The sequence below is a fragment of the Allocoprococcus comes genome (assembly GCF_013300725.1).
GTDB classification, from domain to species: Bacteria; Bacillota; Clostridia; order Lachnospirales; family Lachnospiraceae; genus Allocoprococcus; species Allocoprococcus comes_A.
The window spans coordinates 1-57,671 of the sequence record NZ_JAAIMM010000002.1; the positions used below are offsets into that span (position 1 = coordinate 1).

Annotated in this window: 49 protein-coding genes, 2 pseudogenes and 1 riboswitch (1 of these 52 running past the window's edge); all 51 genes and pseudogenes read left to right on the forward strand. The window is 38.9% G+C overall.

Annotated features, from left to right (window positions below):
* A partial coding sequence (locus G4407_RS01300) for a site-specific integrase (protein ID WP_173687464.1) occupies positions 1 to 780 on the forward strand: 780 nt, incomplete at its 5' end.
* Positions 777 to 2,096, forward strand: a complete 1,320-nt coding sequence (locus G4407_RS01305) for a site-specific integrase (protein ID WP_173687465.1) — start codon at positions 777 to 779, stop codon at positions 2,094 to 2,096. The genes G4407_RS01300 and G4407_RS01305, both read left to right, overlap by 4 nt.
* A gap of 529 nt (positions 2,097 to 2,625) precedes the next feature.
* A complete protein-coding gene (locus G4407_RS01310) occupies positions 2,626 to 4,491 on the forward strand; it encodes a TIGR03960 family B12-binding radical SAM protein (protein ID WP_173687466.1) in 1,866 nt (621 codons plus the stop codon).
* A complete protein-coding gene (locus G4407_RS01315; RefSeq protein ID WP_173687467.1) occupies positions 4,475 to 5,182 on the forward strand; it encodes a TIGR03936 family radical SAM-associated protein in 708 nt (235 codons plus the stop codon). The genes G4407_RS01310 and G4407_RS01315 overlap by 17 nt, the downstream gene beginning before the upstream one ends.
* Before the next feature lie 3 nt (positions 5,183 to 5,185).
* Positions 5,186 to 6,376 (forward strand): ribonuclease E/G, encoded by a 1,191-nt coding sequence (locus tag G4407_RS01320; RefSeq protein WP_173687468.1) that lies wholly within the window; start codon positions 5,186 to 5,188, stop codon positions 6,374 to 6,376.
* Complete coding sequence (gene ybaK, locus G4407_RS01325; protein ID WP_173687469.1) at positions 6,369 to 6,851, forward strand: Cys-tRNA(Pro) deacylase; 483 nt, start codon at positions 6,369 to 6,371, stop codon at positions 6,849 to 6,851. The genes G4407_RS01320 and ybaK overlap by 8 nt, the downstream gene beginning before the upstream one ends.
* A 199-nt stretch (positions 6,852 to 7,050) precedes the next feature.
* Positions 7,051 to 8,370, forward strand: a complete 1,320-nt coding sequence (locus G4407_RS01330) for an aspartate kinase (protein ID WP_173687470.1) — start codon at positions 7,051 to 7,053, stop codon at positions 8,368 to 8,370.
* An 89-nt stretch (positions 8,371 to 8,459) separates the two neighbouring features.
* On the forward strand, positions 8,460 to 8,873 hold the full coding sequence (locus G4407_RS01335; RefSeq protein WP_173687471.1) for a CBS domain-containing protein: 414 nt from the start codon (positions 8,460 to 8,462) through the stop codon (positions 8,871 to 8,873).
* Positions 8,874 to 8,991: 118 nt separating this feature from the next.
* A complete protein-coding gene (gene rplU / locus G4407_RS01340; protein ID WP_008370484.1) occupies positions 8,992 to 9,300 on the forward strand; it encodes a 50S ribosomal protein L21 in 309 nt (102 codons plus the stop codon).
* A gap of 15 nt (positions 9,301 to 9,315) precedes the next feature.
* Positions 9,316 to 9,648 carry a ribosomal-processing cysteine protease Prp gene (locus tag G4407_RS01345; protein WP_008370483.1) on the forward strand — a complete coding sequence of 111 codons (333 nt, stop codon included), beginning with the start codon at positions 9,316 to 9,318 and terminating at the stop codon, positions 9,646 to 9,648.
* Positions 9,649 to 9,653: 5 nt separating this feature from the next.
* Complete coding sequence (rpmA, locus tag G4407_RS01350) at positions 9,654 to 9,938, forward strand: 50S ribosomal protein L27 (protein WP_008370482.1); 285 nt, start codon at positions 9,654 to 9,656, stop codon at positions 9,936 to 9,938.
* Between the two features lie 73 nt (positions 9,939 to 10,011).
* Entirely contained in the window at positions 10,012 to 11,295 is a 1,284-nt protein-coding gene (obgE, locus tag G4407_RS01355; protein WP_173687472.1) for a GTPase ObgE, read from the forward strand.
* A 31-nt stretch (positions 11,296 to 11,326) separates the two neighbouring features.
* A complete protein-coding gene (yhbY, locus tag G4407_RS01360) occupies positions 11,327 to 11,617 on the forward strand; it encodes a ribosome assembly RNA-binding protein YhbY (RefSeq protein WP_008370480.1) in 291 nt (96 codons plus the stop codon).
* A 17-nt stretch (positions 11,618 to 11,634) separates the two neighbouring features.
* Positions 11,635 to 12,267 (forward strand): nicotinate-nucleotide adenylyltransferase, encoded by a 633-nt coding sequence (nadD, locus tag G4407_RS01365; RefSeq protein WP_173687473.1) that lies wholly within the window; start codon positions 11,635 to 11,637, stop codon positions 12,265 to 12,267.
* Positions 12,248 to 12,850, forward strand: coding sequence for a bis(5'-nucleosyl)-tetraphosphatase (symmetrical) YqeK (yqeK, locus tag G4407_RS01370; RefSeq protein WP_173687474.1), 603 nt, complete (start codon positions 12,248 to 12,250; stop codon positions 12,848 to 12,850). Before nadD ends, yqeK begins: the two co-directional genes overlap by 20 nt.
* An 8-nt stretch (positions 12,851 to 12,858) precedes the next feature.
* A complete protein-coding gene (gene rsfS / locus G4407_RS01375; protein WP_173687608.1) occupies positions 12,859 to 13,209 on the forward strand; it encodes a ribosome silencing factor in 351 nt (116 codons plus the stop codon).
* Between the two features lie 107 nt (positions 13,210 to 13,316).
* Positions 13,317 to 13,580 (forward strand): helix-turn-helix domain-containing protein, encoded by a 264-nt coding sequence (locus G4407_RS01380; protein ID WP_173687475.1) that lies wholly within the window; start codon positions 13,317 to 13,319, stop codon positions 13,578 to 13,580.
* Between the two features lie 127 nt (positions 13,581 to 13,707).
* Positions 13,708 to 14,223, forward strand: a complete 516-nt coding sequence (locus tag G4407_RS01385; RefSeq protein WP_173687476.1) for a hypothetical protein — start codon at positions 13,708 to 13,710, stop codon at positions 14,221 to 14,223.
* 436 nt (positions 14,224 to 14,659) lie between these two features.
* Positions 14,660 to 15,226 carry a TetR/AcrR family transcriptional regulator gene (locus G4407_RS01390; protein ID WP_173687477.1) on the forward strand — a complete coding sequence of 189 codons (567 nt, stop codon included), beginning with the start codon at positions 14,660 to 14,662 and terminating at the stop codon, positions 15,224 to 15,226.
* A pseudogene (locus G4407_RS01395) lies at positions 15,210 to 16,658 on the forward strand (glycoside-pentoside-hexuronide (GPH):cation symporter). Before G4407_RS01390 ends, G4407_RS01395 begins: the two are co-directional and overlap by 17 nt.
* A gap of 209 nt (positions 16,659 to 16,867) precedes the next feature.
* Positions 16,868 to 18,016 (forward strand): ABC transporter ATP-binding protein, encoded by a 1,149-nt coding sequence (locus tag G4407_RS01400; protein WP_173687478.1) that lies wholly within the window; start codon positions 16,868 to 16,870, stop codon positions 18,014 to 18,016.
* Between the two features lie 2 nt (positions 18,017 to 18,018).
* Complete coding sequence (locus G4407_RS01405) at positions 18,019 to 18,876, forward strand: carbohydrate ABC transporter permease (protein ID WP_173687479.1); 858 nt, start codon at positions 18,019 to 18,021, stop codon at positions 18,874 to 18,876.
* 29 nt (positions 18,877 to 18,905) lie between these two features.
* Complete coding sequence (locus G4407_RS01410) at positions 18,906 to 19,793, forward strand: carbohydrate ABC transporter permease (RefSeq protein ID WP_420314994.1); 888 nt, start codon at positions 18,906 to 18,908, stop codon at positions 19,791 to 19,793.
* Positions 19,794 to 19,897: 104 nt separating this feature from the next.
* A complete protein-coding gene (locus tag G4407_RS01415; protein ID WP_173687481.1) occupies positions 19,898 to 21,286 on the forward strand; it encodes an ABC transporter substrate-binding protein in 1,389 nt (462 codons plus the stop codon).
* A gap of 22 nt (positions 21,287 to 21,308) precedes the next feature.
* Positions 21,309 to 22,049 carry a glycerophosphodiester phosphodiesterase gene (locus G4407_RS01420; protein WP_173687482.1) on the forward strand — a complete coding sequence of 247 codons (741 nt, stop codon included), beginning with the start codon at positions 21,309 to 21,311 and terminating at the stop codon, positions 22,047 to 22,049.
* A gap of 3 nt (positions 22,050 to 22,052) precedes the next feature.
* Positions 22,053 to 22,856: an HAD-IIA family hydrolase gene (locus G4407_RS01425; RefSeq protein ID WP_173687483.1), complete on the forward strand. Its 804-nt coding sequence runs from the start codon at positions 22,053 to 22,055 to the stop codon at positions 22,854 to 22,856.
* Between the two features lie 161 nt (positions 22,857 to 23,017).
* Entirely contained in the window at positions 23,018 to 24,538 is a 1,521-nt protein-coding gene (locus tag G4407_RS01430) for a putative DNA modification/repair radical SAM protein (protein ID WP_173687484.1), read from the forward strand.
* A gap of 16 nt (positions 24,539 to 24,554) precedes the next feature.
* On the forward strand, positions 24,555 to 25,319 hold the full coding sequence (locus G4407_RS01435; RefSeq protein ID WP_173687485.1) for a TIGR03915 family putative DNA repair protein: 765 nt from the start codon (positions 24,555 to 24,557) through the stop codon (positions 25,317 to 25,319).
* Positions 25,320 to 25,683: 364 nt separating this feature from the next.
* A riboswitch (cyclic di-GMP riboswitch) is annotated at positions 25,684 to 25,774 on the forward strand.
* Positions 25,775 to 26,001: 227 nt separating this feature from the next.
* Positions 26,002 to 29,208 (forward strand): annotated as a pseudogene (locus G4407_RS16980) (response regulator).
* A 58-nt stretch (positions 29,209 to 29,266) separates the two neighbouring features.
* A complete protein-coding gene (locus tag G4407_RS01445) occupies positions 29,267 to 31,111 on the forward strand; it encodes an ABC transporter substrate-binding protein (protein WP_173687486.1) in 1,845 nt (614 codons plus the stop codon).
* A gap of 146 nt (positions 31,112 to 31,257) precedes the next feature.
* Entirely contained in the window at positions 31,258 to 33,402 is a 2,145-nt protein-coding gene (locus G4407_RS01450; RefSeq protein ID WP_243868736.1) for an ATP-binding protein, read from the forward strand.
* A 23-nt stretch (positions 33,403 to 33,425) separates the two neighbouring features.
* The gene (locus tag G4407_RS01455; protein ID WP_173687461.1) at positions 33,426 to 33,998 is read left to right on the forward strand and encodes a hypothetical protein; all 573 of its coding nucleotides are present in this window, start codon (positions 33,426 to 33,428) and stop codon (positions 33,996 to 33,998) included.
* A gap of 454 nt (positions 33,999 to 34,452) precedes the next feature.
* Entirely contained in the window at positions 34,453 to 34,716 is a 264-nt protein-coding gene (locus tag G4407_RS16460; RefSeq protein ID WP_243868737.1) for a PucR family transcriptional regulator ligand-binding domain-containing protein, read from the forward strand.
* Between the two features lie 16 nt (positions 34,717 to 34,732).
* Complete coding sequence (locus G4407_RS01460; RefSeq protein ID WP_243868738.1) at positions 34,733 to 36,106, forward strand: PucR family transcriptional regulator; 1,374 nt, start codon at positions 34,733 to 34,735, stop codon at positions 36,104 to 36,106.
* Positions 36,107 to 36,542: 436 nt separating this feature from the next.
* Entirely contained in the window at positions 36,543 to 38,261 is a 1,719-nt protein-coding gene (locus tag G4407_RS01465) for an Rrf2 family transcriptional regulator (protein ID WP_173687488.1), read from the forward strand.
* A 273-nt stretch (positions 38,262 to 38,534) separates the two neighbouring features.
* Positions 38,535 to 39,980 carry an Rrf2 family transcriptional regulator gene (locus tag G4407_RS01470; RefSeq protein WP_173687489.1) on the forward strand — a complete coding sequence of 482 codons (1,446 nt, stop codon included), beginning with the start codon at positions 38,535 to 38,537 and terminating at the stop codon, positions 39,978 to 39,980.
* Positions 39,981 to 40,016: 36 nt separating this feature from the next.
* A complete protein-coding gene (locus G4407_RS01475; protein WP_173687490.1) occupies positions 40,017 to 45,182 on the forward strand; it encodes a Cna B-type domain-containing protein in 5,166 nt (1,721 codons plus the stop codon).
* Positions 45,183 to 45,296: 114 nt separating this feature from the next.
* On the forward strand, positions 45,297 to 46,925 hold the full coding sequence (locus tag G4407_RS01480) for a SpaH/EbpB family LPXTG-anchored major pilin (protein WP_173687491.1): 1,629 nt from the start codon (positions 45,297 to 45,299) through the stop codon (positions 46,923 to 46,925).
* A gap of 136 nt (positions 46,926 to 47,061) precedes the next feature.
* Positions 47,062 to 47,916: a class C sortase gene (locus G4407_RS01485; RefSeq protein WP_173687492.1), complete on the forward strand. Its 855-nt coding sequence runs from the start codon at positions 47,062 to 47,064 to the stop codon at positions 47,914 to 47,916.
* Positions 47,900 to 48,601, forward strand: coding sequence for a pilin N-terminal domain-containing protein (locus tag G4407_RS01490; protein WP_173687493.1), 702 nt, complete (start codon positions 47,900 to 47,902; stop codon positions 48,599 to 48,601). Before G4407_RS01485 ends, G4407_RS01490 begins: the two co-directional genes overlap by 17 nt.
* A gap of 415 nt (positions 48,602 to 49,016) precedes the next feature.
* Positions 49,017 to 49,379: a hypothetical protein gene (locus G4407_RS17115; RefSeq protein ID WP_173687462.1), complete on the forward strand. Its 363-nt coding sequence runs from the start codon at positions 49,017 to 49,019 to the stop codon at positions 49,377 to 49,379.
* A 46-nt stretch (positions 49,380 to 49,425) separates the two neighbouring features.
* On the forward strand, positions 49,426 to 49,518 hold the full coding sequence (locus G4407_RS16465; RefSeq protein WP_243868744.1) for a hypothetical protein: 93 nt from the start codon (positions 49,426 to 49,428) through the stop codon (positions 49,516 to 49,518).
* A gap of 196 nt (positions 49,519 to 49,714) precedes the next feature.
* Complete coding sequence (locus G4407_RS01505; protein WP_173687494.1) at positions 49,715 to 49,873, forward strand: hypothetical protein; 159 nt, start codon at positions 49,715 to 49,717, stop codon at positions 49,871 to 49,873.
* Positions 49,874 to 49,930: 57 nt separating this feature from the next.
* Positions 49,931 to 50,182 (forward strand): hypothetical protein, encoded by a 252-nt coding sequence (locus G4407_RS01510; protein WP_173687495.1) that lies wholly within the window; start codon positions 49,931 to 49,933, stop codon positions 50,180 to 50,182.
* Positions 50,183 to 50,327: 145 nt separating this feature from the next.
* On the forward strand, positions 50,328 to 50,495 hold the full coding sequence (locus G4407_RS01515; protein WP_173687496.1) for a hypothetical protein: 168 nt from the start codon (positions 50,328 to 50,330) through the stop codon (positions 50,493 to 50,495).
* Between the two features lie 315 nt (positions 50,496 to 50,810).
* The gene (locus G4407_RS01520; RefSeq protein WP_243868739.1) at positions 50,811 to 51,839 is read left to right on the forward strand and encodes a TIR domain-containing protein; all 1,029 of its coding nucleotides are present in this window, start codon (positions 50,811 to 50,813) and stop codon (positions 51,837 to 51,839) included.
* Positions 51,840 to 51,860: 21 nt separating this feature from the next.
* The gene (locus G4407_RS01525) at positions 51,861 to 52,694 is read left to right on the forward strand and encodes a Hachiman antiphage defense system protein HamA (RefSeq protein ID WP_173687497.1); all 834 of its coding nucleotides are present in this window, start codon (positions 51,861 to 51,863) and stop codon (positions 52,692 to 52,694) included.
* A gap of 1 nt (position 52,695) precedes the next feature.
* Positions 52,696 to 54,231, forward strand: a complete 1,536-nt coding sequence (locus tag G4407_RS01530) for a DEAD/DEAH box helicase (protein ID WP_173687498.1) — start codon at positions 52,696 to 52,698, stop codon at positions 54,229 to 54,231.
* Complete coding sequence (locus tag G4407_RS01535) at positions 54,158 to 55,696, forward strand: helicase C-terminal domain-containing protein (protein ID WP_173687499.1); 1,539 nt, start codon at positions 54,158 to 54,160, stop codon at positions 55,694 to 55,696. The genes G4407_RS01530 and G4407_RS01535 overlap by 74 nt, the downstream gene beginning before the upstream one ends.
* A gap of 242 nt (positions 55,697 to 55,938) precedes the next feature.
* Positions 55,939 to 57,435 carry an RNA-binding domain-containing protein gene (locus G4407_RS01540; RefSeq protein WP_173687500.1) on the forward strand — a complete coding sequence of 499 codons (1,497 nt, stop codon included), beginning with the start codon at positions 55,939 to 55,941 and terminating at the stop codon, positions 57,433 to 57,435.
* Positions 57,436 to 57,490: 55 nt separating this feature from the next.
* A protein-coding gene (locus G4407_RS01545; RefSeq protein ID WP_173687501.1) for a phospholipase D-like domain-containing protein crosses the window boundary here: on the forward strand, positions 57,491 to 57,671 show its 5' end (the start). The gene runs 662 nt beyond the window's last position; the window shows 181 of its 843 coding nt (coding positions 1–181); the start codon lies at positions 57,491 to 57,493; the stop codon falls past the right edge of the window.

The following is a 57,671-nucleotide window of genomic DNA, read 5'->3' on the forward strand; positions in this document are numbered from 1 at the left end:
ATGGATAATTCCTTACTGGCTGTAAGGGATATTAACCATAAATATATTGTAGTAGCAGAGAAAGAAAGTCTAATCAATAATTTTGATTATACACAATTGATTCAGTATAATTATGATCAGCGAAAATATGTTAGCTATTCTACGGAACAGTTAATTTCTTTCTTAAAGACCGCTCGTAATGACCCGTGCTATTTAGAAGTGTTACTTGCATTATTTGCCGGATTGAGAACAGGTGAAATATTAGGACTTAACTATAGTAATATTAATTTAAAAAAGGGAACAATTACTATATGCCAGCAGATTTCTACCGCTGATAGAGATGGAAAAGTAATCCCCCCTAAATCTAAAAGCAGTTACCGAACAATAAAAGTCATTCCGCTTCTTATAGATGAGTTAAAAAATCGAAAAAAACAAAATGCTGCGTTTTTCCGTAAAAATCCTGATAGCGGCAAACAATGGAAGAACTATGTGTGTATAGGAAAAAATGGGAATATAAAAGGCAGCACCACCATAGGAAATGCCGTAAAAAGAATCTGCGTAAATGCCGGTGTCCCTTTTATCTCACCTCATGGATTGCGACACTTGTGTGCAACTATATTAATTGAAAATGGATGCGACATAGAATTAGTTTCAAAAATGATGGGGCATAAATCTATTCAGACAACAATGGATATTTATTGCGGTCAATTAGAGGATTTGGATAAAGTTTCTTCAACAGTAAACAAATCATTTGATCCATTCAACGCATATAACAATAACAGCGAGGTGAAGACTTTATGAAATATAAGCAGATCGTAAAACCGGAAATCAATCCTTTGATTTTGAATACCACTATTGAAAACTGGGAATTTAGACCAAGCATAACAAGTGTTAGAGGAAAGTACGGTGTTCGCTTTGAACTTACTTTTTCCAATGGATTAAAAAAGCAAAAACAAGTAGGCGGATTTAAAACGAAAAAGGAAGCAAATAGAGCAAAAGAAGAGATACTCTATCAGCTGTCAACTGGAACATATATCCCATATCGGTTCACATTGCAAGAATTTTATGATTATTGGTTGTATTATTATATGCTAGATAAAAAAATAGCATATTCCACATTCGTAAATTATCGGAACGTGATATATAACCACTTGCTAAAATCGATATCACCACGCACATACATAACGAACATTGAATCCTCTGATTTGATCAAATTTATGGATTCTATTGCCTCGAACCCTTTGCGTTGCAACGCTTATGCCGTTATTAGTTCTTCTTTTAAAACAGCAAAGGAGCTTAACATAATAGCGCAAAACCCGGCGCCTTACGCTGTTCAAACAATCCGTTCAAAGATGCGACAGAAAAAAAGAACGGAGACCAAACGCAAAACTTTTTCATTACAGCAATTACAAAATATTTTACTAACCTGCAAAAAAGAAGAGCCTAATTACTATCTGTTAATGTTGATTTGCGCTACAACTGGCGTCCGGATAAGCGAAGCACTTGGTCTTCAATTTGAAAACGTAGATTTCCCCAATCGTCAATTACATATTATCTGGCAAAAAGGACGAACTATTTACGGAGATGGCTGGGAATCTCAAATGGCTACAAGTCAATTGATCCAAACGAAAACGTATTCTTCTGTAAGGAACGTTGAAATACCTCAGTTCGTTTTAGATGAAATTATTTTGGCAAAAAATAAGTATGATTACTTGAATCAAAATGATGTAAATTTTCATTATACACCCGATTTTGTTGTTGTGAATTCAAACGGAAGACCATTATCAAGAGATTCCAAAATCAGTCACGCATTCAAACATGTCCTTGAATTATGTGATATAAATCCTGATGATTATTGCTGGCATGACTTACGGCACACATATGCTACATTATTGAAAAAGAATATTAATAATTTAAAAGTAATCTCTAAATTATTAGGACATTCAACTGTAGATATGACTGAAGACGTTTATATTGACGATCAAAGAGACATAATTGATACAAGCAGTATTATGACAAAATATGCCGATTCACTATATGACAAAATCCATATGAGCGATAAAAGCGAAGAACTTGATATGTCAAAAATAAGTGATGCCTTTCTAAGAATAAGATAGTGTCCGTCAATATAATTATATAATCGTGTGTTGTATCATATGGTCTTACATGGTAACAGAACTATAGTTTTTGTTGCAAAATGCCATAAAACAAGCATTATTTTAATTTTTAGTTTTTTAAATTATTACAGATTTTCCCACAATGAAAGGAAATACTGTAAAACATATACGGTTTGCAATGTGTTTTCCAGAACATTGTTTTGTTGTTTATTGACTAGATTCGCAATTATGCATAAAATACATTTTTATGCATAATTATTCATTACATATGTCGTGTCATTGCGTAACAGGCAGTAAAAATCTTATAAAAGATCAAGGTGTTACATATAGTCTCATACAGTCTTTTGTAGTGCCAAAACCATACTTTCTGTTACATAATAGTAAAAACAGGCTATTTTCACATCATTTATTTTGCAAATTTTTGAAATAAATGGTATAGTCTTAAAGCTAAGAGATTATAAATATTGCTTGTATTTACAGTGTGAATCGTTATAAAATCAAGAGAAGAAGAATTTAAAATGGAGGAAAAATGAGGAAATTAGCATTAGATGATGATATTTTACTGAATATAGAGAAACCTGCCCGCTACATTGGTCATGAAGTTAATTCGGTCATGAAGGACAAAAAAGCGGTAGATATTCGGTTTGCAATGTGTTTTCCGGAGGTCTATGAGGTTGGTATGTCCCATCTGGGAATCCAGATTCTGTACGATATGTTCAACCGTCGGGAGGATACCTGGTGCGAGAGAGTGTACTCTCCGTGGATCGATCTGGACAAGATCATGCGTGAGAAGAACATTCCGCTGTTTGCCCTGGAATCTCAGGATCCGGTGAAGGATTTTGACTTTCTTGGCATCACATTACAGTTTGAGATGTGTTACACCAATGTACTGCAGGTGCTGGATTTATCCGGTATTCCGCTTCACAGTGAGGACAGAACTTTAGAAGATCCATTTGTCATTGGCGGGGGACCATGTGTTTACAATACAGAGCCACTGGCTGAATTTTTCGATATGTTCTATATCGGAGAGGGCGAAGTGGTTTATGATGAGCTTCTGGAAGCATACAAAAAGTGGAAGAGAGCCGGAAAGAGCCGGAAAGAATTTCTGGAAATGGCAGCAGAGATCGAGGGAATTTACGTTCCTTCTTTTTATAATGTCACTTACAAAGAAGACGGCACGATCGAATCTTTCCTGCCAAATAATCCGCATGCAAAAGAAAAGATTAAACGAGTAGTTGCAGCAGATATGAGCCAGACAACTTATCCATTAAAGCCGGTTGTTCCATTTATTAAAGTAACCCAGGACAGAGCCGTTCTGGAAATCCAGCGTGGCTGTATCCGTGGATGCCGTTTCTGCCAGGCAGGAATGGTTTACCGTCCGACACGTCCGCGTGATATCAACATGCTCAAAGAGACGGCACGTGCAATGCTGAAAAATACAGGACATGAAGAGATTACTTTAAGTTCGTTAAGTTCCAGTGATTACAATGAACTGGAGGAGATCGTCACCTTCCTGATCGATGAGTTCCACACCCAGGGAGTCAACATTTCCCTGCCGTCTCTTCGTATTGATGCGTTTTCTCTGGACGTTATGAGCAAGGTGCAGGATGTGCGTAAGAGCAGTCTGACCTTCGCCCCGGAAGCCGGAACCCAGAGAATGCGTAATGTAATCAACAAAGGTCTGACGGAAGACGATATTTTAAATGGTGCAGGACAGGCTTTTGAAGGTGGATGGACGAAGGTCAAGCTCTATTTCATGCTTGGACTTCCGACCGAAACCCAGGAAGATATGGAAGGAATTGCTGTTCTTGCAGATAAAGTGGCACGCCGGTATTATGAGATCCCGAAGGATCAGAGAAATGGAAAATGTCAGATCACGGCAAGTAGTTCCTTCTTTGTACCGAAGCCATTTTCACCGCTTCAGTGGGCGACCATGCAGCCGATGGAAGAATATATCCGCCGCGCCGGAATCGTACAGGAAGCATTCCGCAACCAGCTGAACCGCAAGAGCTTGCGCTACAACTGGCATACCGCAGAAGTAACCGTTCTGGAAGGAGTCTTTGCCCGTGGTGACCGGAAGGTCGGAAAGGTTCTGGAAGAGGCTTACCGTCTTGGTTGTATTTATGATGCGTGGGATGAATATTTTGATTATGATAAATGGCTGCAGGCCTTTGAGAATACGGGTGTGGATATGGATTTCTACAATCTCAGAAAGCGTGAGCTGGATGAGATCTTCCCGTGGGATTTCATTGACTGTGGCGTGACAAAATCGTTCCTTATACGGGAATGGAAAAATGCAATGGAAGGAAATGTAACCCCGAACTGCCGGGCAAAATGTTCTGGCTGCGGGGCAGCAACTTACGGAGGAGGTGTCTGCTTTGAAGGCAAGAATTAAATTTCGCAAAAATGGAGTCATGAAATTCATCGGACACCTGGACATCATGCGGTATTTTCAGAAAGCAATCCGCCGCGCTGAGATTCCGATTGCATTTACCAGCGGCTACAGTCCGCATATGATCATGTCTTTTGCCAACCCGCTTGGCGTGGGACTGACCAGTGATGGGGAATATTTTGATATTGAACTGACTGAGCCGATTGCCAGCAGAGAAGCAGTGAAAAGACTGAATGAACAGATGGTGGATGGTATGGAGATCGTCAGCTTTGTGCAGATCCCGGATGATAAGAAAAGCAAAGGAATGTCAATCGTAGCAGGTGCCGACTATTTATCTTCGGTAAAAAATGGCAGTCTGCCGGAAGATCTTGCGGAAAAACTGGAAGCTTTCTATGCCCAGAACGAAATCTGTGTGGTGAAAAAGACGAAGAAGAGCGAAAAAGAAGTGGACATCCGCCCGATGATCTATAAACTGGAATGTCGGAACGGAGGAATCTACATGCGTGTGGCAGCAGGAAGTGTCCAGAACTTAAAGCCGGAACTGGTCACAGAAGCCTTTGCCCGTTATCTGGGTATGGATGATGAGGAAGTGGCCTTCACCCACCACAGATTGGAAACCTTTGCGGAATCTGAAGATGCGGATGGCAAAACGGTTCTGGTTCCGCTGGATGCACTTGGAACGGAGATTGTATAATAAATGGAACGGAAAGTAATCCTTACAGAATGTATGAACCGCCGGGTGCTTGCACTTTTAGAAGATGAAAAAGTGGTTGAATTTCACTTTGGCAGCGGCGGAGAAAAAAAGAGCTGCCGCCTGGGTGAAATTTATGTCGGAAGGGTACGGAAAATTCTTCCGAATATCGGCGGCGCATTCGTTGAAATTTCAAATGGTGAGCAGTGCTATTTTGCTCCGGAAGGAAAATACACGCCTGTTTTTACAAATAAACTTGGAAAGAAACCGCTTGTGATCGGTGATGAGCTTCTGGTTCAGGTGGAAAAAGAAGCGGTGAAGACAAAGCAGCCTGTCGTGACCGGGAACTTAAATTTTACCGGGCAGTATGTGGTGCTGACGTCCGGCAACCGGACGATTGGTGTATCCGGAAAGATTCACGGTGCGCGAAAAGAAGAACTGCAGAAGCTGGGACAGGAATATACAGATTGTGATTTTGGACTGATTTTCCGGACGAACTGTGCGGAAGCAGAGGAAGACCAGATCCGTGCGGAGATCGACAAACTGGCAGAAACCTATCACCGGATCATCGAATATGGGAAAATGCGTACCTGCTTCAGCTGTCTGCAAAGTGCACCGGATCCGTGTGTGCAGGCGCTCCGGGATATTTACAAAAAAGATCTGACAGAAATTATTGCGGATAAAACAGTAGAAGAGGGAGCTTTATATAAAGAAGTTCAGACCTATCTGGAAGAAAATATGCCGGATGAACTGCCACTTCTGCGTGCATATACGGATACGTCTTATCTCCTTACAAAATGCTATAATCTGGAGGGCGCGCTCCGCGAGGCAAGACAGGAACGCGTGTGGATGAAATCCGGGGCTTATCTGGTGATCCAGCCGACAGAGGCGCTGACTGTGATCGATGTCAATTCCGGGAAATGTCTGAAAAAGAATTCTCATTTTCCGGAGATCAACCGGGAAGCAGCAAAAGAAGCAGCCCGCCAGATCCGGCTCCGCAATATTTCCGGTATCATCATTATTGATTTTATCAACATGAAATCAGCAGAAGAGAAGAAAGAACTTCTTGAGTATCTGCAGCGGGAATTAAGGAAGGATCCAAATCCGGGAAATGTGATGGGAATGACGAAACTGCAGCTGGTTGAAATTACACGGAAGAAAATCCGAAAAACACTGGAGGAAAGTTTACATGGGTAAAAAAGAAGTAAAAACAAATGCAATGCGTATTTTAGACAGAATGAAAATTTCTTATGAATATCAGACCTATGAATGCGATGAATTCACAGATGGGATCGAAACCGCAGACAAGCTGAATCTGCCTCACGAACAGGTTTACAAGACGATTGTCACAACAGGAAAAAGCGGAGAGCATTATGTATTTGTCCTTCCGATCGAAGCAGAGATTGACTTTAAGAAGGCGGCAAAAGCAGTTGGAGAGAAGTCCATTGAGATGCTTCATTTAAAAGAACTGACACCACTCACCGGGTATGTACGCGGAGGCTGCACATCCATCGGTATGAAAAAACATTTTCCGACTGTGATCGATGCAAGCGCACAGCAGTTTGAAAAAGTCTATGTAAGTGCCGGAAGAATCGGTGCACAGCTGACACTTACACCGGAGGATTTGAGGAAAGCAGCAGATGCTACATTTGCAGATGTAATTCATGCATAGGAATTTTATAAAAAATGCAATTCTATTAGACAAAATGCAAGATTTTCGGCGGATCACAAAAGAAAATCTTGCATTTTTCACGTCAGCGTAATAAAGTAGTAACTACATAAGTGTTGGAGCATTTGCCCGATGTTTCGACAATACAGGAGCTGCCTTGCAGCCAAGAATACATGATTGAGAGATGGAGGAATACCAACAGATGATTAAGGTAGTGAAATTCGGCGGAAGCTCTCTTGCCGATGCAGTACAGATTAAAAAGGCAGGAAAGATTGTTCTGTCAGACGAAACAAGAAGATATGTTGTTCCGTCTGCACCAGGAAAGCGCTTTCCTGATGACACCAAGGTAACAGACATGCTGTATCGTTGTTACGGCGCAGCTGTAAAAGAAAAGAAATTTACAGAATTACTTGCTGATATTCAGAAAAGATATCAGGAAATCATTGAAGGGCTTGGGATCACTCTTTCTCTTGACGAAGAATTTGCTACAATCCGTGACAATTTTGCAAAGAAGATCGGCAGAGATTATGCTGCTTCCCGTGGAGAATATTTAAACGGTCGTGTGATCGCTGCTTATCTTGGATATGAATTTATCGATGCAGCAGAAGTGATCAAGTTCGATGAAAATGGAAACTTCCTTTCTGAAGAAACCAACCAGATACTCGGGGACAGACTTGCTAAAATAGAACGTGCTGTTATACCGGGATTTTACGGAGCACGTCCGGATGGAACGATCCAGACATTTTCCCGCGGCGGATCTGATGTAACAGGATCGATCGTTGCAAGGGCTGTACATGCTGATATGTATGAGAACTGGACGGACGTATCCGGATTCCTCATTGCAGATCCACGTATCATCAAAAATCCAAAAGGAATCGAAGCAATTACTTATAAAGAGCTGCGTGAGCTTTCTTATATGGGTGCCAGCGTACTGCATGAAGACGCAATCTTTCCTGTCCGTAAAGAAGGGATTCCGATCAATATCCGCAATACCAATGCACCGGAGGATAAAGGTACCCTGATCGTGGAAGGAACCTGCAGAAAACCAAAATACACGATCACAGGTATTGCAGGAAAGCGTGGATTTGCTTCGATCACGATTGAAAAAGCTATGATGAACTCCGAAGTCGGATTTGGACGTAAGGTTCTTGGTGTATTTGAAGACGAAGGTATTTCTTTCGAACATATGCCGTCAGGAATTGATACCATGACCATTTTCGTTCATCAGGATGAATTTGAGGAACATGAGCAGAAGGTTCTTGCAGGCATCCACCGTGCCGTGAATCCGGATGATATTGAACTGGAATCTGATCTTGCACTGATTGCAGTCGTGGGACGCGGTATGCGCCAGACACGCGGTACTGCCGGAAGAATTTTCTCCGCACTGGCTCATGCGCATGTCAACGTAAAAATGATCGACCAGGGATCCAGTGAGCTGAACATCATCATCGGTGTGAGAGAACACGATTTTGAGGCAGCGATCAAGGCAATTTATGATATTTTTGTTAATACTCAGCTGTAAATCTTCAATTCGATCCTCAAATATGGTATAGTACAGATGTCGGGGAAAACTTCCCTGTACAGAACATTCATACAAGAGAGGATACGAAAATGAACATATTATTTTTCCTGAAGCCAAAAGCAGAAGTGGCATTTGTATATGATTACCACACGCTCAGACAGGCAATGGAAATCATGGAGTACCATAAATACTCCTCTATTCCGATGATCAACCGGGAAGGCAAGTACGTCGGTACGATCACCGAAGGAGATCTGCTCTGGGGACTTAAGAAGCTGAACATCCTGAATCTGAAAGAAGCAGAAGACATTGCAATCACGAAGATTGCAAGAAGAGCAGATTACAGGCCGGTAAGCGCTGATTCTAATATGGAAGATCTGATGGAAAAAGCGATGGATCAGAACTTTGTTCCGGTCATAGATGACCAGGAGAATTTCATAGGAATCATCACAAGAAAAGACATCATCGGATATTGTTACGAAAAAATTAAAAAAATCGCAAATTAGGGGTTGACTTTGTGCGGTATGCCACTGTATAATACAGAGGTATGCCGCACAACGAGGTTATAAGTCCTGATTTGATCAGACACCGTAGTTGGCGAGTAATGATAATAGGAGGTGCCATATGTACGCAATTATAGCAACAGGTGGTAAACAGTACAAAGTAGCCGAAGGCGATATCATTAAAGTAGAAAAGCTTGGTGTGGAAGCCGGACAGTCTTATACTTTTGACCAGGTTCTCGCAGTAAGTGGTGACGAGCTTAAAGTTGGAACACCAGTAGTAGAAGGTGCAACAGTTGAAGCATCTGTAATTGGTGACGGAAAAGCTAAAAAAGTTATCGTTTACAAGTATAAGAGAAAAACAGGTTACCACAAGAAAAACGGACACAGACAGCAGTATACAGCAGTTAAGATCGAAAAGATCAACGCGTAAGAAGCTGGTGGTTATATGATACGAGTAACCATTTATAAAAATGAAAAACATCAATGTGTAGGTTTCAAAGCACATGGTCATGCAGGATTCAGTGAAGAAGGACAGGATATTGTCTGCGCAGCTGTTTCTGTACTTACGATCAATACTTTGAATGCCATTGAGAAATTTGCGGATGACCGTACAAGCCTTGTATCCGATGAATCCAAAGGACTCATTGACTATCGACTTAAAGGTAATCCGACTCGCGAGGCAAAGCTTTTGCTTGACGCGATGGTTCTCGGTCTGGAAGAGATTGCAGAAGATGAGAACTACAGAGAATATATGGATTTGACATACGAGGAGGTGTAACAACCATGATGAAATTAAACCTTCAGTTTTTCGCTCATAAAAAGGGAGTTGGTTCTACAAAGAACGGTCGTGACTCTGAATCTAAGAGACTTGGAGCAAAAAGAGCAGACGGACAGTTTGTAAAAGCTGGTAACATCCTTTACAGACAGCGCGGAACAAAGATTCATCCAGGAATCAATGTAGGTCGCGGTGGTGACGATACATTATTTGCACTGGTTGACGGTGTTGTTCGTTTTGAAAGAAAAGGAAGAGATAAGAAACAGGTTTCTATCTATCCAGTAGCTGAATAAGCAGATTTAACAGAGGCTTCAAACTTTTTTGGTTTGAAGCCTTGTTTTTAGTCATAAATAAGGAGGACATATTATGTTTGCAGACAGAGCAAAAATATATATCCGATCCGGAAAGGGCGGCGACGGTCACGTCAGCTTTCGCAGGGAATTATATGTTCCGAATGGCGGTCCGGACGGAGGCGACGGCGGTCGCGGCGGTGATGTAATCTTTGAAGTAGACAAAGGTCTTAACACCCTGGTAGATTTCCGTCACAAAACAAAATATAAAGCACAGGACGGAGAGGAAGGCGGCAAAAAGCGCTGCCATGGTAAGGATGCAAAGGATCTGATCCTGAAGGTTCCGGAAGGAACAGTCATCCGTGAAGCAGAGACCAATAAAGTCATTGCCGATATGTCAGGTGAAAACCAGCGCCAGATCATCTTAAAAGGTGGAAAAGGCGGTCTTGGAAATATGCATTTTGCAACCTCTACCATGCAGGTTCCGAAGTATGCACAGCCAGGAAAGCCTGCGCAGGAACTCTGGGTGAATCTGGAGCTTAAGGTGATCGCAGACGTTGGGCTTGTAGGTTTCCCGAATGTTGGTAAATCCACATTCCTTTCCCGTGTAACCAATGCGCAGCCAAAGATTGCAAATTATCATTTCACAACACTCAGCCCGAACCTTGGAGTTGTAGATCTGGAAGGTGCAAAGGGATTTGTTATTGCAGATATTCCGGGACTGATCGAAGGAGCATCAGAAGGTGTCGGACTTGGACATGAATTTTTGCGTCATATTGAACGTACCAAGATGATGATCCATGTTGTGGATGCGGCAGGTATCGAAGGACGCGATCCGGTTGAAGACATTTACAAGATCAATGCTGAGCTGGAAGCCTATAACAAAGAAATTTCCATGCGTCCGCAGGTCATTGCAGCGAACAAGGTTGACCTTATCTATTCCGAAGATGAAGATCCGATCCAGAGACTGAGAGATGAGTTTGAACCAAAGGGAATCAAGGTATTCCCGATTTCCGGTGTGACCGGAGAAGGACTTTCTGATCTTCTTTACTATGTAAATAATGAACTTCAGAAGTTGGATGACAAGCCGATTGTATTTGAACAGGAATATTTCCCGGAAGAAGAGATCATCCATATGGATCTTCCATATACCGTAGAAAAAGAAGACGATATATTTGTAGTAGAGGGACCGAAGATCGAAAAGATGCTTGGTTACACCAATCTGGATTCCGAAAAGGGATTTGCTTTCTTCCAGAAATTCCTGAAAGAAACCGGTATCCTTGAACAGCTTGAAAATGTAGGTGTTCAGGAAGGCGATACTATCCGTATGTACGGTCTTCAGTTTGAATATTACCGTTAGAACAGGACATAATTTAAGAAAGGAGAGTTTTATGACTTCCAAACAGAGAGCTTATTTAAAGAGCCTTGCGATGACAATGGATCCGATCCTTCAGATCGGTAAATCCAGCGTAACACCGGAACTTACAGCAGCTGTTGCAGAAGCGCTTGAAGCAAGAGAACTGATCAAGCTTCACGTTCTTCAGAACTGTGGGGATGATCTTCGTGGAATGGCAGAGATTCTTGCAGAGCGTACACGTTCCCAGGTGGTACAGGTGATCGGAAGAAAAATCGTTCTTTATAAAGAGGGAAAAGACGACAAGAAGAAAATCGTTCTCCCTTAATGAGTGGAGTATAGATTATGAGAATCGGTATTATGGGCGGAACATTTGACCCCATTCACAATGGACATCTGATGCTTGGTGAATATGCGTATCAGCAGTTTCATCTGGATGAGGTGTGGTATATGCCAAACGGCAATCCGCCCCATAAATCAAATCCGGAAATACGAAAAGATTTACAGGATCGTGCCGAAATGACGCAGCTTGCTATTGAAGACATTCCGTATTTCCGGCTTTGTACCTATGAAATGGATCGAAAGGAAACTTCGTATTCCTATGAGACAATGGAGTATTTTAAAGAGACTTATCCGCAGGATGAATTCTATTTTATCATCGGTGCGGATTCTCTTTTCAATCTGGAAACCTGGAAATGTCCGGAGAGACTTCTGAAAACAGCGGTCATTCTGGCAGCATACCGGGATGACGCGGGAGCACCGAAGAAAATGAGCCGTCAGATTACATATTTAAGAGAAAAATATGCTTGTGATATCCGGCTGCTCCGTACCCCTGTGATGCCTGTTTCTTCCAGTGAGATCCGGCAGATGATCCGGGAAGGAAAGATGGAAGATCTCCCAATCCCGAAAAAGGTTGCAGATTATATAGATTTGAACAGATTATATCAGGTGAGTGAACATGACGGAAACAATACTTAAGATGCAGAAAAAAGTAAAACGATACCTGGATAAAGACCGCTACGATCACACAATCGGTGTGATGCATACGGCAGGCTGCCTTGCTATGCGTTATGGTGCAGATCTGGAGAAGGCTCTGATTGCAGGGCTTTTACACGACTGTGCAAAATGTGTGCCGAGTGCAGAAAAGATCAAACTCTGTGAGAGGAATCATATCGAAATCTCTGAAGCAGAGTACCAGAATCCGGGACTTTTGCATGCAAAGCTGGGTGCTTTTTTTGCCCGGAAAAAATATGGAATAGAAGATGAAGAGATTCTTCGGTCAATCGAGTCTCACACAACCGGCCGTCCGAAGATGTCTCTGCTTGATAAGATCATTTATATCGCAGATTACATGGAGCCGGGAAGAGATGTTGCACCAAATCTTCCGGAAGTACGTGCACTTGCATTTGTAGATCTGGATGCATGTCTCTACCGTATTCTGGAAGATACCCTTGCGTATCTTGAAAAAAAGGGTGCAACGGTGGATCCTGCAACAGAAGAGACATTTTTATACTATAAGAACCTGAAAAACAGTGATTCCGAAAAGGAGGACAAAAACTGATGCAGACAATCGAACAGTCAAGAGAGATGGCAAAACTTGCCTGCGAAGCACTCGTTGATAAAAAAGGCGAAGATATCCGTGTAATTGACATTGCAGGAATCTCTGTGCTTGCAGATTATTTTATCATCGCAAACGGAACCAACGAAAGCCAGGTAAGAGCACTGGTTGACAATGTAGAAGAGACACTTGGAAAAGCAGGGTACGAAGTTAAACAACGTGAAGGCTACGGTCTTGGAAGCTGGGTACTGCTGGACTTTGGTGATATTATCGTACATGTATTCGACAGAGAGAACCGTCTGTTCTACGATCTGGAAAGAATCTGGAGCGATGGCAAGCAGGTTGATCCGGAGGAACTGTAAATATATTTTCTGATATTTTGGAGATTGATACTGGTGAGCCTGTGCTTTCCGTGTTACAATATATACGTTATCGAAAAACATGGTCCTGAATCATGGAGGCACAAAGTATGGAACCAATGTATTTGTCAATCCAGCCGGAAAAGACCGGAGAACGCATAAAAAAGCTGCTTTTGGAACAAGGGTATACGATTCGGGAAATCCAGGGCGCTTTTGGATTTGAAAATCCGCAGGCTATTTATAAGTGGATTTCCGGCAAATCGTTACCCAGTATAGACAATTTCATTATTTTAAGTAGATTATTACATACTACGATTGAAGATATCCTCGTCATTGACGAGGATATTTCTCGTTTATGGGTAATTTTAAACTGATAGTTGAATGACAAACTGCCATAATATGATTTACAATTGAATCAGAAGCAAATGATGGAAGAGTTATAGGATTGATATTATTCTTATTTGTGTTGCAAACAAAAGAACATTATGGGAGGCAAAAATCATGAAGAAAATCACATCGGCTTATGCAAACAAGATGTTGAGAAGCCTTGAGGAAGATAAAGCATTCTGGGTAAACAAGGAGGCAGCATCCAGTACCTATGTGGCAGCGGTCAATGAGGAGCCGGTCATTCCGGAATACGATTACATGACCATTGCGAATACGATTGACGAAATCGACAGGAAGATTGTTACCATTAAACACACATTGAATCTGACAAATGCTACCGCAAAAGTGCAGGTCGGCGATCAGGAGATGAGTATTGACAGTATTCTGATTCGAATGGCACAGCTCAACAAAAGAAAAGCTGTTCTTGACGATATGCGCAAGCGACTTCCGAAAATGCGTGTATATAGTAGTTCATTTAGTTCATCTGGCTCAGCACCGGAATATAAATATATCAACTATGATTTAGAAGTAATCCGACAGGAATACGACCGTATTTCCAATACAATTATGGAAATGCAGATTGCACTGGATCGTTACAATCAGACAGTATTGTTTGAGGTGGATATCTAAGTGGATTTTCCGTACAGGGCATATCTTTAACAAAGCTTATAGACGGTTGGTTATGGTTCAATGTCATCGTTTATTGGTTATTTGTTATCAGGTTATGTGTTCTTGTTCATAGAAACATTTTTGGAAAAGTATACAATTTAAATTTTTAAATCACCCTGTAAAAAACCTGTGTCAGTTCACAGTGCAGAGGTACGGTTTCAAGCACACAACAGCTGCGGAATTGCTTCCGCAGCTGTTTTTATAGTAAGAAAGGATCGTAACCAAGAAAGTTTTAAATCAAAATATATCCGCCGAAAAAAGAATCCGCTCCATATTTAAAATTTACCAAAAACAAGAAACCATTTTTGTGAATTTAGTTTCTTGTTTTTTGGTTCGCAAAAATGCTACAATCAAGGAAACCAGAAGAAAAATAATAGTTTCCATAGGAGATGATGATGTGTCAGATAAAAATATAAAAGACAATATTCTCGAAGCAACCATCCAGGCATTTCAAAAAAAAGGATTAAAATTTACAATGGATGATATCACGTCACTTCTTGGAATCAGCAAAAAAACAATCTATACTGTTTTTCCTGACAAAAATTCATTGGTTCTGGAGATGGTTGATTATTGTTTTTACTCGATCAAAGAAAGTGAACAAAAAGTTCTTCAAGATCTGAGTCTGGATACCGTCGGTAAAATCAGAGCAATTCTTGGTGTGTTGCCGGAAGGGTATCGGGAGCTTGATCTCAGACAGCTTTATCAGCTAAAGGAGAGGTATCCCGAAGTTTACGAAAAAGTAAAATCCCGTCTGGAAACCGGGTGGGAGAGTACGATTTCATTACTGGAACAGGGCATCACAGAAGGAAAAATTCGAAATATCCAGATTCCAATTTTAAAAACCATGATGGAAGCCACATTAGAACAGTTTTTTCAGAGAGACGTGCTGGTCCAGAATGGAATTTCTTATCATGAGGCATTAGATGAAGTCGTATCCATTCTGATCGATGGCATTACAATCTGACAAGGGGGGAAATTTTATTATGGGAGAAGTACAGAAACTAAAAGGAAAAGAAAAGTTTGCCTACGGAATCGGCGCTGTAGGGAAAGATATGGTTTATATGCTGTCAGCATCTTATGTTCTTTATTATTATCAGGACATCATGGGCGTCAGTGCTGTGGCAATGGGTGTGATCCTGTTTATCGCCCGTATCTTTGATGCTTTTAACGATCCAATCATGGGAATTATCGTAGCAAAGACGAAAACCAAATGGGGCAAATTCCGTCCGTGGCTCTTTATCGGGACTCTGACAAATGCAATCGTGCTGTACCTGATGTTCGCCGCACCACCAGCTCTTTCCGGCAGTGGACTGGTTGCCTATGCGGCTGTTACCTACATACTCTGGGGCGTAACTTATACGATGATGGACATTCCATATTGGTCCATGATTCCGGCTTTTACCGAAAGTGGAAAAGAACGAGAAAATCTTTCGGCATTGGCACGTTCCTGTGCCGGCGTTGGTTCTGCCATCATCACGATCATCACCGTACTTTCCGTATCCACGCTTAGCAAGCTGGCAGGAGGGAAAAGTGCATCGGAAATTGAACGGTTGGGATACCGCTATTTTGCACTGGTTATTGCAGTCCTGTTTTTCATTTTTATTACGAATACCTGTCTTTCTATTAAATAGAAATCCTCTGTAAATATGGAAACAGCAACCGTTAAAGAGATGTTCCGGGCACTGCTTTGTAACGACCAGGCACTTACTATGGTGGCTGCGATCGTTATGATCAATACTGCTTTATACATTACGTCCAACCTGGTAATTTATTTCTTCAAATATGATTTCAGTCCGGAAGCATGGCAGAGCAATTATACACTTTTCAATACCTTTGGCGGTGCGTTCCAGATTCTTGCAATGATGCTCCTGTTTCCGCTGCTCCGGAAATTTATGAATACAATGAAGATCTTTTACGTCAGCTTTTCCATGGCATTTGCAGGATATATGATCCTGCTTGTAATCGCATTTTCCGGCAGTACCAATGTCTATCTGCTTCTGGTTCCGGCATTTCTTATTATGTCGGCGATTGGTATGCTGAATGTGATTGTAACGATTTTCCTTGCAAATACGGTAGATTATGGAGAGCTGAAAAATAACCGGCGTGACGAATCCGTAATCTTTTCCATGCAGACCTTTGTGGTAAAGCTGGCTTCTGGCGTTGCAGCACTTGCGGCTTCGATCGTCATCCAGATCTTCCAGATTAAAAAGGATGAAACAGCAGAAGTACTGACAGCAATTGCACCGGCTTCCAGGATGGGACTTCGGATGTGTATGACGATCCTTCCAATCGCTGTACTTTTGATCGGACTGGCTGTGTTCCGGAAACATTACATATTAACAGACGAAAAGACGGAAGAAATATCCAGAACACTGGAAGAACGGAAGAGAGTATAACACATATACATAAAAATTTTATAACGAAATTTTAGTGGGACAGTTTGCGGACTGCCTCATTTTTTTACATTTGAGTAAAAAAATATACGTTCATTTAACATTTCTTTATCCAAAATATGATAGCGCTTTCAGAAACAGAAATGTTACGATACTACACGGACATGAGAGTCAGAACAAAGCCATATCGCTGGCTATGAAGGAGGAAAAAAATGGCAGAAATTGCGTTAAGAAATGTCTGTAAGCAATTTGATTCCGAACATTATGGTGTGAAAGATTTTACTCTGGACATTCATGATAAAGAATTTGTGATTTTCGTAGGTCCTTCCGGCTGCGGAAAATCTACAACACTGAGATTGATTGCAGGACTGGAAGATATTACAGATGGAGAACTCTGGATCGACGGAGAGCTCTGCAACTATCTGGAACCAAAAGAAAGAGAGATGTCGATGGTTTTTCAGAATTATGCTTTATATCCAAACATGACCGTTTATGGAAATATTGCTTACTCACTGAAAATCCGTAAGGTTCCGAAAAAAGAAATTGATCAAAGAGTCAGAGAAGTGGCAAGAATCCTTGAGATTGAATCACTGCTTGACAGAAAACCGGCAGCATTATCCGGTGGACAAAAACAGCGTGTTGCAATCGGTGCAGCAATCATCAGACAGCCAAAAGCATTCCTTATGGATGAGCCACTTTCCAACCTGGATGCAAAACTGCGTGCGCAGATGCGTGTTGAATTACAGAAGTTACATAAACAGTTAAATACCACGATCATTTATGTCACACACGATCAGACAGAAGCGATGACGCTTGGAACAAAAATCGTTGTCATGAAAGACGGTCTGATCCAGCAGGTAGACACCCCGCAGAATATTTACGATCATCCGGTCAATAAATTTGTAGCAGGCTTTGTGGGCGCGCCATCGATGAATTTTATCGAATGCGAGGTTGAGAAAGAATTCAATAAAACTGCATTGATCTTTGCAACAACAGGGCCGATCAAAAAAGTGTATCTGACCGGGCAAACTGCAGAGATTCTTCAGCGAGATTATATTGGAAAGCGTGTGATCATCGGAATCCGGCCGGAAGATATCTACGAATATGAGGAAGCAAAAGCCGGTGGATTTGCAGAAAACAGCTTTGGAATCAAAGAAACTGTTGTTACCAGGGAAATGCTTGGTGCGGAAGTAATCCTGTATTTTGATGAACAGCACCGGACACATGCGGTAAGGCTGGAACCTTCCAACCAGACGAAAGTAGGAGAAACAGTGGATCTGTATTTTGATCCAGGTCGAATTCACGTATTTGATATAGAGACAGAGGAAAATATTCTTCATCTGTATGGGAAAGGATATTAAACATGAAAAAAGAAATAAAAATTACACCGTACCTTTATCTGATACCAAGCTTTCTGATCTTTGCGGTATTTTTGTTCTATCCATTCGTAAAAACAGTCTATCTGAGCCTTTTTATGACGAACAAAATGGGACAGGCAAAAATCTTCGTAGGACTTCAGAATTATATGGATCTGCTCAGCTCAGAATCCTTCCGGAACAGTTTGAAAGTGACACTGATCTTTGTGGTCATCGTAGTATTTGGCGGAATGCTTCTTGGACTTATCGCAGCAGTTCTCTGTAACAAGGCGTTCCCGGGAATCCGCGTATTCAGCACCGCATATGCACTTCCGATGGCGATCGCATCCAGCTCGGCAGCTATGATCTTCCAGATTATGCTTCATCCGGCAGTCGGAATTGTCAACAAACTTTTGGGACTGGATATCAACTGGCTGAATGACCCACATACAGCCCTGTACTGTGTGGCAATCCTTACCGCCTGGCTGAACAGCGGAATCAATTTCCTGTATTTTTCCGCAGGACTTGGAAATATTGATGAGACGATCTACGAGAGAGCATCCGTAGATGGGGCAAACGGTGTACAGCAGTTTTTCAGTCTGACACTTCCGGGACTGTCACCGATCATGTTCTATACCGTTGTTGTAAACATCATCCAGGCATTCCAGTCCTTTGGACAGATCAAGATCCTGACAGAAGGCGGACCGAATGAATCCACAAACGTAATCGTGTATTCGATTTACAGAGATGCATTCTTCAATTATCGTTTCGGAAGCGCATCTGCACAGTCTGTGATCCTGTTTATTATTATCATGCTTGTAACATTGGTGATGTTCCGCATTGAGAAGAAGGGAGTTAATTACTAATGAGTCAGTTAAACAGTATGGCAATTCCAATGGAAGGAAAATATTCAAAAAGAGAACTTCTGGAATTGAAAAATAAAATGAATGCCAAAGCACTGGCAAAAAGAAGAAGTAAGACAGCACTGCGGCTTACGGCAAATATTGTGTTTGCCCTCATTGTACTTCTTCCACTTTTGTACGCGATCAGCATTGCGCTGATGCCGTCAAATGAATTATTTACAACGGATCTGAACCTTTTTCCAAAGCATCCGACACTGCAGAATTTTAAAGATGCATTTACAAACGTTCCGCTGCTTCGTTTTATTTTGAATTCTTTCATTATGGCAGGCTGCATTACCATCGGACAGATCATTTCCTGTTCCCTTGCCGCATTTGCATTTTCATTCCTTGAATTTAAGGGAAAAGGAATCCTCTTTGCAGTTGTTATGGCAACTATGATGGTTCCGGGCGAAGCAACGATCATTTCCAACTATCTGACCGTCGGAAGCTGGGGAATCCTTGATACCTATGCGGTACTGATCATTCCGTATCTGACATCAGCGATGGGAATCTTTTTATTCCGCCAGTTCTATATGACATTCCCAATGTCACTGTATGAATCGGCAAAGCTGGACGGATGCAGTAATTTGAAATTTATTGTTAAAATTCTGATTCCACTGACCAAATCAGCAATCGGAGCTATGGCAGTTTATACCTTTATCAATGCATGGAATATGTATATGTGGCCGCTTCTTGTAACCGGCTCCAACAATATGAGAACCGTACAGATTGGTATCAGTATGCTTGACAGCGTGGATTCACAGTCCATTACCTTAATGATCGCAGGGGTAGTTATGATCATCATCCCATCCATCTCGATTTTCATTATCGGACAGAAACAGCTGATCAGAGGAATGTTCTCAGGTGCTGTAAAAGGTTAATTATTATGCTGGAAACGGGAAAATATCCATTCCCGATCCTATATATGTGTAAATATTACACACAATTTCATCCAATTAGAAGAGATAACATCAGGAGGAAAATTATGAAGAAGAAAACAGTTTCATTATTACTTGTGGCAGCAATAACTGTCGGAATGCTTGCAGGATGCGGAGGTGGAAAATCTTCCATCAGCCAGGACGGTTCATCCGATACAGCAGACAGCAGTGAAAAAGTAGAAATGGCAGATGCAAAAGATGTAGACGGAACGACAATTACATTCTGGCATTCTATGGGTGGTGTAAATGGTCAGGCGATCGACACACTTGTCAAAAAATTCAATGATGAAAATGAATATGGAATTACGGTAGAAGCACAGTATCAGGGAGAATATGATGATTCCCTGAACAAATTAAAGAGTGCACAGATTGGAAATATGGGTGCAGATCTGGTACAGGTCTATGAAATCGGTACCCGTTTTATGATTGAGTCCGGTTGGACTGTTCCGATGCAGGAAATGATCGATGCAGATAATTATGATGTATCTGAGATTGAACCGAACCTTGCTGCATATTATACTATTGATAATCAATTATATTCGATGCCTTTTAACTCATCTACACCAATTATGTATTATAATAAAGATATGTTCGACAAAGCCGGTATTACCGAAATTCCGGACAGCCTGGAAGCAATCGATGAGATTGGTGATCAGTTGATGACAAAAGGCGGCGCCGGTGAAGTGATGTCACTTGGTATCTACGGATGGTTCTTCGAGCAGCTTATCGGAAAACAGGGACTGGATTATGCCAATAATGGAAATGGCCGTGAAAAGGCTGCAACAGCAGTTGACTTTGATAAAAACGGTGCAGCAAAGAACATTCTGACTGCATGGCAGAAACTCAACAAAGACGGATATGCACCGATCGTTGGTAAAGGCGGTGATGCAGGACTGGCAGATTTCTCAGCTGGTAAATCTGCGATCACACTGGGATCTACTGCTTCCTTAAAACAGATCCTGCAGGATGTAAACGGAAAATTTGAAGTGGGAACTGCATATTTCCCGAAGGTATCTTCAAGTGATGAAGGCGGAGTATCCATCGGTGGAGCTTCTCTGTGGGCACTGAACAATAAAGATCCAAAGAAACTCCGTGCCACATGGGAATTCGTAAAATTCCTGATCTCCCCGGAATCACAGGCATACTGGAATGCACAGACAGGATATTTCCCGGTTACCACAAAAGCACACGACGAACAGACATTCAAAGATAATATCGCGCAGTATCCTCAGTTCCAGACAGCAATCGATCAGCTTCATGATTCTTCCCCGGAATATTGCGGTGCACTCTTAAGTGTATTCCCGGAAGCAAGAGCAACCGTTGAGTCTGAAATCGAAAGTATGCTGAATGGAAAAGAAGATGTCGACACAGCAGTACAGAAAATGTCAGATTCGATCAACAAGGCGATCACTGACTATAATACTGTAAATAATTAAAAAAGAATCGAGGCAGTAAACATTGAGCAAAACAAAGATATTTGCACACAGAGGCGCAAGCGGATATGCACCGGAAAATACACTGGAAGCATTTGCGCTGGCAATCACACAGGGAGCTGATGGAATCGAGCTGGATGTCCAGCTCACAAAGGATGGAATCCCGGTTGTGATCCACGATGAAACGATCGACAGAGTTACAGAAAAAACAGGATGGGTCAAAGATTATACCTTAAACGAATTAAAAGAACTTACGGTATTGAAAAACAAATTTCCGGAGTATTCCTCATCAAAAATCCCAACCCTGGAAGAAGTACTGGATGCAGTAAAAACATCCGGTATCCAGGTCAATATTGAACTAAAAACAGGGATTTACTGGTATCCAGAAATCGAACAGAAGGTTGCAGATCTTGTCAAAGCATCTGGAATGGAAGACAAGGTGATTTATTCTTCCTTTAATCACTACAGCATCCAGCAGATCAAAAAAATCGTTCCAGACGCAGAAACCGCATATTTATACAGTGATGTAATCTTAAATGTGGAAGACTATGCGGAAAATACAGGTGTAGACGGACTGCATCCTGCGGTATATCACGTGAAAATGGCTGATTTCTTAAAAGAATATCTGGACAGTGGTTTAAATGTCCGCGTCTGGACGGTCAATGAAAAAGAGGATATGGAATGGCTGATCCGCGCAGGTGTAACTGCAATTATCACCAATTATCCGGACAAAGCCGTGCAGATCAAAGGAAAAGTGGAAGCGTAGGCTATGCTGGAAAATAAAAAACTTTTTCTGCTGGATATAGACGGTACCATCTGCAAAGGGAACCAGCTGATCGAGGGAGCAGCCGCATTTTTGAAAGATATCAAAACGAATGGCGGACAGTTTGTATTTATCACAAATAATGCGACCAAGAGTATTGATGATTATATCAAATCTTTTCAGATTTTGGGAATTCATACGGATTATACGAATTTTCTGACAGCATCTTATGCAACTGTTGATTACCTGAAGAAACATCATGCAGGGGATCTGATCTATGTACTTGGAACCCGCTCTTTCATCCGGGAGCTGAAAAAGAATCAGATCCGTGTGACAACGGATTGTGAAGATGAAGGAATTGCCTGTGTTGTGGTTTCTTATGATAATCAGCTGACCTATGAAAAACTGTCTGATACGTGTAAGCTGCTGAGTACACAGAAAGTCGATTATCTTGCAACCAATCCGGACTATGTATGTCCGATTGAATTCGGATTCGTACCGGACTGCGGATCCATCTGTGAAATGCTTGCACATGCAGTAAAGCGGATGCCATATTTTATTGGCAAACCAGAGCCTGCTATGGTGGAACTTGCATTGCAGCGGAACCATTATCAGAAAGAGGAAGCATTGATCGTCGGAGACCGCCTGTATACCGATATTTTGTGTGGGTATCATGCCGGGGTGGAGACGGTGCTGGTATTATCCGGTGAGGCAACTGAAGAAGAAGCAAAAGCATACGAACATCAGCCGGATTACGTGATGTCATCGGTTGCGAAGCTGCATGAAGAATGGATAAAAAGTATTTCTTAACATAAACAGGGTATGTATGGTAATAAAACGGTACATACCCTGTTTGTGCGTCAGAAGCGTATGCATCCGTGGTAAATTGCAAAAATAAATGAAAAGATGGTGTGAGTGTCAAAAGTAAAAAAAGCCTTGCATCGGCGAACGTATGTTTGTATAATGAGAATATGAATACAGAACTGACAAACGATAATTATACAACACAGGAAAAACTACAGATTCTTGCCGATGCAGCCAAGTATGATGTCGCATGTACGTCAAGCGGATCCAGTCGCCGGGGACGGAAAGGAGAACTCGGCAGTACCGTTTCGTGCGGAATTTGTCACAGCTTTGCTGCAGACGGCAGATGCATCTCTCTGCTCAAGATTCTGATGACCAACCATTGCGTCTACGATTGTAAATATTGTATCAACCGGGTGAGTAATGATGTAAAAAGGGCAACCTTTACGCCTGAGGAGATCTGCAATCTTACTGTAGAGTTTTATAAACGTAATTATATCGAGGGACTTTTTCTAAGTTCCGGTGTTTTGAAAAATCCAACCTATACCATGGAAAAGATGTGCGAGACACTGTTACTTCTCCGCACAAAATACCATTTTAACGGATACATTCATGTGAAGACAATTCCGGGAGCTTCGGATGAATTACTTGCAGCTGCCGGTTATCTTGCAGACCGTGTCAGCGTGAATCTGGAACTGCCAACTTCTGAGAGCCTTCGTAAGCTGGCACCGAACAAAACTATGCAGACCATCCTGAATCCGATGGGGAAGGTGCAGAATACTATCGCTGCACACCGAATGGCAATCGGAAAATCTGCGTATATGGAAAGAAGCCGCGGAAATCAGTTCTTGCAAGCCGGGATTTTTTCGGACACTTCCAAGCAGCAGTTTCAAAAGAAACTGGAGAGCAGAGCAGCGCTACAAAAAGGAACCGATGTATCCAAGACTTCTGCACGGTCAAATCCTGCGGTATTGGATTCTTCATTCACCTGGAATCAGGCATATCAGCTGGCGCCACATGACATGTCCAGATTAAAACGAAGTTTTGCACCGGCAGGGCAGAGTACGCAGATGATCATTGGAGCAACAGGTGAAAGTGATTATACTTTATTGCAGACCACACAGCAGCTTTATCAGGGATTTGATCTGAAACGTGTTTTTTATTCCGCATATATCCCGTTAAATGAAGATTCTGTTCTGCCTGCGATCGGGACTCCGCCACCGCTTTTGCGGGAACACAGACTGTATCAGGCGGACTGGCTGCTCCGCTTTTACGGATTTCAGGCAGATGAACTTTTAACGTTAGAGAAACCAAATTTTAATGAGCTTCTGGATCCGAAGTGCGACTGGGCATTACGCCATCTGGAATTATTTCCGGTTGAAGCGGAAACTGCAAGCTATGCAGAACTTCTCCGTGTACCTGGAATCGGGCCGAAATCAGCCAGCCGTATTGTAAATGCAAGAAGATATGGAAGACTGGATTTTACAAATCTGAAGAAAATGGGTGTTGTTCTGAAAAGAGCGCATTATTTCATCACCTGTGGCGGAAAGCAGATGTATCACACGCCGGTTGAAGAGACTTATATCACAAGACAGCTGGTCAGCGTAGATCGGAAGGAATCATGGGAAATGGCTCATGCAAATGAAGGTTTTTCACAGATGACACTTGCGGATTTTGGAATTGGATAGAGAAAGCAGGTAATTTATGAAAATATATACTTGTAAGGATAAGTTAGAAGACATCATGACCTGTATCTATGATGCATGGGCAGATGCTTTACGAATCGGTCATGATCAGATAAGGCTGAAAAAAGAACCGATTTTCCAACCGACACTGCTGGATGAATATATCCATGTAGACGGCGACTGTTCCAAGGCAGAAAAAGTCACCCGGTCTATTCGCAGAGATATTTCTTCCAGAGCCTATCTGTATGTGTATTACGCATCCCTATCTGCAGAAGAGGATGCATTGCAGGCAATCTATAATTTTCTCAGAGTTGGATTTGCAATGGGAGCAGATGTACTTGAAAACTATACGAATCCACATGTGATGCGGATTATGGAGCTGTACCGTAATATTGGAAATGAAAGCCATCACTTCCGTGAGTTTGCCCGGTTCCAAAGTCTGGATGGACGTGTGTATGTCAGCCATCTGGAACCCAAAAGTGATGTGATCATGCTGGTTGGAAGACATTTCGCAGACCGTATGCCATCAGAGCATTGGATGATCGTTGACGATAACAGGAAGATGGCCTGTGTCCATCCAAAAGACGGAGAAAATTATCTTCGGTATCTGACGGATGAAGAGTTTGATGCACTTCGTAAAACAGAAGCGTATGAAGATGAATATACCGGGATGTGGAAGACATTTTTCCATACGATCGGAATCAAAGAACGGGAGAACTATGTCTGCCAGAGGAAGCTTTTTCCGATCTGGAAGAGGAAGCATGCTGTGGAATTTAAAGAATAATCGCAGGAATTAAAAAGACAGCAAAGTGTCATTGGTACTGGCTTTGATGGTTTTCTTTTCATCACAGATAGTTACCGTAATTTCAACAGTTTCCGAGACCGGAATGTCTGCAGGATAATAATTCAGAGAATCTGACAGAAAAACAGAAAGAAGTTCTAGGGATATGGAACAATCTGAGTACAAATGAGCAGGAAACATTGATGTCAATGCTACGTGGACTTCGGAAGTAGGAGAACAGTTCGAGTATATTATCGGCTGTTCTTTTTTTGTTTTTGAACGTAAAAACGGTAATGTTTTTCTTGTGTACAGCAGAGCACTATAGTATAATAAATCCGGTTTTATTGCATAAGTTTAAAGGCTATAATAAGGAAAACGGCAAACCAGATGAAAGTCTGGGACGCAAAGCCAGAAGAGGCTAAAGTCAGAAAGTTTGACCAGGTCAGCCGGTTGCAACTGTTTCTATATCATATATGGAAAAGATGTGAAAGTGGAAGAGATCTCGATACCTTTTATACTATATCGATGAGTGATTCTAAAGAAATATAGTATGGATACGGGCATATTTGGGCAAGTATCCTTTTTATATGCCAAAATGGGTACGAAAACTGGCAGGGACAGGTTCTCTGTATACAGATAAAAGCAGGATGAAGAAGGCACAAGACGAAGCGAGGATTTTTATAAAATGGAAAATTATGAAGAAAAAATATATTCATTAGGTGAGACTGTAACGGGGCAGACACAGGTCATGTCACAGGTCGTACAGAAAACACTGGAAAATAATGGCGGGGTAGGTATAATGACAGGATCTTATGACCAAAACCTGTCTATTTTGTCTGTGAATAATCTGCTGTTGCATAGTACAGGATATACATTCGATACTTCCATGGAACAGACAAAAGGATCATTGAAAAACTTCTTTTATAATGAGAAAGATATAATGAATCGAGATCGTTTTTCGCAGCTTCACGGAGCAGGGGAAGCACAGATCCTTACTGCAGACGGTACAGTGAATAATGTACGGCTTTATAAAGAGGATGCGACAGATGAAGCGGGCAGACAGATCTGGGTTATGTCCGTACAGGTCAACTGGGATCATGTAAATTTGACACTGCTCAATGAGGCTATCTATTCCGGCTTCTGGTATTTTGACTGTGACGAAAACAGTGAGATTGTGAATGCAAACTGGAGTCATGAATTCCGAAAAATGCTTGGCTATCATGACACTCTGGACTTTCCGAATAAACTGGAATCCTGGTCAGATCTTCTGCATCCACAGGATAAAGAAAGAGTAATGGTGCAGCTTCAGGCGGCAATTAAAGATAAGACGAATCAGATAAAATACCAGGTAGAGTATCGTATGAGAATGAAGGATAATCAATACCAGTGGTTTCGGGCATCGGCAGAAGTAATACGCCGTCTGGATGGTTCTGCCAGCAGGATTGCCGGGATTTTTATTAACATTGATGCGGAGAAAAAAGAAATCATGCAGGCACAAAAATCTGCTGCTTTCCACCGGGCTTTTACGAAAGCAGATTTGTGCGAGTATTATGTGAATCTGGAAGCGAATACTTTTGATACCTTTAAGGTTGAACCGTCCCTGATGACCGTCTTTGAACAGAGTCATACGTGGGATGAATTGATTCGGCATTTTGTGGATTCCTATGTTGTGGAGACAGATAAGAAGGCGGTATCCTCTTTTTACGACCGTGGTTATATTGCAGAAAGGCTGAAGGGTCTGGAAACCGAATTAGCTTTAGAGTGCCGTATCACTCTGAATGGAGAAGAACGATGGGTCCGTAATGTGGTCATACGTGGCGAAATAGAGGATTCAGAATATGCCATGATTTTCTTGCGTGATATCACAGAGACAAAGGTAGAGAGCGCACGGCATCTGCAGATGGCAGCGGATAATGCTTCCATGGAGCAGCTGATTCAGAGTATTGTGCGTCTGGTTGACCGCTTTGTTGTCTGTGATCTCGAAAATGACAGATATGAATTCTACAATCTGAATGGACAGATGATATATAAACCTTTTGGATTTTATCATGATTTTCAGATGCAGGTTCTTGAAAAATATAAGACACTGGAACCATTGGAAGCTATAGATATCCTGATAGCCCCGGATAATATTCGGAAAAAACTGAAAAGTGAAAATGATATTTATAAGTTTGAGTATTGCAGCCTGGATGAAAAGACTTATAAAATCGCTTCTTATATTCCCCTGGAATGGAAGAATGGAAAGCTGGAAAGGGTATTGCTGGCATCCATGGATGTGACACAGGAAAAGAAAGCAGAGATTGAATCCCGTCAGGCACTGAAATAAGCTTACCGGTCCGCAGAAAATGCAAATCGTGCGAAAACAGAATTCCTTTCCAATATGTCCCATGATATCCGGACACCAATGAATGCGATTGTGGGTCTGACGGCAATCGCAGGAGCAAATGTTGAGAGCAAGGACAGAGTCATTGAATGCCTCGGCAAGATCACAGAATCAAGCCGCCATCTGCTGGGGCTGATCAATGAAGTATTGGATATGGCACGTATTGAAAGTGGAAAAATGACACTGGCACAGGAGGATTTCAATCTGCCAGATCTGGTGGATAATCTTATAACACTCACAAAACCGGTGATTGATGAACATAAACACAATTTAGATATACACATTAATCACATTGAACATGAGAGTGTCTGTGGTGACAGCCTGAGAATCCAGCAGGTATTTGTGAATCTGATGAGTAATGCGATCAAGTATACACCGGATGGTGGGAATATTACTTTTTCCATAGAGGAAAAGCCAAATGGATTTTCGGAACTTGGATGCTATGAATTTACGATTGAGGATAATGGGATCGGTATGTCACCGGAATTCCAGAAAATCATGTTTGATCCTTTCAGCCGCGCAGATGACCATCGGACAACCAGAGTCCAGGGAACTGGTCTTGGAATGGCAATCAGCAGAAATATTGTGAACCTGATGAATGGTAATATTAAAGTGGAAAGCACCTTACATAAGGGAACTAAAATTACAGTAACAATTTATTTGGAGCTTCAGGAAAAAGAAAAAGAACAGGACAGAAATCTGATGAATCTGCCTGTTCTGGTTGTGGATGATGATAAGACATGCTGTGAAAGTACAGTTGCTACACTGAAAGAAATCGGTATTACAGGTGAATGGGTTCTCTCTGGCAGAGAAGCTGTTGAGCGCTGCTATGCACGTCATGAGCTAAAAAATGATTACTTTGCTGTCATCCTGGACTGGAAGATGCCGGACATGGATGGCATAGAAACAGCCAGACAGATCCGAAAACGGATAGGGAAAGAGATTACCATTATTGTACTGACATCTTATGAATTCAGTGAGATTGAAGAAGAAGCAAAGGCTGCAGGCGTAGATGCTTTTATTGCAAAACCGCTGTTCCGTTCCAGGCTGACGGCTACATTGCGGCAGTTTACTTCAGGCAGAAAAGAAAAAACAGCAAGAAATTATCTGGAGGAGCTGTCAGAAGCAGATTACACAGGAAAAAGGATTCTGCTGGTTGAGGATAATGAGCTGAACAGAGAAATTGGTGTTGAAATTCTGCAGATGACAGGGGCAGAAGTGGAAACAGCGGAAAATGGAAAAATTGCAGTTGAAAAAGTGGAAGCTTCTCCGAAAGGCTTGTATGACCTTATTTTTATGGATATCCAAATGCCTGTCATGAATGGCTATGAGGCAACCGCAGCAATCAGGAGTCTTCCTGGTGAACGGGGAAAGCTGCCGATTATTGCCATGACTGCCAATGCTTTTGCAGAAGACGTACAGCTGGCCAAAAATACAGGCATGAATGGACATCTTGCAAAACCTCTGGATATGAATAAGCTGAATGATGTCTTGGAAAGCTGGCTGTAATTGCTGCCCAATTATTGAATTAATGATTTTATCAGGAAAGAATGAGGAAAATACGAGTATGGAAAAGGCAAAACATTATCTGATAGCGTTATTGTTAGGGGTGCTTGTAGCAGCTACTGTTTTGTCTGGATGTGGACAATCTCAAAAAGCAATATCTAAAAATGATGAGCACCTTACCGTGTATCTGTGGGAAAATAGTTTGATAAAAAATATTGCTCCATATATTCAGGAGCAGTTTCCAGATCAGGATATTGAATTTATTATTGGTAACAATGATACCGATTTATATAGCTATTTTGAAGAGCATGGTGAACTGCCGGATATTATAACCGTGCGTCGATTCTCAGGAACAGATGCACAGGATCTGGAGCCATATCTTATGGATTTTGCTTCTTATGATGTTGTTTCCAGGTATTACTCCTATGCATTGCAATATTATAAAAATTCAAAAGATGAGATTCAGTGGCTTCCTATCTGCGGTATGCCGCAGACAATCATTGCCAATAAGACATTGTTTGAACAGTATGGAATCAAGATACCGGAAAATTATGAGGAGTATGCACAGGCATGCCAGCAATTTTATGATAATGGTATAAAACCTTATTCCCTGGATCTTGCAGAAGACTGGTCTGCTCATGAGGTGATTCAGACAGGTGCAATTGGTGAATTCATGAGTCTGGATGGAATCGAATGGAGAAGCTCAGCTGAAAGTGCATCAGAGGATATCGCGTTTGATGACGCATTATGGAAACGTATTTTTTCAGAAACCAATACATTTCTGAAGGACTCACATTTTACGAAAGATGATATCAGCGTCGATATTGATACTGCAACTCAGATGTTCCTTGAGGGGAAAGCAGCAATGTTTCATGGATATCCGGCACTTATGCAGGAAATTCAGGAACAGATGGATGCAGAATTAACCCGTATACCGTTTTTTTCACAGATTTCGGATGAATCTTTTATAAATATGACCCCTTCGCTAAATATTGCATTCAACAAAGAGCTGGAAAAAGATCAGGAAAAACTGGATCTGGCATTCGATGTCCTGGATTGCATGATTTCAAAAGAAGGACAAACGCTGATTGCAGATGGAGCCGGTTTGATCTCATTGAATACCGATGTTCCAACCATGATGGAAGATGTGTCTGGTCTGGAAGACGAAACGAAAAATAATTCTGTTTATATCCGATATTCTGCCAAAAAATCCTTCGCTGCCAGTCTGGAAGCTGTTCAAGGTCTGTTGTCAGGAGAAATGGATGAAACACAGGCATATGACGCTTTTCGTGGTATAATGAATGGTAATGATACAGAAGAAAAAACGATGGTGAATTTTGAGCAGGAGTATTCTATTTCCCTGAATGATAAAAATGGTCGCGATGCGGCATCGTCTATTTTAACTACAGTCAGAGAAGAACATAATGCGCAGCTGGCCCTGGCGCCATACTATTACTTCACTTCTTCTATTTATAAAGGAGAATGTACCGGCAGTCGAGTTGCGCTGATGACAGCGAAGAACTCAGATACATCATTATATCTTGGAAAGATCAACGGTAAACAGATCTGTGAACTGGTGGAAAATTATCTTGCTGATTCTAAAGATGGTTTTTCGGTAACCAATAAATATGAATTACCAATTGCCTCCGGTATGAAAATAATTGTCAAACATGAGGAAAACGGATTCTCTTTAAAGGATATAACAGTAAATGAAAGAGAATTGGACAAAGAAAAAGAGTATTCCATTCTTCTTACAGATGATACAATGTCTGTTTTGAAAGAAATATATCCGGAATGTGAGATAGAGCAACTGAAAGCTACTACATTATCAAGTGCATGGACTACATCTATGTCAAAAGGACAGCAGCCGTCAGCACCGGAAGACTATATAGAGGTTGAAAAGTAAAATTGCAGATGAAACAAACAGAAATTAAAAGAAAAAAAACAAGAGTATTGCTGCTTATAATGCTTGTCATTCTTTTAAGTTTAGTTTTTATAAAACTTCTTATGCACAAGATGAACAGGTATATCGATGAAAACGGAAAGAGGAGCATGGGAGCGGTGGTGGAACAGATTCAGCAAACCTATGATCTTCAGGTAAATGGATACTACAGCCAGTTGCATTTGGTGGAAGACTATTTGCTTCAAGAGAAGGAATTGTCTCTTGAAACAGATACGCACAAGAAAATTTTTGAAGCATGGGAAAAAGAATCTGAAAGCACACTCCTGTTTCTTCAGGAAAATGGTAAAGCAATCACTGTGGATGGAAAAAAAATACGGATTGACATTCCGAGTAAGCTTCTGTTGGATTTAAGAAACGGACATAATATTGCAAAACTGGTTGACTGGAATCATGAAGAAACACAAAGCGGCGGTTATCTGGCTGCAATTCCATGTCCGGAATATCGCATTGATGGAGAAACTTATACGGCAATCGGAACTGTATATGATCATGCAAAATTAGATTCTATGTTAAAACTGAAAGGATATAATGGGAATGCATACCTGTTTATGTTAGATAATGAAGGGAATATTACTTATACTAATCAGAGTGAAGATATATTTTTTCGAAATTATTCCTTGTTGAAGCATTTAAAGAAAGCACAGGCCATCACGGAAAACGAGGCTGCTTTTCTCCGAAAAAAGATAGAAGAAAAGGAAGCGGGAGTACTGCTTTTAGGAAAGGCTTCTCGCTACTATCTGGGATATGCCCCGATAGAAAGCAACAATACGACATTGATCTGCATTGTGCCCAAAGGCATAGTTGATAACGTACTAAGAGATTATCAGAAAACAATAGTGTTTGAAACAATATTCATGGCAGGTTTTATACTTTTGCTTTTTGCCGGATTATTCTACAGTATTTCCAGACGCAGTCTTGCTGAGCAAAAAGCTGAATACGAAAAAAGAAATAATGAGCTTCAGAAGCAGGCAATGAAGGAAATGGAGGAGTCCAATAAAAAACTGAAAAAGGCAAAGGACATTACAACGGAAGCCTTGCAGACAGCTGAAAATGCAAATAAGGCGAAAACAGATTTCCTGTCCAATATGTCACATGATATTCGTACACCAATGAATGCAATTATCGGCATGACATCATTGATCAGACATGATGCCGCTAATAAAGCGAAAGTAATAGAGTATGCAGATAAAATAGATATTTCATCACAGCATCTGTTAGGAATCATTAATGATGTTCTGGATATGAGCAAAATTGAGGCAGGAAAAACAGTTTTTAAGTATACCGATTTTTCCATCTTGGATTTTATTACAGAACTCAATACCATATTCCATTCACAGATAGACGAAAAAAATCAGACTCTTACAATCATAAAAGAAAACATCCGGCACGAGTGGGTGAACGGAGATCAGGTTCATCTGATGCAGATTTTCAGCAACTTGGTTTCTAATGCAGTGAAGTACACGCAGGAAGGTGGAAAAATTCAGTTTATGGTAGAAGAATGTGAGACAAAGTCATCTGTCTACGCAAAGTACCGTTTCTTAGTCAGCGATAATGGCATGGGAATGTCGGCAGATTTCAAAGATATAATTTTTGATGCTTTTACTCGCGCTGAAAGTTCTATGACGAATAAGATACAGGGAACTGGTCTTGGAATGGCTATTACAAGAAACTTGGTTGAAGCAATGGGAGGCACCATAGATGTGGAGAGTGAACTGGGACAGGGAAGCTGTTTTGAGGTTCTCATAGATCTGAGAATTGCAGAGGATAGATCTGTTTCCTCAACAGTACAGGAAGAAAAGAATGAACAGAATGATAATATCTTTCAAGGAATGAGATTCTTGTGTGCGGAGGATAATGAGCTGAATGCAGAAATCCTGACGGAACTGTTAAAGATTGAGGGTGCAGAATGTACCATCTGTGAAAATGGTGAAGAGATTTTGAAGACATTTGAAAAGTCTGCACCAGGGGATTATGACATAATCCTGATGGATGTGCAGATGCCTGTTATGAATGGTTATGAGGCAACGAAGGCAATCCGCAGAAGTTCTCATGAGCTGGCAAAGAAGATTCCGATTATTGCAATGACTGCCAATGCATTTTCAGAGGATATCCAGCATTCTCTGGCAGCCGGTATGAATGCCCATGTTTCAAAACCTGTAGAGATGAAGGTACTGGAAAAGACGATCAGAAACATAAAATCCGGTGGGGGTACCGAACCGAAGGTCATTGAATAGTAACAAATGGAAAGTAACCAGACATGGGAGCTTATGAAAAAAGTACCGATGTTAATCAAATAGCTGCAGTCTATAGGGAGAATCCTGAAAATGCCTATCGAGTATGCAGTATGGGGATTATCTATCGTGATCCGGAAGACAGTTACTACGATGACGCTGAATTTGCAATCGTAAAAGGAAATACCGTATTTGGAAATCTGATGGCTGATGTTCGGTTGGATCAATTACCAGAAAGCAAAGGAAGTGAAGAGTTCCAAAAGTATATGGAAGATCTGACGGATATGCAGAATCATGTGCTTCCATATCTGCAGAGCTTTTGCAACTTGGAAGAAAAAGGTGTGAAGGAGAGACGAGAACAGCAGATAGCAGAAAGAAATGAAGGAAGAGCAGATGAGCGAGTAACAAGTACCGAAGCGAATGCAGTGGTTAAGGATGCAGGAAAGACAGATAGAAAAATGGCACAGCAGAAGCAGACGGTAGATGGAAAAGATAAGAAATTATCCATTCATGAACGGCTTGAAATCAATAAGAAGATTATTCAAGAAAAACAGGGAAAAGATAAGCCGGAGAGAGGAGCTGATTTTGGTGTGAGATAATTGAAAAAGGAATGGAAGTTACTGTTTTGGTAGCTTTCATTCCTTTTTTGACGTGAGAGAAGAGTTATTTTTGATTAAATAGATTGTTACATTCGTCTATAGTAGTGTTAATGTTACAAGAATATACACATCGACTACAGAATCTGTTTTCCAAAAACGAATAGATAGGTTTATTGAACAAAAAAATATTAGGAGTACAACATAATATTAGTCATGTTGTAGACAAGGAAGATTCTGTGAGGTATACTTGACCTTAAGAAAAAGGCGTTGTGAAATAAGGCTATTTATCATCTGACATGAAGGTGATTTTTGTCTAATCAATTGCCGTTTTTGTGCAATTTATAATGAAACAGGTCATATTTAACTTATTAACAAACAAAACAAATGTGAAAAATCAGTTTACAACATAACAGATATTATGTTGTATTGATTTGGCAATGAATAAGGAGTAACGATGGCATATACTGTAAGAAAATTACTTGAATCAGAACAGTTTCCCAAAATGAAGCTGCTTTGCGGTGAAAAAGGTCTAGATTTGGAAGTGAAAGGCATTCGAATAATCGAAATTGAAGATATGGAGCGATACCTGACGGGTGGTGAAATACTCATAACCAGTTTTCAGGTATATTTATCATGTAATGATCGAGAAGTAGAGCAGCATTTTGAAGATTTAGTTAAAAGTGACATAAGTGGATTCATTGTAAAGAAAAGAATATGATCCTACAGGACGCAGATTGAGTTTATTAGAAAAACACTGCAAAAAATATGAAATTCCTCTGGTAGAAATTTCAGAAGATTTATATTACTGGGGAATTATCCGCTATGTTATAATGCAGGTATTCGATAAAGTTACTGCACGATTAAAGTATTTTAAAATTACACATGATAATTTTAATACGTTTATTTTAAATAATAATGGATCATGTAATACAGCAAGTGATATTATCAATTTTTTAAGTGTCATGATCGAGAATCCTGTTGTGTTGTATTATGGTAATCTTAATTGTATGGTTTCAACAAACTCGGACAACTCCAAGTTAATATTGTCAGATGAAATTCAGCCATATAAACCTAATATTATTACGAAATTTCAATATATGAAGCAGATGAAAGGAAGCTGTGTTCAATATGTAGTGAAATTTGCCATATTGAATGAGATGGAAATATATATAACAATAACAGAAGAAAATAGAGAACTGACAGAACTTGATTATATGGCAATCGAAAATGCGATTATTAACTTGCAGTATGGATTTTTGAGTGAATTTGCACAGGATGAAGTGAAAAAGAAGTATCAGAGAGATATTGTCCATAATATTCTGAATGGATTACTGAGTTCGAAAGAAATGACTGAAGCGGCATCACAGCTCGGAATGAAAGAAAGCGATACTTACAGGGTTGTTGATTTTCATACCATCAAAAAAAATGTACAAAGAAAATATACAAAAGAACAGCTTCAAGAAGTAGGTGTTATCGTGGGTGAATTGATGTATCTTTTGCCGGATGCGCTTATTTACAGAAATATGGATCAGATTGTTATGATTCAACAGGTAGATCCCAATCAAACAGAACTGGAGTATCAAAAAGAGATGGAAGAAGTAGAGGATGTTATCCAGCGAAGCATCCTTTATAGAAAGAAAGATACAGACTTTCAGATTGGTATAGGAAAAAGTGTGAAAGGGTATCAACGGCTGAAAGAATCTTATCGCGAAGCGAGTCGGGCTATCAAGTATATAGACATTATCCGCCTGGTGACCGGTGATAAGAATAAATCAGTAGTACATTATTCGAACCTCGGTTTTTTCCAGATATTCGGCGAAATTGATGATGTGACGGAGCTGGAAAGATACATTCCGGGAACATTAAAGAAATTATATTTATATGATGATGAACATAAGGGAGAATTGATTACAACCTTGCAGATGTATCTTAGAAATAAGCAAAGTATTAGGAAAACTGCAGACGAAATGTTTGTTCATTATAGAACAATATCTTACAGGCTTGAAAAAATAAAACAAATTTCCGGAATTAATTTTGACAATGCAAATGAAGTACTGGCAGTTAGTAATGGCCTGATTATTTATAAAATGTTAAAAGAAAGAGAATAGAAAAAGAAAGAGAAATCGTGTTGAGGCATGGTTTCTTTTTTTGAACGAAGTTCATAAAAAGGTATTATATGGAAGAGTATCGATACGATGGAACAGATTTTACAAAAAAATAAAAAAACTTTTCCTGTTTGGAACATTATAAAAAAAATTAAAATGGTATACAATATAGAAATATTGATGAGAAACATTCTCTGATTCAAATAGACAATGAGAAAAAATTATATTGAAAAGCCATCATCGCATTACTATATGTTGCGATATTATTATTTATAGAAATCTAGATCTTATATCTGATGATAGAGTAGAACGACCCCCATATCTTGATGAAATTGATGGAAATTTCTGAATAATCAATTTCATCGTCCGACAGGAACCCACCAATTTTTTAGGACGAACTAATACCTGAAATAGTTTAGTTAAGGAAAGGGGTAAAACCATGCAGCTTACAAGCACAACGGATTATGCTATCAGAATCGTATGTTATCTGGCAGCGCAAAGCCAGATGATCTCTACATTAGAATTATCTCAGGAACTAAGTGTTCCATCCAGTTATATTCCCAAAATAACAAAAAAATTAAAACAAGCAGGAATCATAAAAGCCTGTGAAGGGATAAAGGGTGGATATCAGATTGCAAAACAGCCAGAGAATATATCTTTAAGGGATGTGATATCGTGTACAGAATCCACCATGGCAATTAGCAGGTGCCTGGAAAAAGAGGGAGGTTGCTCCAGAAATTATATATACTGCTGTAAAGTACATCAGATTCTGCTGGAACTGCAAAATATATACAATAACCGCTTGGAAAGCGTAAAGATATCAGACATTATCCGTCCTGGTAAGGATGAATATTTTGGAAGATTTTATGTGGTTATAAAAGTTAATCTGAGAGAAAAAAATTATGAATGTATTTATTCTCATAATCATGATGTCTATGAACAAGTAAAAACAGCAGAATCATATGATGACTTTATAAAAAAATATGCAGAAAAATATATTTGTGAAGCAGACTGGGTGAATGTCCAGAAATGTCTTGCAGGTGAGAATTTAACAGAACATCTTGTAGATGGATGTGTGGAAAAAGAAATTTTCTATCGCGGAATCATTGAAAATAACGGTACATCGTATGTATGGATGAAAGCTAGAAAGTATGTGGATGTAAAGAAAAATACAGCAATTATTACGTTTCATAATGCAAAAGTGATTCCGAATACGATTGTAACAATGGAACAGGAGCTAAGAAAAAAAGAACAGAATGTTTGTATGGAACTCGAAAATGCGCCTATTAACTTGCAGTATGGATTTTTGAGTGAATTTGCACAGGATGAAGAGAAAAAGACGTATCAGAGAGATATTATCCATAATATTCTGAATGGATTACTGAGTTCGAAAGAAATGACTGAAGTGGCAGCACAGCTCGGAATGAAAGAAAGCGATACTTACAGGGTTGTTGATTTTCATACCATCACAAAAAATGAACAAAGAAAATATACAAAAGAACAGCTTCACGAAGTAGGTGTTATCGAGGGTGAATTGATGAATCTTTTGCCGGATGCGCTTATTTACAGAAATATGGATCAGATTGTTATGATTCAACAGGTAGATTCCGATCAGACAGAACTGGAATATCAGAAAGAGATGGAAGAAATAGAGGAGGTTATCCAGCAAAGCATCCTTTATAGAAAGAAAGATACAGATTTCCAGATTGGTATAGGAAAAAGTGTGGAAGGGTATCAACGATTGAAAGAATCTTATCACGAAGCAAGTCAGGCTATCAAGTATATTGAGATTATCCGCCAGGTGACTGGTGATAAGAATAAGTCAGTAGTACATTATTCGAACCTCGGATTTTTCCAGATATTCGGCAAAGTTGATGATATGACGGAATTGGAAAGATGCATTCCGGAAACATTAAAGAAATTATATTTATATGATGATGAACATAAGGGAGAATTGATTACAACCTTGCAGATGTATCTTAGAAATAACCAAAGCATCAAGAAAACAGCAGGTGCAATGTTTGTTCATTATAGAACGATATCTTACAGGCTTGAAAAAATAAAACAAATTTCCGGAATTAATTTTGACAATGCAAATGAAGTGCTGGCAGTCAGTAATGGCCTGATTATTTATAAAATGTTAAAAGAAATAGAATAGAGAAAGAAAGAGAAATCGTGTTGAGGCATGGTTTCTTTTTTTTGAACGAAGTTCATAAAAAGATATTAATGGAAGAATATCGATACAATGGAACAGATTTTACAAAAAAACAGATAAATATTTTCATTGGTTGTACATTATATTAATCGTTATCAATCTGTATAATTGGGAAACTGATGAGAAAATACTTCAGAAAAAGTATCATTGCTACAGAAGATAGTATTTTTTTAATATAAACTAAGACCACGCAGGATTTAGGTTAGCGGGATAACGATGCAACAAAAAAATTCGACAGATTACGCAATTAGAATCGTATGTTACTTAGCAGCACAGGAACGGATGGTATCTACATCAGAATTGTCACGGAAGCTAAATGTTTCTGCTAATTATGTTCCTAAAATAACAAAAAAACTGAAAAATGCAAAAATAGTCACTGTCTGTGAAGGTACAAATGGTGGCTATATGCTGGCAAAACAACCGGAGAACATTTCTTTAATGGAAATTATATCGTGTGTAGAGGAAAAAATGGCAATTAATCGTTGTTTGGAAGAGGATCGTTTTTGTTCCAGAAATTTAGAAGATACCTGTAAGATACATAAAATATTGTTGGGTTTGCAGAATACATACAATAATAAATTAGAGAGCGTAAAGGTTTCAGATGTTATCCGCCCTGGAGAAGATGAATATTTTGGGCGATTTTATGTTGTGTTAAAACTGAACTTGAAGGATAAAAGCTACGAGTGTGTGTACTCACATATCCGTGAAGTGTATGAGAAAGTAAGAAATACAGAAAGCTATGAAGAGTTCATAAGCCAGTATGTAGAAAGATATGTGTATGCTTCTGATAAAAAAATGGTTCATGATTTTTTATCAAGTGAAGGATTAGAAGAAAGATTAGTTGATGGATGTATGGAAAAAGATCTTCCGTATCGCAGAATTACTGGAAAAGATGAGAATGCATATGTTTGGATGGAAGCAAAAAAATATATAGATGCAAATGAGAATACTGCAATTATTACATTACATAATGCGAAGATTGTCCAGAACACAGTTATAAGAATGGAACAGGAACTCGTAAAGAAAGAACAGGATTTGGCAAAGCAGTATTGGGATATGGTATCACTTTTAACTACTGTATTGAATCATAATCAGTTAGTTGAAGCAGGGTATCAAGATGATATCAGCTTCTATACGAAACAGGTATATCTTCAATTGCAGAAGAATTATCCGGAATATGAAATTACAGATGAGGAAATTACGTCAGTAGCTCATCTAGCACCGATTCATGATATTGGAAAGATAAAAGTGCCTATTGAAATTTTAAATAAAAATGGAAAATTGACGGATGAAGAAATGAATGTAGTAAAGCAACATCCATTAGTAGGTGCAGCAATGACCCAGAGATTCCCAGAGGGAGTAACAACAGAAAAGCTGAACCAATATAGCTATGAAATATGCAGACATCACCATGAAAGATATGATGGATCAGGATACCCGGATGGTTTAAAAGGAAATGAAATTCCAATATGTGCACAGGTCGTTGGGATTGTTGATGCTTACGATGCATTGATCAATGATCGTCCATACAAAAGAAAATATGAACCTGAAGAGGCAATCCGGATGATTTCAAATGGTGAATGTGGAGCGTTTTCCAAGAAACTAATCCAGTGCTTGACGGCGGCAGCAAAGCAGAAAAACTGGTTACAAAGGCAAAATTAAAGTAACAAGATAAGGCAAAAGATTAGAGGCCCAGATATGAAGAAAAAAAGAAGGATAGAGAACAGAATTATCGCAGTAATACTATGTATGGCTATCTTATTTTCTCAAGTGAATATTGCGGATGCGGCAGATCTGAATCCATCAGGTACCCCCACGAGTCAAGTGGCACTTTCTGATGAAACCAATATGAGTAATGGTGAAGCATCAACCGAATCCACAGTTTCAGATGAAATAAATGGAACCACGGAATCTGAATCTAAGATATCGGAGGAAACAAGTGAAAACTCACAGAATAACGAATCGGAATCTTCCGGTGGAAGTGTTAAAGCGGAATCAACAGATAATATAGATGCTTATTATAAGGATGGTAAAATATGCATTTATAATTATGAACAATTAAAACAGATTGGTTCAGATGCTTATATTTACACAGGTGATAAGGATGGAAAGATTGGTTCTGGAGATGTAGTAAAGAGTGAAGGCACAGAGCTGAAATACGGTGCAGATGCCCAATACATTTTGATGAATGACATCCAGATGAACTCTGACCAGATGTGGTCAGTACCGGATTCCTTTATCGGAACTATCACAGGTACGGAAATAGAAGAAAACGAGACACCAACTCTATATGATAAGGAAACGGATACAATCTATATATACAATCCATATCAGTTAATGGTGCTTGCACAGGAAGAATCTGAAACGGAACCAGTTATGTCATTGGATTATGATGCACCACAGTTTGGTATGGGGCAGATGATTTATCCAAATGGTGAAGACAAGGATTATTTAACTTACAGTAAAGATCATAATTATGTCATTTCAAAGAACTTCAGTTCAGATAAGCCGGAGTTAGTAGCGGATCAATTGAGCATAGATCCTGATACAACAAATACTGAAGGACGTGACTTTAAGGGGCAGGTTGTAAAAACAATTGGTGATAAAACATATATCTTAATTGGGAATGAAGATCAATTACGTGCAATTGGCAGTGGCAAAACCGTTTATGGTGCAGTCTATCAAGCAGTTTATAAGGGTGTGTCTTGGAAAATAGATACAGATGGAAAAGGCAACTCTATCATGCTTTATGGAGGAGATGCAGATTTAAAAAAAGATCAAAATGGAAACAAGGATTATCAAATTGGAAAAGTTGATAACGCTGCTAGTGGACTTACAAAAGGTAGATGTGGTGTTGATCAAAAAACTGGAAAAATTGATCCAGAATTAGATTATGACAAAGCGACAGAACAGACGTATTCATCGAATGCAAATTATATTATTTTCCGTGATATTGATTTAGGTAGTTCGAATTGGAAACCACTTACTTTCCAAGGCACATTGATTGGTGCTAAATCTACAGAACAAGGTGGACTATGGAAAGATGGTGTTATAAACACAATCGATAAACCGGTAATTTCAAACGTAACTGTAAATCAATCAGATAAAATTAATGTTGGCGAACAAATGGGTGTTGGATTCTTTTCTACAATATCGAATGAAGTAAGTGAAAAGGATATTGGTCTTAGTAAAGGATTGGTAAAGGTATCTAATATTCAATTTGATAATCTAAAAGTTCATACAACAACAAATGAAACATATTATCCGGACACTCTCATAAGTACATTAACAAGTACTCTTGGTAAGTTGCTTGGTGTAGTCTTAAGTGGCTTGACATTTATTTTAACGTTCGGTCAGGTAAAAATTGATCTCAAAAAAACATTGGGAGATGTTCTTGATGCGAGAAAGAAAGATCCGACAGCATTAGCAACTGGTGCGATTGCTGGTCGTGTAGAAGGTCAGGTAGAACTTTCTAATCTTGAAGTGAATAATGCTACTGTCAAAAATGTAAATAACAATACAGGTGGATTTGTTGGATATATCGTTGGTAAAACACAGTATGATGGGCTATCAAACGCACTTGGTGAACTTGTCGATTTACTTACAAATATATTAAATGTAATTCCAGGATTAGGATTGGGTGACTTAATCACGATTCTTCTTGGAAATGCTATTCCTTTAGAAAAGTTAATTCCGACAGGTTATATCAATGCCAAAATTATGAATTGTACTGTAAATGGATTAAGTATTTCTACAGCATCCGATAAAGAATATGCCGGTGGATTCATCGGTATGCAAAAAGGCGCCATTGTTGAGAATTGTTCTGTAACAGGTGGTACGAATACAATTAAGGGAAAGAGCTTTGTAGGTGGATTTGTTGGTCTAGCTCGTGATGATGTAATTGAAGGAACACTATCAGGAGCATTGGATATAGAGACAAAACTTCCTAAGATGAATACGGAAAGTTTGATTCTAAATTGTTCGTTAAATAATGCAGTTGTGTCTGTCTCTGGTGAAAGTTATATTGGTGGTTTTGCCGGAGGATTGGCAAATGCGTCTACAGTTAATTGTAATGTTAAATCAGATAACGCACTTACTATAACGGCTTCTGGAAATTACGCAGGTGGCTTTGCAGGAATTGCATCACTTGGATGGGCTGCTGACCTAGGTAAAGATGACACAAAAGATAACTTACTTGGTGGTGTTAAAATACTTGACATTGATCTGCCATTAGGACAAATGATCAATGTCCTTAATGTATTTGTTCCAGTAATCAAGCAGTCTTCTGTGGAAGGATATCAGAGTGGACTTAGAGTTCAGTCAAATGATACTTCTGAAAATGAAGCTTGCGGTTATGCAGGAGGTTATGTAGGAAAACTGATTGGTGGACAGATCTGGGGCGAAAAAGATGCACGCTGCAAGGTTACAAAGCTAAGACGAGTTGACGGAAGAAGCTATGTCGGTGGATTTGTCGGAAGCTCAAGGCCAGGAAGTGTGGCAACAGTAGACCCATTGGCTGGAGAAGGATTATTTTTAAGTAAATTATTAAAGAAACTGCTTGATACACCAGCAGATTTAATAAAAGTATTAAATGCCACAGTTGCAACAATCCGTTATGCAGATGTGGAATCCTGGGATAACTGGGGAATCATCATAAACGGAGCGCATTCAAACGGAGAAGCCAATACATCCTATGCAAAAGCAGCCGGAGGTTTTGCCGGAATGTTGGAGGGAACTGTACTTGGCGAGAAGGATAAGGAAGAAGCAGGAATTTCTGCTCAGAATATCCGTTCCGTAGTTGCAGGCGAATATGCCGGAGGATGCTTTGGAATTGCAGATGTAGCCGGAGTTGCCAATATCAGTGTAGGAAGTCAAACCTCTCTTCTAGATAAACTGTTGCAGCTTGGTAGAACCGATGTGTTGGATACGTTTAGAAGTTACGTATATTACGGAACTGTAAGCGGAAGCAAGGATGCCGGTTTAAGTGTCAGTGCAAATGAAGCAAAAAAATCTGGTCAAAACAATGAAGTTACATATAGTGGAACAGCCGGAGGTTTTGGCGGTTCACTGTTAAATGGTTCTGTGAAAAACAGTAAAGTAACGAACTTAAGTAATGTAAGAGGTTTAAATAGTGTCGGAGGATTTGTAGGCTATTCTGGAAAGAGCGGAGTGGTTAAGGCAGATAAGATCGATGTTCTTGGAGATAATAAAGGACAGTTGCTCGGTGGAGCACTTGGAGTTCTGGATATTTTTGGTTCTCACATTGATGACTGTACAGTTACAGGAACCGATGATGGTTATACAGTACAAAGCACTGGTGGAGATGAGCAGATTGCCGGTGGATTTATCGGATATGCAAATCTTGCTAGAATGTCGAATTGCACAGCAGGTGATGCGAACAATCAGAAAATTGGATTAAAACAAGTGGCATCTGGAGGAACAGCCGGAGGATTTGCAGGACGAACAAGCTTTGCTTATCTTGCAGACTTGAAAGTGGATTCTGGAGCAGTGAATGTAATATTCTCGGTTGTCAATGAACTTATAAAAGCATTATATCTGGACAAACTCCAGGATTCTGATCTTCTGAAGATTAATCTTGGAATTATCAAAGTGGATGCGCTGTATGATGGCAAACTGCTTCACGTAAATCTGCTTGGACTGGACATTTCTGTAGGATTGTCAAAGAAGTCAAACGATAAGCAGCAATCGACAGATCTTGCAATCATTACAATAGGAGATTCATCCATCAGTCTTCCATGTAACGAGAATGGACTTTTGAATGATGATGATGCGAAATCTAATATCAGTGTAAATCTAATCAAGGCCAACCGAACGAAGATTACAGACAGTAACGTTTACGGTGTAAGCTACGGATACGATGTCTATGCCGGTGGAGCTGGAAACGACAAAGATGGTTCTGCAAAAGCTGCTGGACAAAGTGGCGGCTTTGTAGGATTCAATGATGAAGGGCTCTTAAAGAACAACAACATGTATTACTGTGATGTGGTTCGTGGAACAAAAGATCTTGTCGGTCCATTTAGCGGAAAGAGTAAGTTGGATTCTGTATATGAAGCTAACACACAGGAGAAGGTGGAAGGCGAGAATAACAATTACCGTATTTACAGAAAGCTGGATGTGGCGCTGGATCAAATCAAAAAGGGTTCAGACAAGCTAAATCTAAGATATGAAAAAGATACTTCCAGTGGATGGGATATTTACACGCTGGGTCATATGAATTCGATAAAAAGCTATGAAACTTTGCAAAATGCAAAGCTGACAGATAATACTTCGTCTACGACAGCAGAGCTTAAAGCATATGAATCACCAGCAAAAGCAGTATTGATGGCAGATACTAAAACAACATTGAACACAGGAGAAAGTGATACTCCGGAGCCATCCGAGTCACAGGATCCATGTGATGAGTTAATCAAGCTGACAATCAATAAAGTTTGGAAGGATCTAAATAATCTGGATGAAAAACGTCCGGCTAACATTACGGTAACAATCTCCCGTACCTGGAAAGATGCAAACGGTATAGAACAGACAGAAACCTGGGACCATATTATAAAAGGTTCTATCAATAAATCTACCTGGCAGGAGGTCATCAAAGGACTTCCAGCATATATGACGGATGAAAATAAAATCATTCACTATTACACATATTCCGTTACGGAAACAGAAATAAAAGGATATACAACTACAATCGAAACCTCTAAAGATGGATTTACCTTCACAATTATTAACCGGCATTTTGCATTGCTTCCGGATACCGGTGGCGAGGGCATCATGATGTTCATCATAGCAGGTGGTTTGTTGTTAGCATTCCTGCTTTATACCGGACGTAAAAGGAAACAGACGATGTAGGAAAGGGGTGTAGAGTCATGAGAGAGGTATGGCTACATGGGGATTTTCCACCGTAAAAGCTGAAAGAATCCCCAGCGAACCAATAAAAAATCAAAAGAAAGTGAGAAAAGGAACATGAAGAAATTAGTATCAAGATTTATGGCAGTTCTGATGGCAATGACCATGATACTGTCCATGAGCATGACTGCATTTGCAGCAGAAGCTTCAACAGGCACACTGACAGTTAACAATACAGTAGCAGGAAAGACTCTGGATCTGTATCAGATTTTTACAGCAACAAAAAACGGCGATAAGGTAGCATATACACTGAACAGTGCATATGAAGGATTTTTCAAAACAAAAGAAGTGAATGGTTCACCTTTATCTGGTTTATCTGGCGAAGCTTTAAGTGAAGCGGCATATAACTATGTTAAAGAACAGGTCGGCGATGATGGAAGTAAAGGTGCAACGTTTGCAAAAGATATCCTGGGATGGATTCTTAGTGCATCAGGTGAAACCAAAACAGCTGTAGAAGCTACTCATAGAACTGCAAATACAGCAGACACAAAGACAGTAATTGATAATCTGGAATATGGATATTATGTAGTTTATCCATTAGGTGCAACAGATACATCCACAGCACCTGGAAATGGACCAGTAAAATCTGTAGCTTCTTTAGTCAGCGTTACAGGTAATGATGCTACAGTTAACATGAAGAGCAATTACCCGACAGTAGTAAAAAAAGTAAATGACAAAATTGCAGATGATGTCAACATTGGTGATACAGTGACTTACACACTGACATCTAAAGTGCCGGATATGACAGGTTATACTTCTTATGTATTTAACTTCAAGGATACATTATCCGCAGGTCTTACTTTTAAAGAAATTACTTCTGTGACAGTTGAATCAGGTGAAAATGTGCAGAATGTTATTGCAGGTACTGGCGATAATACTTATACATTAACACAGGATGGACAGAACATTACAATTACAATGAACAATTTCCTTGCTTCTAATGCAAATAAAGCAGGACAGGAAATTAAAGTAACTTATACAGCAACCTTAAATAAAGATGCAGTAACTGGTTTTGATGCAAACAAGAACTCTGCTACCGTTGAGTATAGTAATAAACCGGGAACAGACAACAAAGGTGAATCTGAACCAAGCATCGTAGATGTACATACTTTCAATTTCACAATCTTCAAATATTATTTAAAAGATCAGAATAATAAAGATGATAAGACTGGACTTGAAAATGCAGAATTCGAGCTTTACAAAGCAAATAGTGAAGTAGCTGGAGACAAGGTTAACATTAAAAAAGTAACTGATGGTGAATACCGTGTGGCAACACCTGAGGAAGCTGCAGAAGAAGGTTTCAAATCCGATATAATTGTATCTGGTACCAACGGTAAAGTTCTTGTAAAAGGTCTTGATGCCGGAACTTACTACTTAAGAGAGACAAAAGCACCAGAAGGATACAACAAGCTTCTCAGCGATATCGAGGTTAAGATTACTGCAACTTATACTGATGGAAAACTTGAAAGCTATAAAGTAGATTACAAATACAATGGAAATACAACAACAGGTTCTGATATCAAAAATACAACTGATTCCCCAGAAGTAGCTGTAGAAAACAAAACAGGTGCACAGCTTCCATCTACTGGTAGCAAGGGTGCCCTTATGGTAACACTGGCTGGTATCGTTCTTTTCGGTGCATTAACAGCAAGCAAAGCTTTTGGCAAAAAGAAAGCAAACAACTAAGATATTCTGAAGTTTAAGAATAGATAAAAAGACAGTTCATCTTCCCGGTATTGCACCGGGAGGATGTCTGCTTTTTCTGAAATATCCAGTGTGGACTGGGTATTTCAGAAAAAACAGACAAAAGGTGAAAGGTATTATGAAAAAAATAGTGAAAATACTAAGAGGAATTGGATATCTGGCGGCATTTTCTTTAATCCTGTATCCGGTAGTGAGCAATTACATCAATCAGATGAATAGCACAACGATTGCTACAGATTATGAACAGGAAGTTTCTCATTTGTCGGAAGAACAGGAGAATGCAATGATCGAGCAGGCACAGGAATATAACGAAAGCCTGATCGGAATTGGTTCCATAGCAGATCCATTTTCAGAAAGCAATGAAAACCAGACAGAAGATGATGTGTATAACAATCTTTTGAAAATTGATGATACCGGAATGATGGGATATATTGATATTCCAAAGCTTGATGTTGTCCTTCCAGTTTATCATGGAACATCTGAAAAAGTACTGCAGTCAGGGGTAGGACATCTGAAAAATACCTCGCTTCCGATAGGTAGTGAGAGCTGTCATGCGGTATTATCCGGACACCGGGGACTTGCGAATGCCAAGATATTCACCGACCTGAACAAGATGGAGGTTGGAGATGTATTTTATATTAAAGTTCTTCATCATACCTTTGCCTATCAGGTGGATCAGATTCTTACAGTATTGCCATCAGATACAGATGCTTTACAGATTGAAAAGGGCAAGGATTATGTAACACTGGTCACATGCACTCCTTATGCAGTTAACACGCACAGACTGCTTGTCCGTGGCACTAGAATTCCGTATGAAGAGGCACAGAAGATAGATGAGGAAGTAGGTCTTCAGCGTACAATTCCATTCAATTTGATTCTATTGATTGGTGGAATTATTGCTTTCATCATCATATGGGTGAGCATTAAATATCATAAACGCAGGAAGGAGAAAAAACATGAGCAGAATAATTAAACGTAAGCGAATATATATGTGTATGGCAAGTGTGATGTGTATGCTTTTACTCCTCATTCCGTTACCTGTGTCTGCGAATGATTTGGGAAGTATATTATTAAAAGCAACTGTTGAAGATGAGACCACGGTATATAAGCTAAGTAATACTGAATTTACGATGTATCAGGTTGGAACATATAAAAATAATTCATGGGCATTAGTGAGTGAGTTTGCAAAGTCTGGAGTCATATTTGATTTTGATGATTCTTCCGATCAGGCAGAAGCTGCAAAAAAACTGGAAAAATATATACAGGATAACAACATCAAAGGAATGTTCGGAAAGACCAACTCAGCCGGAGAAGTTATGTACAGGGATCTGGAAAAAGGAGTGTATCTTTTTATCCAGACACAAAAAACACAAATTGGCAATCAAGTATATCAAAGTGAACCTTTTATCATAACAGTTCCGGGGAATTATGACGGTCAGATCATCTGGAATGTAACGGCAGAGCCTAAATTTAAAAATGAATCGATACCACCAATTACCACGAATACACCGCCAGTTTCAGAAGAACCATCAGGTGATAATAGCAGTCATACTCCAAATGTAAAAACGGGAGATGATACGAATGTAATTATGTGGCTTTCTTTAATGGGAATATCCTTAGTCATATTTAGTATTTGTAAAAGAAAAGTCCATAAATAATATGAGAAGATCGGGAAATCCCGGTCTTTTCGTTTCGTTATATAACTGGTATAACCCAAAGGCAAACACCTCCGGAGGTGCACCGTATGGTGTCACCTGGGAGGAAAAGGGGCTGAAACCTTGGGAAGTTTTGGAAGAAAATGAGCGAGTTGCCAGTGCAATCTTATTTATCTCTTGTGACAGAAACAGGTTTCCTTTTTGCCGGAAGTAAGTCTGAACTGATCTCTGGAGCATCGAGTAGCGCAGTAAAATTCTGCTGAATGATCTTCAGGGTTTTCTGTTTTTTCTGTAATTCTTGTTTTTCCCGGAGGGTAGCAGTCTGTTCAGATTCAAGATTTTCAATCCGCTTTTGAATTTTATTAGAGCTTGGGATTTTGGTAACGCCGAGATCCTGAAGCTCTTTTTTTAGTGAATCGTGGAGCTGGTATTCTGCCTGATGCTTGGTGCGGTATGCTTTTGGATTCTTAGCAGATTTGCAATCTTCAATTACCTTACGGCAGAGCCGGTAAGAATCACAGTGTTTCTGAATGACTTTCTGTGTGCTCAGCTCACTGTTGATTTGTGTTATTCTCTGATCAGCCGCTTTAACAGAGGCATCAATGTCAGAAACATGCTGTTGGAAGTCTTCATAATTCAGCAGATTATTTTCGGAAAGATAGTTGAAGGTGCAAGCCGCTTCTTTCAGGTCATTGAGCTTTGCCCATCGTTCAAATCCTTCTCGATTGCCGGTCGTAACATACGTGGAGATATTGATATACAGGCAAGCTTCTCTGGATAATGAGATTTATATTGGAACCAGAATCTGGGGAAAAACACGTTGCAGTATGCATACCGGTCATAAAGCAGTTCTGAATGATGAAACAGAATGGGTTCGCCTGGAAAATCATCATACAGCAATTATAGACAGGGCATTTTAAGAGTATTTAAATTGTAGCAACCTAAATACAAAGCTCGATGTACACAAAGAAAAAAATATTGATTTCAGCTAAAAACTTTAATGGTTTTATGATATAATTTTGGTTAGAAATAAGAAATTGATTTGGCAATGAATGGCAAATTTATTTTTGTTATTAGTGGCATAAGCTGAAAGATATGAGGAAGGGAAATTTGTTTATGAAGAAAGCAACAAAATGGGCTATGGGCATCATTGCTTTCGCCATTTTAATACTTGTTGCCATTTGGGGAAGCATGAAAATGGTGCAATTGGAAAAAGAGCAAGAACAGGCACAGAAGAAACTCGAAGAGGAGCAGAAAGTTAAAGAGCAAAAATAAGCTGAAAAACTAGCTTCTGAATATATGGTTTCTTACGCTGAAAATCTTCAGGAGGACATGCAAGATGCTGGTCTGTTAGATCTTAAAGTGACTTATGACACCTGTACCCGAGATTATTTTGATGAGTATTGGAACATCTGGGATTATGGTCAAGATGAATATTGTGTATATTATGTATTGGACTACTATAGTGATTCAATTGACAGTATTTACGAACGTGAAACAAAAAATGGCAATTTCCAATCATTTATCAAATTACTGAATGATGAATGCTGCATGAAAGATAATCGTGATGAGGGTGGAGCTTAATATCAGCATAAGGTTACAGAGAAGGGAAAAACAGTCCTCGTCTTTATTGGCGATGAAAACAGGATTAACAATATCACAATAAAAAAAGATAATCTTCATCAATATACATTAAACCGGGACGATGATGATGTAAGAGTTTTTGTTAATGAAGAGCTGGTATACAGAAAATCAGAGGATCAAAATAGCAATGCACATACCTCTAGCGGAGGATATCTTCCTAACACTGGAAGCGGATGGAGTTCGGGTGGAAATAGTAATTCCGGCAGTAAAGGAAATTCTTCTTCAAAATGGAACAGTGATCCGTATGATGTAGATGATTATGACGATCCGAATGATTTTGGCGGTGAATGGGAAGACGAATTTGATGATGGATATGACGAGGCTTATGATTATTGGGAAGAGGAGCATGATTAAGGGTTAAGAAAGCGGAAACTATTTTACCAAGTTTTTGATTGAAAAAAATGGATGCCAGGCAATAGTAGTGATACAAAAGAAATATTATTGTCGAAGGCATTATCAGCAGTAGATTTTGAAGCAGTACCGATAAAGTTTATGCGTAACTTTAATTTTGTGTTCTATCAGAAGACCAAAGATATTGTATATAAAGCGTTAGGGGGAATAAGTAAGAATGATTGTAGATATTGACGATAGCTTGAGAAAAATTTTAAAACAAATATATACCGATATAGACATAAATGGCGGAGAAGTGTCTGTATCTTCACCCCAATATAAGCAAACTCAAATTGATGCTCTTATATATAAAGGTCTATTGAAGAAGCTTGATGTAAGTACGTTAGAAAATTGGGCATATATTTTGAAACCTACATATGAAGGAGAAAAAGTCTGTGAGGAAGGAAATACAATGGGAAATAGAGTAATAGCAAAAATGTTATCGGAAGATATTAATAGATGCAAAGCATTTTTAGAGAATCCAAATGACGAGGATTATGGAAGAAATGTTTATGATGAAATAACGGGAAAGTATGATTCAATAATTGCGGATTTTGGAAAAGGGTTATATCAGTATTTTCCCGAACAGCATTTTTATGATCCAAATATTTCTGGAGAAACATTGAAGTATAATTTGAAAAAGTTGATGAACAAAATGGAGACCTACATAGCATTAAAATATCCTGCAGTTAATCTGCCGAAAAAGAATCAATCGAGTGGTTATATGCAAAATGAGAATAGTACTAATATGCATATTAGTAATGAGGTATTTATTGTTCATGGACATGATAACGAGGCTAAGCAAGAAATGGCTAGGACATTAGAAAAGGCTGGATTTAAAGCCATCATTTTGCATGAGCAACCTGATGGTGGACGGACAATTATTGAAAAAATTGAAAAATATACAGATGTAGCATTTGCTGTGGTTTTATATACTGAATGTGATTTGGGAAGATCAAAAAATGACGATGCTAAGACGGAAAAGTATCGAGCAAGACAAAATGTTGTTTTTGAGCATGGATATCTCATCGGAAAACTTGGAAGAAGTAGAGTTTGTGCATTTGTCAAGGGAGATGTTGAGACACCTGGGGACATAAGCGGAGTTGTATATACAATAATGGATTCAAGTGGTGCATGGAAGATGCAACTTGGAAACAATATGAAAGATGTAGGAATAGATGTTGATTTGAACAAATTATGTAGATAAAAAATTACTGTTGAGGGAAAAATGGAAAGACCAACATATTTGACGTGGTTAATAAAGGAAGATGGCGTCTTTTTAGATAATGGAGAACGAATTAAATGTTATAAATTGGATTATACAGATGATGAAGAAATAGTTGATGCGTGGGCTGTTCATATAAGAAAGCATTATATTTCAGATAAAGATCTCAAAGAGAGCTGTGATGAGTTAGATATGACTCCAGAGGAGTATCTAAAGCAGTATATTATTCCTCAGAGGGGAGAAAATAAAATGGCTGGAACTGCACGCTCAAATGGTATAAGCGAAATCTTATTTTCAGATTTGTTGGAGTTCGTATATGATTTTGAAGTGCCACGTTGTAGAATGGATAATATGTCTGGTAAGACTGTATCCGAACATGGTACGGATGTTATTGGTTATAAATTTAACAATCCAGATAAGACACCAGACAAAAAAGACATGCTTGTTACATTGGAAGTTAAAGCCGGATTAACTCAAACTACTACAGAAGTTATTGAAAAAGCAGTAATAGATGCTAATAAGGATGAATACAGATTATCACAATCTTTGGATTATATGCGAAAAAAGCTTAAGAGAATGAATAGACAGGATGAAGCTAAGGATATTTTACGCTTTCAGAAAAAGAACTTAGTTGACTATAAGTTAGAAAACTATGCTGCCGGTATGTCTAGTCTTGAGGAAATACCCAAAATAGTTGGTGATAAGAGTACTAAAAAGATAATACCAGAAATAGTTGGCGACGAACTACGTCTCAAGGGTGATGCCGGTATTTATTATGTTCACGGAAAAAAATTAATGGATTTGGCACATAAAATATACGATAGGTGTGTGAGGTGAAATGAAAAATAGCAAATCTTCTTTAATGTTAAAGTATCAAAAGGCAAAAGTCAAACTATTAGAATACGAGGTGCCTGAAAAAGAATGGCCTAGCTTTCCTCTTAATTATAGGGATTTAGCTTATCCGACAGTACTTACAATTTCTCAATGTGCTGAGGCTATTAATGAGAATAAGAATTTAAACGAAAAAACAGCATATAGAAATTTACACTACTGTTCAGACTTTTACGATGCTGCTTTCCAATCTCGTGAACAAATAATTCATGATGCAGATTTTGCATTATCTGGAGCAACTGCCTATTTTTTTATGAATAATTTTGGAAGTGCCAAGGTCCTTTGGAAAGAGGTTAACATTAATCAGATTGTGGATGATTCACAAGAATGTCTTTATGAACTGTTTTCGTTGGCTTTCACGGGTAAAACCATGAGAAATTCCAATTTTACAATCGTTCAAGCTATTGTAAAATTTTGGAAAGATGGAAATAAGAATGAACTTTTGCAAATTGTAAAGGAATATAGAGAATATATATATGCTTCGTATTCACCACAGACCTGGTTTTGGGGAGAAATTGTTTGTGCAGTAACTAAAGTGATTAGTAATGCTTCTGCACGTATTTTATTGCCTATGTATTCCGCACTTGACATAAAAAATTGGGAAGTATATTTTGAAAGAAAATCGTCTATAAATCTTTTATGGGCATCTCAAAAATTGGTAGGAATATCAAAGATACTTCAAGGTAAAAATGCTATAGTACAGCTCCCTACCGGTGTTGGAAAAACAAAGAGTATTGAGCTTATTATCTGGTCTATGTTTCTGGCTAAACGGGGAAGTAAAGCTCTAATAGTGGCTCCATTGAGATCTTTATGTAATGAAATTACATATGATATGAAAATGGCTTTTCCTAAGGAAGTATCAATAAATCAATTTTCTGATGTATTAGAAGATGACTTTATAAACATGTTATTAGGAAATACTGAAAAGCAGATTCTTGTCTGTACTCCAGAAAAGTTACAATACATTTTCCATCATGATAATGAATATCTTCAATCTTTAGATTTATATATTTTTGATGAAAGCCATATGTTTGATGATAAGAGTAGAGGTTCTTTATATGAATTACTTATCACAGATATTAAATTGGGATTAATCCCAAAACAACAGTTAGTTCTTATGTCTGCCGTACTCCCAAATGCCAATGAGATTGTAAAATGGTTATTTGGAGATAATGGAGTATTAGCATACGATGCAACCATTAAATCGACACCTAAGGCAATAGGATTTGTTGATAAAAATAAACAGCTTCATTATTACACACCTGCCGAAGATGAAGAGGATTTTTTCGTCCCACATACATATAAAACACAAAAACTTAAGTTAATAGGGAAAGAACGTAAAGAAAGGTTCTTTCCAGAAAATTCGCAAGACCGAGCATTATATTATACCAATATTCTTTGCAAATCTGGTGGAGTTGCAATTTATTTTTCTCAAAAAAAGATCCATACCAAAGTTTTTTGCAAGATTAAAGGAATTAGATAAGCATGGCTGTTCTTTAGAAAAAATCAGGGGCACTTCAGATATTGATGAATTATCCAGATTTTATAAACTGTTTAAAGAATATTATGGTAAAGACTATATATACACTCAAACAGTTCAGCATGGTATTTTACCTCATTATTCATCACTTCCTAACGGGATAAAGATTGCTACAGAATATGCTTATAAGAAAAATAAAATTAAAGCGGTGGCTTGTACATCAACTTTGGCCCAAGGTGTGAATATTCCAATAAAATATCTTTTGATTACAGGAACCAATTTTGCGTCAGCAAAGCTGTCAGTAAGAAATTTTCAAAATCTTATTGGAAGGGCAGGAAGATCTGGCGTTTATACAGAGGGGAATATTATTGTAACGGAAAGCAAACTTTATGATGAACGCAGACATGGAAGCGGATATTACAAATGGCAAGATACTAAAGGATTGTTTAATGGAGCAACTGTAGAAGAATGCGGAAGTGCAATATTAAATATTGTTAGGGATTATTCAGTGAATTACAAAGTGAAGTTATCAGGTACCGAAATTGTTAATTATATTTGTAAAAATATACATGATAACAATTGGACAAATAAACTTCTAAATAAACTTTTAGTGGAGATAAATGAAATAAATAAAAATGATAATATAAGCTATTATAAACAAGACATTTTTGAACAATTATGTACTTATAAAGTTTCTATGGATTCAATAGAAAATGAAATAATCTATCTCCTTTCATATCATCCTTTGGCGCAAACAGTAGATCTTTTACATGAGGTTTCAAACAAATTACTAGAGAATACTTTGGCCTTTTATTTAGCGACCAAAGAAGAGAAAACGCTGTTAAGACAGCTTTTCGATGCTATTGATTCAAAAATAGAAAAGCAAATTGGCGATATAAAAAAGTATACAGGAACTATGATTTCTATGGCAGATGCGGATAAGATTATCGAATGGATCAAAGATAATAGTATCAATATAGAAAAACGAATCACTAAAGATTTATTGGATTTAATAGAAAATCTTTTTAGAGAAGTATACCCTTCTTTGAATTTAAAAAAAGGATTTGCTTTGTCATGGATTCATGGCGATTCATACGAGCAGATGCACGAAGAATATAAAATAAAAATCTATTATATCGAGAAGTTATGTCAGTATAACTTGTCTTACCAAATGAGTTTTTTGGTGGGGAACATAATAGATTTAGTTGATGCTGAATGTGTGAATATAGATGCACTTAAATTATTGCAACAAGCATTGCGTTACGGTGTTAATACAAAAACAGCGATTTCTATATGTGAGAAAATTTTTAATGATAGAATTCTTGCTAAACAGATAACTGATATTATTGGGAACAAAGGAATTTCAACAGATGAGATTGTTATTTCTGTAAAGTTAAAAAAAGAAAAAATAATATCGTTATTAAGTAATTATCCCTCTTATTTTGCTAATGTAGTTGAAAATATTTGATGCAAAAGAATGAGAAACGCTTTATGCTTATCCATTTTTGCAGAAGATGTATTCGACAACAATAATACAGAGGTATTCTATTTTTGAAATCTAATTGTTTCAAAAATCGGATACTTTCAAGTCCCAAAGTAGCTTTTATCTGAAACAACAAGATATTGATTGCACAAATAAAAAAGTTTGATAATAGTACAACAAAATGTTAAATTGGTAGATGAATTTTAAGCATTAGAATGAGGTGCTAAATGGAAATTAAAAAATTACAATCCATTCTTACAATTGGTGAAACTGTAGCGGTTGAATTCAAACGCTGTGGAAATGGAATTGAAAATGATACCTATGAGACAGTTTGCTCATTTCTGAACAGATTTGGTGGCGATCTTTTCATGGGAATATTGGACGATGGGACTGTAGTAGGAATACCAGAAAAAGCAGCTCCTGATATGGTGAAAAACTTTATTAAGGTTATCAGCAATCCTACACTATTCTCACCAACGATATATTTGGTACCGAAAATTATAAAATATGATGAAAATCATACGATCATTCATGTTCATATTCCGCCTAGTGCAGAGGTTCACAGCTTCAAAAAAATAATCTATGACCGTGTGGATGATGCGGATGTAAAAATAACATCTACCAGTGCAATTGCACAGATGTATATTCGTAAGCAGAATATTTTTACAGAAAAGAAGATCTATCCTTATGCCAAAATGGAAGACTTAAGATTAGATCTATTGCCAAAGATTCGTATTATGGCACAGAATCATGCGGGTGGTCAGCATCCTTGGACAGCAATGGATGATCTGGACCTTTTGAAAAGTGCAGGATTATACGGTAGAGATATCGTTACCGGAGAAGAGGGTTTCAATTTAGCAGCAATTATGCTGTTAGGAAAAGACGATGTAATTTTAAATGTTGCACCGACTTATGTGACCGATGCACTTGTGCGAAAAGTCAATGTAGATCGTTACGATGATCGGGAAATTATTAAGACAAACCTAATTGAAAGTTATAGCCAGCTCCTTGATTTTGGAAGAAAAAATTTGCCGGACAAGTTCTTCCTTGAAGATACGGTAAACAAAAGCCTCCGGAATACAATTGTCAGAGAAATGATCAGTAATACGTTGATGCACCGGGAGTTTACAAGCAGATATACAGCAAAGTTTGTGATTGAGAAAGATCGAATATATGTGGAAAATGCGAATCGTGCAACAAAGGAAGGTTTCATCACAGTAGATAATCTGGAACCAAATCCAAAAAATCCTCTTATAGCATCGTTTTTCAGGAATATCGGTTATGCTGACCAGCTTGGATCAGGAGTTCGTATATTATTTAAGTATTGCAAATTTTATTCAGGGAAAGAGCCTGAATTTGTAGAGGGTGATGTATTTCGAATCATTGTACCATTGGATGAAAATTATTCTTACGATTATGGTTCAAATGCCAAAGCAGTAAGTGCAACTTTGGAGGTTAAAGATGCGACTTTAGAGTGCGACTTTGAAACAAAAAAGCATAAAGATGCGACTTTAAAATGCGACTTTGGAACAAAAGATGAGTCAGAGATTATTCAGTTGATAAAAGAAAATCCATCTATTCCACAAAGCGAACTTCAGAAAAAAACTGGCATTTCATTAGGAACAATAAAAAGAATTTTTCCCAAACTGCAAGAAAAGGGAATTCTTGTCAGAGTAGGTGGAAAACGCTTTGGCAAATGGATTATAAAAAATGAAGATAATTAGCAACAAAAAATAATATGGATGAATTTAACAATTTCCATTCAGGAGTAACACTCAAATGACTAACGATAAAATCCAGCAACTAACTCAAGGTCTACAAACCGCTTTCATTGACCAGGCAATCACTTCCAACCTGGCCTATAAGCCACAGTTTGTATCCAACAATTATAAAGAAGGACGAAAAGTAATCTCATCCATCGAGGATGAGCTTTTGTCATGCAATGAATTTTACATCAGTG

Excerpts from the sequence above, each read along its gene's own strand:
- G4407_RS01310 (WP_173687466.1), top strand. The coding sequence starts at position 2,626 with ATGAGGAAATTAGCATTAGATGATGATATTTTACTGAATATAGAGAAA.
- G4407_RS01490 (WP_173687493.1), top strand. The coding sequence starts at position 47,900 with ATGAGCAGAATAATTAAACGTAAGCGAATATATATGTGTATGGCAAGT.
- ybaK (WP_173687469.1), top strand. The coding sequence starts at position 6,369 with ATGGGTAAAAAAGAAGTAAAAACAAATGCAATGCGTATTTTAGACAGA.
- G4407_RS01465 (WP_173687488.1), top strand. The coding sequence starts at position 36,543 with ATGCAGCTTACAAGCACAACGGATTATGCTATCAGAATCGTATGTTAT.
- G4407_RS01330 (WP_173687470.1), top strand. The coding sequence starts at position 7,051 with ATGATTAAGGTAGTGAAATTCGGCGGAAGCTCTCTTGCCGATGCAGTA.
- G4407_RS01530 (WP_173687498.1), top strand. The coding sequence starts at position 52,696 with ATGAAAAATAGCAAATCTTCTTTAATGTTAAAGTATCAAAAGGCAAAA.
- G4407_RS01445 (WP_173687486.1), top strand. The coding sequence starts at position 29,267 with ATGGAAAAGGCAAAACATTATCTGATAGCGTTATTGTTAGGGGTGCTT.
- G4407_RS01305 (WP_173687465.1), top strand. The coding sequence starts at position 777 with ATGAAATATAAGCAGATCGTAAAACCGGAAATCAATCCTTTGATTTTG.
- obgE (WP_173687472.1), top strand. The coding sequence starts at position 10,012 with ATGTTTGCAGACAGAGCAAAAATATATATCCGATCCGGAAAGGGCGGC.
- G4407_RS01320 (WP_173687468.1), top strand. The coding sequence starts at position 5,186 with ATGGAACGGAAAGTAATCCTTACAGAATGTATGAACCGCCGGGTGCTT.
- G4407_RS01455 (WP_173687461.1), top strand. The coding sequence starts at position 33,426 with ATGGGAGCTTATGAAAAAAGTACCGATGTTAATCAAATAGCTGCAGTC.
- G4407_RS01485 (WP_173687492.1), top strand. The coding sequence starts at position 47,062 with ATGAAAAAAATAGTGAAAATACTAAGAGGAATTGGATATCTGGCGGCA.
- G4407_RS01380 (WP_173687475.1), top strand. The coding sequence starts at position 13,317 with ATGGAACCAATGTATTTGTCAATCCAGCCGGAAAAGACCGGAGAACGC.
- rplU (WP_008370484.1), top strand. The coding sequence starts at position 8,992 with ATGTACGCAATTATAGCAACAGGTGGTAAACAGTACAAAGTAGCCGAA.
- G4407_RS01540 (WP_173687500.1), top strand. The coding sequence starts at position 55,939 with ATGGAAATTAAAAAATTACAATCCATTCTTACAATTGGTGAAACTGTA.
- G4407_RS01480 (WP_173687491.1), top strand. The coding sequence starts at position 45,297 with ATGAAGAAATTAGTATCAAGATTTATGGCAGTTCTGATGGCAATGACC.
- G4407_RS01415 (WP_173687481.1), top strand. The coding sequence starts at position 19,898 with ATGAAGAAGAAAACAGTTTCATTATTACTTGTGGCAGCAATAACTGTC.
- nadD (WP_173687473.1), top strand. The coding sequence starts at position 11,635 with ATGAGAATCGGTATTATGGGCGGAACATTTGACCCCATTCACAATGGA.
- G4407_RS01425 (WP_173687483.1), top strand. The coding sequence starts at position 22,053 with ATGCTGGAAAATAAAAAACTTTTTCTGCTGGATATAGACGGTACCATC.
- G4407_RS01400 (WP_173687478.1), top strand. The coding sequence starts at position 16,868 with ATGGCAGAAATTGCGTTAAGAAATGTCTGTAAGCAATTTGATTCCGAA.
- yhbY (WP_008370480.1), top strand. The coding sequence starts at position 11,327 with ATGACTTCCAAACAGAGAGCTTATTTAAAGAGCCTTGCGATGACAATG.
- G4407_RS01515 (WP_173687496.1), top strand. The coding sequence starts at position 50,328 with ATGAAGAGCTGGTATACAGAAAATCAGAGGATCAAAATAGCAATGCAC.
- G4407_RS01505 (WP_173687494.1), top strand. The coding sequence starts at position 49,715 with ATGAAGAAAGCAACAAAATGGGCTATGGGCATCATTGCTTTCGCCATT.
- G4407_RS16465 (WP_243868744.1), top strand. The coding sequence starts at position 49,426 with ATGCATACCGGTCATAAAGCAGTTCTGAATGATGAAACAGAATGGGTT.
- G4407_RS01520 (WP_243868739.1), top strand. The coding sequence starts at position 50,811 with ATGATTGTAGATATTGACGATAGCTTGAGAAAAATTTTAAAACAAATA.
- G4407_RS01525 (WP_173687497.1), top strand. The coding sequence starts at position 51,861 with ATGGAAAGACCAACATATTTGACGTGGTTAATAAAGGAAGATGGCGTC.
- G4407_RS01450 (WP_243868736.1), top strand. The coding sequence starts at position 31,258 with ATGGGAGCGGTGGTGGAACAGATTCAGCAAACCTATGATCTTCAGGTA.
- rpmA (WP_008370482.1), top strand. The coding sequence starts at position 9,654 with ATGATGAAATTAAACCTTCAGTTTTTCGCTCATAAAAAGGGAGTTGGT.
- G4407_RS01385 (WP_173687476.1), top strand. The coding sequence starts at position 13,708 with ATGAAGAAAATCACATCGGCTTATGCAAACAAGATGTTGAGAAGCCTT.
- G4407_RS01470 (WP_173687489.1), top strand. The coding sequence starts at position 38,535 with ATGCAACAAAAAAATTCGACAGATTACGCAATTAGAATCGTATGTTAC.
- G4407_RS01430 (WP_173687484.1), top strand. The coding sequence starts at position 23,018 with ATGAATACAGAACTGACAAACGATAATTATACAACACAGGAAAAACTA.
- G4407_RS01475 (WP_173687490.1), top strand. The coding sequence starts at position 40,017 with ATGAAGAAAAAAAGAAGGATAGAGAACAGAATTATCGCAGTAATACTA.
- G4407_RS16460 (WP_243868737.1), top strand. The coding sequence starts at position 34,453 with ATGGCATATACTGTAAGAAAATTACTTGAATCAGAACAGTTTCCCAAA.
- yqeK (WP_173687474.1), top strand. The coding sequence starts at position 12,248 with ATGACGGAAACAATACTTAAGATGCAGAAAAAAGTAAAACGATACCTG.
- G4407_RS01410 (WP_420314994.1), top strand. The coding sequence starts at position 18,906 with ATGGAAGGAAAATATTCAAAAAGAGAACTTCTGGAATTGAAAAATAAA.
- G4407_RS01405 (WP_173687479.1), top strand. The coding sequence starts at position 18,019 with ATGAAAAAAGAAATAAAAATTACACCGTACCTTTATCTGATACCAAGC.
- G4407_RS01510 (WP_173687495.1), top strand. The coding sequence starts at position 49,931 with ATGCAAGATGCTGGTCTGTTAGATCTTAAAGTGACTTATGACACCTGT.
- G4407_RS01345 (WP_008370483.1), top strand. The coding sequence starts at position 9,316 with ATGATACGAGTAACCATTTATAAAAATGAAAAACATCAATGTGTAGGT.
- G4407_RS01335 (WP_173687471.1), top strand. The coding sequence starts at position 8,460 with ATGAACATATTATTTTTCCTGAAGCCAAAAGCAGAAGTGGCATTTGTA.
- G4407_RS01435 (WP_173687485.1), top strand. The coding sequence starts at position 24,555 with ATGAAAATATATACTTGTAAGGATAAGTTAGAAGACATCATGACCTGT.